Genomic DNA, 57,017 nt, shown 5'->3' with positions numbered 1-57,017 from the left:
CGAGCTGCATGGCCAAAGCATTACCAGACAAGTCTACAGTCACTAGACCATATTCTTTTTTAAAACTGAATGTAAATCCACGATTATCTGCCAGTGTACGAACAGAATATCCTAACTTTTCTAACCAAAGACGGAAGGCAACTAAATTTTTTGCTTTAACCACTTTTTTCACGAGCGAACTCCTTATCAATCATTAAAATATTAAATAGGGGTGTCAAAATATTTTTTAAAGGGGGAAATGAAAAACTTTTATTTAAAATATGAAATTTTGATGGATAAATAAACAGATTATCGGCTTGTAAACGGTATAAACTCATTTAACTTGCTGTTTTATAAAAAGCTAAACTTAATGTAAGTAAATATAACGTATTTAAAAATTAGGTTTTTGGCAGTTGGATTAAAATATATCCTATGTGCATAGAGAAGCTGTGCGCAAAATAAACGATTGCTTGGCTTAGAATGCACAGCTGTTTGGGCATGCAGTTGTGGATTGCAAATAACAGCTTGTTCAAAGCCTAATTCGCTGGATAGGTGAGCTTGCAATGCTATTTCTCATCAAGATTTATCGAAAAGCTTTTATACTATGTTTTATTGGTATAAGTAGATTGAACGCATGCAGAACATTGAGCACGCTGTAAAAGCAAAAATTGAACAGATGCAACAAGCGGGACAGACGCCTGTTGCGGTGATGCTTGGACATGAAGATTGGTTGGTCTTTTCGGAGCAATCCAAAGTGGCATATACACCATTTGGTAGTGCACGACGTTATCAACCGGCATTAGGTGGTTTATTGATGGTACGTATCGATGAAATGCAAGCCGTACGAGTTGTGACTCAAGCTGAACTGGATGAGTTTGCTGCAACCAATCAAATTTTATAAACATAAAATGATAAATCGGCCCGAAACATTCATCACAAATAAAACAGTATATTTGTGATGAAATCTTAAATTCATTAAACTCTCAATCCAATTAAAAATTGTCTTTAAGTTCTCTTAAGCGCTGAAACGTTTCAACACTTTCTGCGCGTAAAAATGGATTGGTTTCTAATTCTAATTCAATACTGCTTGGTAAAGTACATTGTCCGAGCATGCGCATTGATTCAACCTCATCAAAACGCTGTTGTATGGCAAGGTTGTCAGGTTCAACATGCCGCGCAAACTGAGCATTTGATAGGGTGTATTCATGAGTACAATACACTTGAGTTTCAGCAGGGAATGCGGCTATACGGTTCAAGGAATCGTACATTTGTTGAAAAGTACCTTCAAATACACGTCCACAGCCCATAGCAAATAATACATCGCCACAGAACAGTGTATGAATGTCATCGATAAAATATACGATATGACCGAGGGTGTGGCCGGGCGTTGCTGTTATTTCGACTTCAAGACCATGAAATTCAAAACGGTCATTATGATCGAGAGGATAATTCACCCATGGAATACGGCTTAATTCTGCACGGGGACCATAAACGGCAATGTCTTTATCCTGAATAAGTTCCGGTACGCCACCGACGTGATCTTTATGCCAATGCGTTAACCAAATTTGTGTGAGATTGAGTTGATGTTCCTGACAATAGCGCTCGACTAAGGCAGCTTCAGTAGGATCTACCGCAATGACATCATGGCTTTCGGTGTGTTCAAGCAGCCAAATATAATTTTGCAGTGAATTTTTGACATCCAATGTATTTATTTTAAACGCCATATCCATTCATTCAATATTTAAAATTAAGTTAAAGTTAGCATGAAAAAGCTCAAAACGGATGATTATCCATTTTTAGCCCTAGATAAACGACATATCTCACAGCGCTATTTTAGTCTGATGCCTCGTCTACAGATACAGGATTACCAATGGTATAAAAGTGCCCGCCAGCAACATGGTGTAGGCTTTTCCATTCATCTTCTACTTCATGATAATACCAATGTCCGTTACGGAAGACGCGGTCATCAGCATAGGCAGCAATGACTTCGCCAATAAACAGATCGTGCGCTTGTTGATTGTGAGGTTCAGGAATAAGTTTGCACAGTAGCCAAGCAGCACAACCTTCAACCACAGGAATATCTGAGTGATTAAATTGAAATAATTCCACGCCACATTGGCGTAATTTTTCTGGCGCATCACGTTGGCTCATCATGCCAAGTGCATAGACCAGTTTGAGTTGTTTTAGTGTCGGAACTTGTAAGGCGAAATAGCCTGAATTCTCAATAATCTCACGGGTTTTAGTTGATTTATCCAGTACTACTGTCACTTTTGCAGGATTGAACTCTAAGGCGCATGCCCATGCTGCAGTCATGACACCAGTATGGGTTTGGTCTTTAGCAGAGACGAGCACAGTCGGCCCATGATTTAAAAGTCGGTATGATTTTTCTAAAGGAACAGGGTGAATATGCGTTTTCAAAATTGTGCCTATATTTAAGTTCATCTAAAACTTAGATGTTTTATTAAAAAGTGTTGCTACATAGCATATAACGCATGAAATATTTTCAAAAGCCTTTAATATAAATCACTAAATCAGGAGTTCAATCAATGAAAATGTATCAAGTAGACGCATTTACCCAAGTGTTATTTAAAGGCAACCCAGCGGCGGTTTTGGTGTTGGATGAATGGTTAGATGAACACTTGATGCAACAGATTGCTTTGGAAAATAATCTGTCTGAAACTGCATTTGTGAAAAAAATTGACAGCAGTAATTATGAAATTCGTTGGTTTACACCGACCACTGAAGTGGACTTTTGTGGACATGCGACATTGGCCAGTAGTTATGTGCTTTTTGAGTTTTATACGGCTGAAAAAAATATCCAATTTCATGTCAAAAATCTCGGTATTTTTAGCGTAAATAAAGCTGAAGATGGAAAAATTCTGATGAATTTCCCTGTGCGTCGGGCACAGGTCGTGAGTGAATATCCTGAAGAGCTACGTCTAGGGTTGAGTCAACCTTTTAAGCAGGTTTATCTGAATACGCAGGCGTATATCGTGGAATACGAAACGGCTCAACAAGTTTTGGACGAACAACCGAATTTTGAAATTTTAAAACGTCTTGGCAAAATCCGCACCGCCATCACAGCGCCGGGTACGATCACTGATGTTGCAATCACTGCGGCAGCCCAGCAATATGACTGCATTTCACGCTATTTTGCACCGGGCAATGGCATCAATGAAGATCCTGTTACAGGTTCTATTCATACTGGAATCGTGCCTATTTGGGCAGAACGTCTAGAAAAACGTCAAATCTTGGCGTATCAAGCATCGAGTCGTGCTGGTGAGTTACACTGTCAAATGCTTGAAAATGACCGTATAGAAATCTCAGGCTATGCGTGTTTGTATATGCAGTCTGACATTTATATCTGAACATAAATCAAATACATGCTGTCTCATTCTGCAGCATGTATTTAATAAAAAGTAACTATTAATCCAGAAAAGCTCAGCATAAAATCAAAACCAATCTGATCGACAGCACTGCGCTGATCGATGCTAAATATAAAGGACACTTGAATTACATGCGTATTAAACATTTAACGCTTTCACTTTTTTTTGCAGGTTTAAGTACAAGCCTCTTTGCTCAACCTGTATTGGTTAAAACTGAACAAGCCATTGAAGAATATAAATTAGACAACGGTTTTCGTGTGGTTTTGGCGCAAAACGATAAAGAAAGCAAAGTGTTTATGAATACGGTGTATTTCACGGGTTCATTAAATGACCCTGAGGGCAAAGGTGGTTTAGCGCATTTGCTTGAACATTTGGCTTTTAAAGGCACTGAAAATGTCAAAGGTGATGAATTTCAGCGTCGCTTAGACCAATTCACGCTGATGACCAATGCCAGTACGGATTATTATTCAACGAAATACACCAATGTGATTCGTCCTGAACAAAGTTCAATCGATCAAGTTTTGCATTTGGAAGCAGAACGGATGGATAAATTGGTACTTCAGGAAAAATTTGTACCGACAGAAATTGATATCGTTAAGCGTGAACGTGAAATTCGTTTAGATCAGCCATTTTCAGTGTTAATCGACCAAGTTTTAAAAGAAGCCTATGGCAATCAATCTTTAGGCCGCTTACCGATTGGTGATTTGAAAGAACTTCAATCGATCAATATGAACGAATTAAACCAGTTCTATCGCCGTTGGTATGCGCCAAATAATGCAGTGATGGTGATTTCTGGTAAGTTTGATAAAGCGGCTGTATTAAAACAAATTGATCAACAATTTAGCCCAATTGCCGCACGTCAAATTCCTGAACAGGCCAAAGTCCCTAAATTAGATGGAACGAAATTAAAGCAACGCGAATTTACTGTTCATAAGGGTAGTGACTTTGGCAAATTTAATATTTATTTAAATGGTGCAGTCGAACCGATTAAAACTGCTTTGGCGGTATCTCCAACTTTGTATACCTTACAGCCAAGTGGGCATTTGTATCAAAGCATGGTGGAAACAGGGACAGCAACCGCAGTTCAATCGACCACATGGTTAGATAAAGATTTTAATTTGGTGTTTATGGGGGCGATATATGGCCCAAGTCATGATGCAAACAAAGTGGCAACCAGTCTGGCACAAGGTGTAGAGCAGAATAAAGCCTTTAATGATGTTGAGCTAAACCGTGTTAAAAGCTTGACTCGAAATATGGCTGACAATGTCAAAAATAGCGCAACAGCACTTGGCGAGCGTCTTAGTTCTTATACTGTGGCTTATAACGGGGACTGGTCTCAATATTTCAGAGACTTAGATAAAGTACAAAAGCTGAGTGTAAGCGACGTGAATCAAGTGTATAAGGATTTTCTAAAGCCTGAATACCGTGTCACAGGAAATATTCTACCAACACCTGAAGACCAGAAGAAAGCACAGCAACAGGCTGCGTCGAAACCTGCTGAAACTTTAGATCAGCAAGCGCCTGCAGAAGAGCCGTTGAAAGATGCGAGTGTTTATCGTGCTGAAGTGAAGCAATATGTTGCAGAGTCTAAGCAATATTTAAATCAGAAAGAAAAGCAGATTCAGCGGGCTAAATTTAAAAACGGCATTCAGTATGCATTGTTCCCAACCAAAACTCGTGATGACAAGACCTATGCAACAATTGCATTGGATTTTGGTACAGCACAAAGCTTAATGAATAAAGGGGAGTTGCTAGATTTAACAGCTTACCTTATGTTCCGTGCATCTAAAGATCAAAGCTTGCAGCAAATTGCCGATAAAATTATTGATGTCGGTGGCGGCGCAACGGTCAGTGCAAATGATAATGGCCTCATGATTCAAGTGGTTGCTCGTAAAGAAAAATTTGCTGAATTTTTGCAATATGTCATTGATGTTATTAAAGCGCCAGCATTTGAACAATCACAATTTGATTTAATCAAAGCGCAAAGTTTGTCGAGCTTGGATCGACCTTATACAGAGCCAGATACCGTTGCAGCAATGACTTTGTCGCGTATTGTCGAGATCTATCAGCCGGGGGATATTCGTTATCACTTCGAACCTGAACTTGCGAAAAAACAAATTGAGTCAGCTACACGTGATCAAGTGCAGCAGTTACATCAAAAATTCTTTAAAACACAGCATGCACAAATTGCGGTAACAGGTGATTTTGATACCAAGCAAATAGAAAAAATTCTGAAAAAAGAATTTGCAGATTGGAAAACCAGCGAACCTTATCAACGCTTAGAGTCTACGTTTACGGCATATCCTGCACAGAAAGTGCATGCATTGTCTGAACAGCGTGAGTTTGGTAGTTACCAAGCCATTATGACTCTACCTGTAGGTGTAGAGCATACCGATTCTCCTGCGTTACAAGTATTACGCCACATACTCGGTGATTCACAGTTGTCTTCACGTCTAGCTCAAGAGTTACGTGAAAAGAATGCACTGGTTTATGGTTTTAGTGCAGACATTAATTTTGATGAATGGGTGAATTCAGGTGTACTGAGTATTGATGCAAACTACACTGCGGGTAAATCAGCACAAGTTTCTCAATCTGTTCATAAAGTGTTGCAAAACTTATTGAAAAATGGCGTGACGGAACAGGAAGTAGAAGCAGCCAAAGCCAGTATTTTGAAAAAGCGTTTAACTGCACTTGAAGATGACCGTCGCATTCATAGTATGTTGATTCCACAGTTAGAAAAAGGTCGTGATTTAAACTATCGTGAACAGCGTGATCAACGTATTGCTAGTTTGACCAAAGCGGATGTTAATGCTGTCATCAAAAAATATATTCAACCTGAGCGTTTGGTTGAGGTGATGGCTGACCAATATGGTCAAGCTGTAAAATCTACTCAAAAATAAAATTAATAAAAAAAATCCTCCATCTGGAGGATTTTTTTGAGCTGCATTGTATGACTTGATTGTAAGATTATCTTAACGAACTTATAGGCGGTAGAACTGACGGGCATTTTGTTGGAAGACTAAAGTCAGTGCATCATGATCATAACTCACGACCGCATCTGAAAATGCGTCAATAATATTCACCAAGGAGGCACTCACACTATCCATCGGGAAGTTAGAGCCAAACATCACACGGTATTTCCCAAAGCATTGTAGAGCATGAGAAATAAGCGGAAAGGCGCAATCGAAAATCTCTTGTTTGGATGCAAGGCGTTGTTCTTTATGAAACTGATGACCCAGTACAGGCATGAATAATCCAGACATTTTGGTATAAACATTTGGGCAACTTGCCAGTTCAGCTAAATCATCTTTCCAACGAAACAAGATATTGTCACGTGAAGTTTGGGTTAAGCCTGTATGTGAGCCGACAGGTCCAAAGGCACCGACAGGTGTCCCAAAATGATCCAGCACGATAGATGTTTCAGGGAAAGCACGTGCTAAAGCGGTTAAATCACGAATTTGGTCTGAATAAACCCACGCATCAAAACTTAAGTTCATTTGAGCAAGAGCTTCAAAACCTTTCATAAATTTTTTATTGGTATAGAGATGCGGTTCATTGGTCCATGCATGAACTTTCGGGTCTTCATGTACAGCTGCCATTTTTCGTATGCCACGAAAATGTGGGGAGGCTTGTTTATGCATTTTAAGAATTTTCTTAAAACTACTGTCACTTGGGTCTGCAGTGCCGACTATGGCGCCAAGTTTAATTTTTTGAGCGTTAAAGTCTAAGGATTCAATGAACTTGGTTTCACCAACTACCCCTTTGCCTTTATGGTCATGCCAGCTCGCTTCTACATGTACGATTTGATCGACCTGATAATGTCCTGCATCTTGCTTATAATTTTCAGGCAAATACGGTGTCGTCACATGTTTGGTCAATCCAACAGTGTCAATTAACTCTTGCGGCTTAACTAAGCGCATCATTTTGTCGAGCAAGTAGGGATGTTTACCCAATAATTTCACGGCAAGTGAAGCGGCATGTGGGGTATTGTATGGATCCCATTGATGTATATGTGAATCTACGATGGCAAAATCGAGCGTCTGCATTGCTATCCTTGTCCTTAAAACCATGTCCATTTCTTGCGTATTTCATTGTATTTCCGAATACGCGAGGCACTGAAAATAGCATGAATGATGAAAATACAACGTTATGACTAAATATTAAATCAAAGCTTTGTGAAAGAGAAGTTGTATAAAAAAAGCCCCGAGGGGCTTTTGATTAATGCTGATGATCGTGGTCGTGATCATGCTTATTTGCATGGAATTCTTCGTTATGACGGAAGCGAAGATAGTTTTCAAACTGTTCGCAATATTCATCATAATTATCTTCAAGCATCATTTGAAATTGTTGAAGAATATAAGACATCACTTGATCTTTGGCATCACGCATTTCTTTGCCATCTTTGAAGCCATTTGCAGCAACCCAAGTATTAAAACGAGCGGTACCAAATAACATGGCAGCGCTCACTTGACCGCGCATTTCTGCCGGTTTGACTTGAGAACCCTTTTCAACACGACAAAATTCATTGGCTTGTTTAATAAATTCATCCGCACGTTCAAAGAAAGCTGCATTCAACGCTTCTTCTTCGGTTACATCAGTAGCTTCAATCTTTTGAACCATGAATGTGTCCTAGCATAAAAATCTAATGCAGTATTATAGGCAAAGCCTTGCAGAAACTAAACCTTTGACTTAATCTAAAAATAGCCTAAGTAGAATGGAATGCTCCATGCAAGATGCAATCGCAGTGCAAAGTCTGAAAAGTGATATTGGATTACTTCGACAAAATATTTGGCCGCCCTCAACCTTAGCCAATGTAGAAGGGCTGCCCATTTATTATGGTACACAATCTGAAGTAGCCGAATATTATGCGCAGTGGACTGGCTTAATTGAACGTGCTCAGGAATTATTTCAGCCCTTTATGGAAGATGAAGTCCTCGATGCAGTCCATTTGCCGAGTCATTTGAATCTGCCGCTTTTTTATTTTCATGTGGATCGTATTCGAATCAACAAAACACGGGCGAAAGAATCTAAAACCTTTCGGGGTATTGCCAGCTTAGTTGAAAAATGTGGGCAATTTGAAGCAGATCAAATTCAAGCGATGCGGCTATGGCTAGACAGCGATGATACGGCAGCTTTGGTCGCACACCGTGAATTTATTGACCTCAGAACCTATGTATTTCAACATGGACAAAGTGAATACACCCGTACCCGTTTTTATGTGAATGGCATTGTACTCAGTGTCGAAAACGACTTTAAATTGGTGGATGCCCGTGACAAACCACGTAAAGCCCGTAGTGATAGCTATAGTGACCCTTTAGCAGATAACAATACGTGGAAAATCTTTGGGAAATATCGTTAATCAAATGTTTTGACGACATTTGTTAGAGCGTGGACTTAGTTCGCTGCACAAGGAAGCTTTGGATTATTTAATCCACGCCCTAATGTGAAAATAGCCACTATGGCGAAGGCGACAAAGATCATCACCGAATACAATAAGGTATTGGCATTAAAATGATCGACAATATAGCCGCCAAATAGAGAGCCACACGCAATCATGAGTTGGAAAATACCAATAAACAGCGGCATGCCTTTTTCAACAGCTTCAGGGGCATGTACAAACATCCAGATATTGGCCGTTGTAGGAAATGCACCAAAGGCGAAACCCCATAATGCGGTTAAAAGATATGCACCGAATAAGTGAACTGCAAAGTGTGGAAAGCTAAAAAATACCACGATAAAACTGAAGGCGACAAAAACAAGGGTATAGCGGACATTGATGTTGCTGCTATAACCTGCAAATAAATTACCAAAGAAACCGGCTATACCGTAGATCAATAATAATGAACTGATGGTGGTCGCATCAAAGCCTGCATGATTCTTAAAAAATGGGGCGAGATAGCTATAAGAAGAAAAATGAGCAAAACCAATTAATAAAATAATAATCAGGCCTTTACGTGCTTTATCATGTTGAATCAGTGCAGGTAAATCACTAAATCGAATAGCCGATGTCGGTGGAAGTTTTGGGAGAAATTTGATTTCTAAAACTAAAATGATGATGCCAATCGCTGCAATGATTTGAAACGCACTACGCCAACCTAACCAGTCACTCAGCCATGTACCTAATGGAACACCTAAAACCGTCGCTAAGGTAACTCCTGCCATGACGATCGCAGTGGCTTTGGCAATGGCGAGATGACTGGGTGCGACACGTCCACTCAAGGCTATGGCTGTTGCCCAAAATCCACCGATAGCAATACCCAATAGAAAACGGCTAAACAACAACAGCGCAAAGCTTTCTGCGAAGCCAGTTATAAAATTAGAAATGACCATAATCACGGTTAAGGCAATCAGTAAGATACGACGGTCAAGTTGCTTCACAGCAACAGAAAGCAGGGGCGCTGCGATCGCACCCATAATGCCAGGGAGGGTAATCACCCAACCTGCGGTACCTACACTAATATTTAAATCTTGAGTAATGGCATTTAACACGCCAATGGGTAAAAACTCACTGGTGACAAGGGCGAAAGCTGTAATGGCAACCGTGAGGATTGCAAACCAATTCCCTTGATTGGGGGAAGATTCATCAGGCTGCTGCGTCAACTGTTTATCTGGTTTTAAAGCTGTAGCATGCGGATTCATAGCGTTACACCTTAATTATTTAATTTAATAGTGACTGTTATAAAAATAAATTATTTGATTAAATTGTGAGCGCCAATTATTTTATTAGTGAACGTTATAAAATATAAATGTTAGCTTATGATGAATGATTCAAAGCAAGAAAATCAGCACGCTAATCCAGCCGATTCGGTCAAGAAGCGTGGACGACCTAAATGTTTTAATGAACAGCAAGCCTTGGAAAAGGCGATGATGTTGTTTTGGCAATTTGGCTATGAAGGAACGTCCATCAGTGATTTAACTCAAGCTTTGAATATCACCGCACCTAGTCTATATGGCACATTTGGCGACAAAACGGCGCTTTTTGAAAAATGTATTGAATACTATAGTGAACACGAAGTTCAGCCTGCAGAAAAAATTCTACAAGCAGGTCAAACGGCTAAAATTGCGATGGAGCTCTACCTGTACGACAGTATTCAGCATTTGGTGCAAACTAATAAACCTAAAGGTTGTATGGTGGTAGTGGCAACAATGAATTGTTCACAGCAAAACCAAACCGTACAAGAACAGCTCAAACAACGTCGTGCCTATACCAAAACAAAAATTATGGATCGGCTCGCTATAGGCGTGCAAAATTCGGAAATTGAAAGTTTGGCTCATGCAGAGCAATTGACTGATTTTTATATGACCTTATTGCAAGGGATGACCATACAAGCACGTGATGGTATGGCCTTGACGCAATTACAGCGTATGGTGAGTAATGCGATGAAATCATGGGGATTATTAGCACAAGGTCAAATCAGTATGGATTATGAATTAAACCCCCAATAGCAGCGTAGCCTCAAGGCAATTTTCTTAGTTTTTTGAATGACTGTTATACAAAAACAATTTTTCACGCTTATTTGCAGGGATGAATTTTAATGTCGCCCAATTCCATCACACTGATATAACCATCAACCGCAATTAAATTGTCACTTTGACTCGATAGAGTTAGACATTCTCCAGACTTGACGCTGGATAGTAGCTGACCTTGCTGCGGATTCAAGTTCATACTGTAAATACTCAGTGTGCCAGCATCGGTTTTGATTTGGTAAGACTCATCACCATAGTCCTCATTATTATTGCGCAGGACTTTAAAGGTTCGTCGTGTCTGATCAAAGTTTTGAGTTGGAGAAAGCGGCTTTTCTACTTGTAAGGATGCCGTGCGCCTTAATTCGGTGCTTTGCACAGGCTTATGTTGTTCACTACAAGCACTCAGTAATGGGAAAAGGATAAATATAAGTGAAAATGAAAATAGGGGATGAATTACAGGTATGTGACTATTCAACATAAAACCACCCTGAATCTAATTTTTCAGATAGCTTATTTTAAAAGTTTTTATCCAGAAAACAAAAATAATAGCTTCTCAAAATATTTCAATGTAACTGAGTCAAACTAAAGAAATGATGAATTGAAATTAGCCGACTTTGAATCTGAATGTTCAACAAATGAATATCTATATGACAATGTGGGATGCAAATAAAAAGGGAGACTCATTGAATCTCCCTTTTGATTTTACTTAATGAGTTTTCGACTCACAAGGAATTGTTCTGTCGCTTCTAATAGCTTATCAGCATAAACCTCTAGTTTTGCCGTTAACCAGCCGAGAACAAACCAATCGCTTGCTTCCAGCTCTGTTTGCTGAATATATTGTGCAGAAGAGGAAAGGACTTGGTATTCCTGAGCTGCGACTTGTGCATCATTGAGTGCTTTACTGTATTTCTGCAAATTTTTTACATCATAAATAGACGTCAAAATTGGGAAGCTAAATTTAAGCTCTTGTATGCGTTGAGAAAGCACGTCTAAGCTTTCAAAATTGTTAATGTCGGCATCATTTAAAGCCTCTTGGAGGGCTTTATATTGGTTTTGCAGGGTTGTTTGAGCATACCATTTAAAATCATGTTGCTGCGGTGCATCATCGAATTTCAAACTAAACATTAAAAGCTCAAGATAATGATGTACATTTTGAGTCGATTTAACCAAATTGCCTAACTTCTCTTTGGCATACAAAATATCTTTGGTTAAATTTTCTGAAGTCGTTGGGTTTTGTAAAAAGCCACCCAAGGTATTTTGCATGTGTTCAAAATGGTGTAATTGTTCAAATTGCTGCTTAAATGCGCCTAATTGCACAGCCCATTTTTCAACGATATCACTGTTCCAATCTTTAAACAGCGAAATGGTTAATTGTAAATGATGGAGTGCTTTCTGAGCTTGTATAATGTGCTCTGCCTGAGCAACGCCTGCAGAAATTGCGGCAATATTAGGCAGAAGGTGTTGCATTTCCTGTGCAATTAAAAGTCGTAAGTTTTTTGCGGCAGTATCTTTTTTACTGAGTTGAAATTCTTTAGCCTCAACTGCTGGACTCACAGTTTGATTAAACGCCAGCAAATTCCCGATTTCCGCTTTACTGCGGACATCTAACCATAAATGATACTTTTTAACCCATTCGAAACTAAAGGCAAGGAGTGATTGAATAGAGCCACTTTTAAGCTCAAATTCAACTTCATGAACTTCTGTTTCTGTGCTGTTGCTGCGGATACAGCCGACATCTAAGCAAACTTCGATCTTGGCATCTTCAAACTCTATGACGCGATAAGTTCTCATAATGTCAGTTTCAAATTGAAGTTGTAGCGAATCTTGCTGATCACCTAAAGTGGTTTTTAAAACCGATTGAACTTCAGCTTCATTGGCATAGACCGATAAATCTAGGGCAGGGGCTTGTTCATGCTCGCCCAAATCTAAGTTATGTTCAAACCGTTCAATGTGACTTTTACCTGCAGCTTTCAGGGTTTGAATCCAGCGCGTTCCTTCTAAACGTTGACGCAAAGCTGCATGCTGCTGTGCCATTTTTCGATCTGGGGTATCAAAATATTTAGCTTTAAGTTGAATTTGTTCCGATTTTTTTGGATCGAGTGCTTTTAATAATGCAGTTCGACGTGCTTCTGGAATCTGGAACTTTAATTCAACTTCAACCATGGTTTTCTGTCCTGATGTTACAACTTCATAATCTGGCATGAAGCAATCTCTAAATTTTTATAAAAATGAAAAACTAAATCGTACGTAAATTTTCTATGAGCTAAACGCGTTTCGATTGTAGCGAAAAACAGTTGAGAAGTAAGACTTGACTGATTTGAAAGCGCTGATTTTGGCCAAAGAAAAGTTTTAAAAATGGATATTCCATCAATTGTATAATTCACAATAGTTCAATTTTCATTGGAACAAAATAAAATTTTACGCCTTTAAAGTGGGCGAGTTTTGAGCTATGTTGATTAAAATAAGTTCAGGATGAGCACAAAATGAATTCACAAGTACAACCCGAGTTTAATCGAGATTTAAAGCCCGAATTTCAGTTGCCTATTCGTGACTACTCGCAATTTTATCGATTTTATTTGACTGAACATCGAAATATCATGAGCCGACGTTTACATGCCACAGGCAGCAGTATAGGACTCTATTTCTTTGCAAAAGCAATTTTAAAAAGACAACCGAAGTATTTTGCTTATGGCCTGGTTTCAGGCTATGCCTGTGCATGGGTCGGACATTTTTTCTTTGAAAAAAATAAGCCAGCTAGTTTCAAGCAACCTTTGTACAGCTTTATTTCCGATTGGCGCATGCTGTCTGATATTGTGAAGGGGAACTTAAGCTTAAAACACCGTAATTTAGATAAGATTGATAGTTAATTGTTTATTAATCAAACGCTTAATTTTTATGGATATGGGTGTGATTTTTTTGAGTAAATGACTTGCAAAATTAGAGTGATTAGTCTAATAATGTTCATATTGTTTATTTAATTCTTATCTAAAACATGAATAGTCGATAAACCCCAGTTTTCCGAGCCTAGAGTGACCTTCTCTAGGCTTTTTTTATGGCCTTAGAAAAGTCTATTGTTTGAAAGATATAACAATAAAAATTTTCATAAAATAGGCTAGACTTTTTGATGCTCTGAACGCTCCCCAAAACGCTTCTTACCAAGCACCAAAAAGTCTAATAGGTTACACATTTTTATTTTTATAAAAGTGTTGTGTTTTTATGCGCTGCGTTTTGAGTTCTACTGGTGCACTATTAAATAATTTGTATCAGTTTTGTTCTATACCTGAAAATAGGTATTTTTTGCCATTTTCTACAGAAAATTTAATTAAACATTTATATAAGTAGTCCTGTGAAAAGGAATATAACTTTCTCAGCAGCAAAGCATTAAAATTTTATGTCCCAAGCAACATTTCACAGACCTAATCGTTATAATATTCAAAAGTTTTAAGTTGTGATTGAACTATGCGTGGTTTATACCTCATTACCAATGATGATCCTATCGAATTGCTTTTAGCCAAGCTTGAAGGCGCGATGGCAACTTATGAAGTTGCTGTTTTGCAATATCGTCGTAAAAAAGTGGCAAAGGAAGATCAGGCTTATGAAATTGAATACATGAAAAATATGTGTAATCAGTACAAAGTGCCTTTTGTCATTAATGATGATCTCGAAACTGCAGTTCAATATGGTGTGGGTGTCCATTTAGGGCAAGATGACGGTTCAATTGCTGAAGCTGTAGCACGCTTACCTAAAAATGTTTTGATCGGTCGAAGCTGCAATAACTCTTTAGAACTGGCTGAGCAGGCAATTGCAGACGGTGCAAACTATGTGGCTTTTGGTGCCATTTTTGCAACTGAAACTAAGCCTGAAGCAGGCAATATTGGCTTAGAAACGCTAAAACAAGCCAAAGCGAAACTAAATGTACCTATTTGTGCAATTGGTGGTTTAACTGTAGAAAATTCAGCAGAAGTCATTGAAGCAGGTGCTGATCTTTGTGCTGTGATTAGTGATGTATTAGGTCGTTCAATGTCTGCTGTTAGAAGTCGTGTTTATGAATGGTCTGAGCTTTTTGCTGAACAAGCTTAATTTTATTTTTTAGATTGAATAAGTAGAGAATTTTTATGAGCTTATCTGCTAAGCAAGAACAATTATTTAAACAAGCCAGCAAGCATATTCCTGGCGGTGTAAACTCTCCTGTACGCGCATTTAATGGTGTAGGCGGTACACCGGTATTTATCGAAAAAGCGCAAGGTGCATATCTCTATGACGTAGACGGAAAACGCTATGTCGACTATGTCGGCTCTTGGGGCCCAATGATTTTAGGTCATGCGCAGCCCGACATTATCAAAGCAGTTCAAGACGCGGCTGTTGATGGTTTGAGTTTTGGTGCGCCAACCGTTCATGAAACAACTTTGGCGGATATTATTTGCGAAATTATGCCGTCTATTGAATTGGTTCGTATGACCAACTCAGGGACTGAAGCAACGATGACCGCCATCCGCCTTGCTCGTGGCTACACCGGCCGTGACAAGATTGTAAAATTCGAAGGCTGCTACCATGGCCATTCAGATTCGCTTTTAGTGAAAGCGGGTTCTGGCCTACTTACTAAAGGTGAGGGTGAAGCGACTTCTGCAGGTGTTCCAGCTGATTTCGCCAAACACACTTTAACACTGCCGTATAACGATATTGCGATGCTTAAAGAATGCTTTGCAAAATTCGGTTCAGAAATTGCAGGTGTAATTGTCGAGCCAGTTGCAGGCAACATGAACTTGGTGAAACCTATTGAGGGTTTCTTGCAAGCAATTCGTGATGTCTGTGACGAGCATGGTTCTGTTTTCATCATTGATGAAGTGATGACAGGTTTCCGTGTCGGTCTTGGCGGTGCGCAAGCGCATTATGGCGTAAAGCCTGACTTGACTACTTTAGGCAAGATCATTGGTGCAGGCCTGCCAGTTGGTGCATTTGGCGGTAAACGCGAAGTGATGGAATGTATCGCGCCACTGGGTAAGGTGTATCAAGCGGGTACATTGTCTGGTAACCCATTGGCTATGCGTGCCGGTATTGAGATGTTTAAACATTTGCGTCAGCCGGGCTTCTATGAAACTTTGACTGAAAAATTATCAGGTTTACTTGCAGGCTTACAGGCTGCTGCAGATGAAGCAGGCATCCCGTTCTTTACCCAGCAAGTGGGCGGTATGTTTGGTATTTACTTTACAGATCAAACTGAAATTACTGGTTTTGATTCAATTTTGAAATGTGATGTAGATGCTTTCCGTACCTTCTTCCACGGCATGTTACAGCGCGGTGTAAACTTAGCGCCTTCAGCATTTGAAGCCGGTTTCTTCTCAAGCGCGCATAGCGATGAAGATATTGCATTTACCATTGAAATGGCGAAAGAAGTTTTTGCCGAAATGAAGTAATTTTCATTTAAATCGGTAAATTCTGCTTTAGAATAAAGCCCGCAGCCTGCTGTGGGCTTTTTTGTTGTTTTAAATTCGGCTTTTTAAGAAAAGGATTTTTAAATGAAAACCAAGCATTATTTAACTTTGGCAGATGCAGAATTTTTACTAAACACAGCACATGCTTATGCAGTTGAACAAGGTTTTAATGTCAGCATTGCGGTAATGGATGATACAGGCAATTTATTGGCGATGAAACGAATGGATGGTGCAGCGCCAATGACAGCAAATCTATGCTTAGAAAAAGCCAAATGTTCAGCCATCAGTAAGCGCCCATCTAAATTGTTTGAAGATTTGATAAAAGGTGGGCAGATGGGTTTTTTAACCATGCAGACGTTTAATGGCATGCTGGAAGGTGGTGAGCCGATTTTGTATGAAGGGCAATTGGTGGGTGCAATGGGCGTGTCTGGGGTAAAGTCATTTCAAGATGCAGAAATTGCACAAGTGGCGATTGAGAAGTTTTTCGCGCAGCAAAACTAAGCATGATCTTGAGTGAAATAGATAATTCAGCCCAATCGATATGTTGGGCTTTTTTTTATTTTGATTTAAATGTCTAGTAACTTCGCCCATAGCATTAAATCGAAATTTTCTAAGATTGAGCCGAAGCATTCAGCATGAAATTGATAAATGCTTTGAGTTTAGAAGACTGATAGTTAGACTTTGGATAGAGTAAATAAAAAGGCCGAGTTGTTTGGCTATAAGATTTGAGAACTTCCACTAACGCGCCGCTTTGTAATTCTTGCTCCACTGAAAAGCGGTAGACCTGCATCAGTCCCGCACCTGATTTAGCTAAGATTAAGGTCGAGAGATAATCATCTTTACAGGTAATTTTTCCTTGGACATCAACCATAATTTTTTTGCCTGCATCCATGAGTGACCACGGTCCAGACTTACCTGAACTCGGTAATTCAAACAAAATACATTCGTGATGCTGTAAGTCTTGGATGTTCATAGGTGCAGGGTGCCTTTTCAAATATTCAGGTGTAGCCACAATGCATAATGCAGCATCTTCAAGTTTACGTGCAATTAAGCCAGAGTCGGTTAACTCATTACCGCGAATCGCAATGTCATAATCATCAGTCACTAAATTTACATTATGGTTGCTGACATGAATCTCGAGCTTAATATGTGGAAACAGTTCGGTAAACTTAGCCATTTTAGGCAGCAGACGATAATGTGCATAAGCTGTGGGCACGCTAATTTTCAGTAAGCCGATGGGGTGTTCCTGTTCACCGCTGATTTGCATTTCACCTTCGAGTAGGCTGTTAAGGGCTTGTTTGCAAAAATAATAATAATGCTGCCCAGCATCGGTAATTTTAAGTTGGCGTGTAGTGCGGACAAATAGCTTTACCCCAAATTTTGCTTCTAAGCGTGATATCGCTCTGCTGACTGCGGCAGGAGAAATGCCTGCTGCAATTGCTGCAGCAGAGAAACTTTTCTTTTCCACGGTTAAACAAAACAATTCAAGACTGCCGATTTGTAGATCATCATAGTGACGCAGCATAATATTTCTATTTATTAATTACACGATGTAATAAGTAAATTAAATTTGAAGGTCTTTTTCAAGAATTTATTTTCGATAAAGTGGGTTTAACAGCTGATTCAGCACTGGCTGAGAGCAATTATTTATACAACTCCACAACGAATATCGGAGATACATATGGCGATTCTCAACTACGAAACAGGCCCGATTCAGGCAGAAGCAGCGTTTACTTCAGACTTCCCAATTGCAAGTGAAATCAAGATGCATGATTTAGTGAATATGCAGGAAATTGAACGTCGCAGCATGGATGTGCGCCCGGGCATGCGCCACAAATATATGCCACTTGGTTTTGACCGTTTTAGTGGTGCGCTTTGGACTGGTGGACGCTACTTATTTGATACTTGGGAAAATGTAAAAGATTATGAGCGTTTCACCAGTGAAGAATTGGAATTTGAGCCGAATGTAAAGTTTTGGAGCCGTCCATTTTTCTTGAATGTACAGCGAAATATTTGGCGTGTTGCTGGTGCTCATGATTTTAAACCCTTAGCAACATCACATCATGTTGTGCGTTTTGAACGGTTTTCTACACAGCATGATCAGTTAGATCAGCTGCTAAAAGAGGTTTGGCCGACTTTGCGAGAGCATGCGCAGGCGCTAGGTTTGTCCAGTGCTTGGCTGATGTTTAATCAAGATGAAAAGCAAGTCAGTATTGTGACTGTGGCTGCCAAAGTGGATACAGGTAATGCGGCTGAAGATAGCATCAAGGCTTTGGCTAAACTTGAAAGCATGAGCTCTTTGAGTGAATTGTTACCTTCTGAATTAAAGTTAACTCCACTATTTGATCGAACCAATCCAATACTTGCACAGTGGCTGCCTCTGTCTCGTGTTGCAGGCGGTGAACCTTCGGTACATCCGATGTCACCACCTTTGGCTGCACTGAATGTCGAACCTCAGAAATAAACACGATAAGCTGACAGGAGTACTGCTCTTGTCAGCATTAACATTTAAGAAACTTGCCCAGCAAATCTTGTCGTTTGAAGTATCAGGGTTTATTAGGGTACTATCAGTGCTAGTTTTATATGCTATGTAATATACTGATTTAGGAATTACATTAAATAATGTAATTCTTGATGCGATGTATATTAGGGATGAGCTGCAGCGATACATATATTTTACAATGATGAGTATTGATGTATCTCGAATATTGTTTGGGGATGAAAAGAATATTAAAGAAATTATCGTAAAATAAAAAAATGATATTTGAAGAAAAATATCTATATTTGAAAATTTTTTATGCTCATTTAAAAAAAATGGCTGTTATACGAAACTAAAATAAAGGGAAAGGTATGGACTCAAAAGAATTAGCTCATCTGCTCAAAAAAGGAATTATTAACGAAAACCTAGAAATTTATAAAGGATTGTTCACAGACTGCTCACCATCAGAAATAAAAGATCCTTATTTTATTGAAGCAATAAGTTTTTTTAATACTTTGCCAGACGAACATAAGAGAATTTTTTTCTCAATCTTACGACAAGTAATGATTGATTCAATTAGTAATGTATTAGGTGTTATTGATGGCAGCTCAAGTTTAGAAGAGCACGATGGTGATTTTTCTTTGCTGTATGAGGGTAAATCACTTGAATATTTACAAGATTATTTTTTATCCGAATTTGAATAAAACCAAAACTTAGGTTTATCTAATAAACTTAATAGAATTAAAAAAATCTATAAGTTTAAAGTTGACCAAAAAGTAAATTATCAGTAGCCGAAAGTCACTTTCAGATATGATTCTGCGTTAGCATATCAATTGTTCCAACTTGAGTTATGTACCGAGTCTGTATGCTTTATCCCATGCCTAAAAAAATCCAATTTGCACCATCTCAAGCAAAATGGCAGCTGTCATCAACACAGTCAGTATTGGTACTGGTTGGCTTACAAAATTTACGCATGCAGCAGGGTATACAAGATACGCAGTTGATGGAAAATTTGATCCAACTGACCAATAAAGCCAAAGCTTTAGAGATTCCAATTGTCGATTTATATGGTGATGATTTACTTCAAGGCATGCAGCAACTTGGTGAATATGCAACAACACACCCGCAGCTGATCTTTGCAGGGCAAATCACGCCTATGCTGAAACAGATCTTGCCGCATCTATATAGCGTAACAGAGCAAATCTGTATCGTTGATGACGCAATTGTGCTGAGTAATCAGGAACAGCATATTCAGTGGGTGGACTCCATGTCAGGCCAAGGTATACATCATATGAGTAGTTATAATTTGATGCGGCTTTGGAATCTGTCAGCACCAACGGAATTCGTTTTGTCAACCAAAGGTATTTTATTGGCTATTGCAGAGCAGCTAGATATGGATGCATTGGAAATAGATCCCTTAACCGATTTACGCAGTTATGGACTCGATTCCGTTGCCATGGTTAGCTTAATTGGGTTGTGGCGTGCCAATGGTGCAAACATCCGTTATGAAGACTTTTTAGATGATGCGAGTCTAAAAGCATTGCTAGAAAAATTGCTCAGTACAGACTAAACAAAGCCAATTGGAATTATTTTTGTTCTAAATCGGAAAATACGTCGGGAAATATGCCTTTGTGCATTGTAATTGTTGGCTAAGCTTTTTATTATTGCCGCCTTGTTTTTCGAGATCAGAACTGGATTGAACTTTGAGTAATTTTCTAACCGAACACCTGATACATCGTGACACTGACTTTATGGTCATCCATAAACCAGCAGGTTTACTCACAGTTCCGGGAAAAACAGCAGATTTACAAGACTGTGTTATCAATCGATTATTAAAAATTGAACCGAATACCTTGCTCATCCATCGTTTGGATCGTGATACTTCAGGTATTTTGGTTTTTGCATTAACCCGTCAAGGGCAAAATCGAATTTCACGCCAGTTCCAAGAACGTCAAACTTCAAAAACATATCAGGCATTGGTTGCGGGTACGCTCGAAGGTGAAGGTACTGTTGATGTACCCGTCGTGTATGACCCAGAACATCCGCCACTGCATATTGCCGATCCTGCACATAATAAGCCCGCACTTACGCATTGGAAAGCCACTGAACATTTTGAGATTCAGGGTCAAGCCGTAACACGTGTAGTGTTAACTCCTATTACCGGTCGATCCCATCAGCTTCGTGTTCATATGCAATATTTAGGTCATCCTATTGTTGGTGATACTTTGTATGCAACACCTGAGCAACAGAAGCTGATGCCGCGCTTATGTTTACATGCTGAGCGTTTAAGTTTTAACCATCCTGAAACAGAGCAAACAGTGGAATTTCACTGTCCTGTCCCATTTTAGGAAAATCATTTAAATCCCTAAGAATTCTGCTCACTATTTAGTGGGCTTTATGTCAAAATATATTGCTTTATGGTCTAGATTTTTGCTCAAATAACGTTCACAGTTTGAGCATAATATTTTCAGACCGAACTTGAGAAAAAGGTGGAAAAATTGCAGCAGTTTGCTATTGGTCAACGTTGGTTATCAGATACAGAAACGGAACTGGGTTTAGGTGTTCTTATTGATGTTGATGAGCGATCGGTCAGCATTTTATTCCCAAAAAGTGATGAAACTCGTGTCTATGCCCGTCACAATGCACCTTTATCTCGTATTGTTTTCAATGTAAATGACGAAGTCCAAGACCAAGAAGGTCAAATTTGGATTGTCGAATCTCTTGAAGACCGTGGTGGCGTGGTTCGTTATAACGCGGTACGTAAACTTGCCGATGGCACAGAAGAGCGTAAAGCACTGAATGAAACACGTATTGGTGCAAGTATTCAGTTAGCAAAACCATTAGATCGTTTGCTTGCAAGCCAAGTGGACTATAAAGAATGGTATGACCTGCGTATCGAAGCACTGCTTCTTCAAGCCAATATGAAGTCTAGCCCTCTACGTGGCTTGGTAGGTTCACGTGTGGGTCTCATTCCACACCAACTGTATATTGCGCATGAAGTGGGTAAACGTTTTGCTCCGCGTGTATTACTTGCTGACGAAGTCGGTTTGGGCAAAACCATCGAAGCAGGTCTGATCATTCATCAGCAACTCAAAACGGGTCGTTCAGAACGTATCTTGGTCTTAGTACCTGATTCATTGCAATATCAATGGATGATTGAAATGCGTCGTCGTTTCAATCTTGAGTTCTCATTATTTGATCTAACACGTACAGCATCGATTAAAGAACACGATCCAGACCTCAACCCATTCTTAACAGAACAATGCATCATTGCGAGTGTCGATTTGATGATCGACCATGATGACTTGCGTGAACAAGCCCTTGAAGCTGGGTTTGATTTGCTCGTAGTCGATGAAGCTCATCATTTAATGTGGTCAGAAGAAGAAGGCGGCAATGACCGATATGACCTTGTTGAAGAACTTGCTGAAAAAACGCCGGGTGTCTTGTTACTAACCGCAACGCCTGAACAATTAGGTGTGGAAAGTCACTTTGCACGTTTGCGTCTGCTCGATCCACAACGTTTTAGTTCGCTTGATCGTTTCTTGGATGAAGAAGAGCAGTATCACCAAACAGCTAAAATTGCTGAAGTGTTGATGTCTGATCTGCCACTCGAAGAAGGGCATTTGGCAGCGATTGAAAGCCTATTAGGTCATCGAATTACTGACGAGCCAGAACAACGCTTCCGTGCCATTCACGAATTATTAGACCGTCATGGTACAGGCCGTATTTTATTCCGTAATACACGTGAAGCGATTCAAGGCTTCCCAGGTCGTGACTGTCAGCCTGCGCCATTACCTGCACCAGAAAACTGGTCTAAAGATGGCAAGTTACGTGAACAAATGTGGCCAGAAGAAGCGCAGCTTGATGGCTCGTGGATGGAAACAGATCCACGTGTGATGTGGTTGATGGAACGTCTGCGTACAGACCTGAAACACAAAAAAGTGTTATTGATTGCACGTAGTGGTCCAGTGGTTGAATCTTTAGAAAATGTACTTCGTTTGCATGCGGGTATTCGCACTGCGATGTTCCATGAAGGCATGAGCTTATTAGAGCGTGACCAAGCAGCAGCTTACTTTGCTGAAGAGTCATACGGTGCGCAAATTTTACTATGTTCAGAAATTGGTTCTGAAGGTCGTAACTTCCAGTTTGCATCGGACTTAGTTTTGTTTGACTTGCCTGCCAACCCGGACGTACTTGAACAACGTATTGGTCGTTTGGACCGTATTGGTCAAGAAAATCGTATTCAAATTCATGTGCCTTATCTGGTTGGTACTGCTCAAGAGCGTATGTTCCGTTGGTATAACGAAGCATTAAATATTTTCTGTAATATCTCCCCGACAGCGCAAACTCTCCAAGAAAACTTTATCGTCAATCTGAAAGATTGTTTGTTGGCAGATAAAGGCCAAGAGTTTGAAGATCTGCTCGAAGCCGTAAGTGTGCAACGTGAAGCGCTTGAAGCTGAACTTCAAGAAGGTCGTGACCGTTTACTTGAGTACAACTCTTGCCGTCCAATCGTGGCACAAGAAATTGTGACTGCACTTGAAGACTACGACGACAATACTACGTTACCAATGTTCATGAAGCGCTTTATGGCGTCTACAAACATTGATTTTGATGAGCAAAGTAATGGTACCGTGATTATCAAGCCAACGGATCAAATGCAAGTTCAAGGTCTGACTTTGGACGAAGAAGGTATGACGGCGACGTTCTATCGTGACCAAGCACAGATCCGTGAAGATGCTCAATATTTAACACTTGAGCATCCATTCACTGAAAGTGTGATGGAAATGATTAATACGCAAGGCTTTGGTAGTACCAACGTTGCTGTATTGAAATCGGCCGCTTTACCGCAAGGTTCTGTGTTAATGGAAGTGTGGTTTAAAGTCGATGTCGTTGCACCGAAAGCATTGAATTTGCCGTCAAGTTTGCCACAACAGTTGGTTCGTGTATTACTGAGCGAAAAAGGTCAGGATTTATCGCAAAAAATTGCACCTGAAATTTTACGTCCTTATTTACATCATCTTGATGGCAACAGTTGCCGCCAAGTGGTTAAGGCGCGTCGTGATGTCATTGAACAGCGTTATACGCAAGCGCTTGAAATTGCTCGTGGTGCATTACCGGGCTTTAAACAACAAGCTAAAGAAATCTACGGTAGCAAATGGCAATATGAAATTGACCGTTTAACTTATTTGAAGCAGTTCAACCCAAGTATTCGTGAAGACGAAATTGCACGTTTACAAAAACTGCAAAAAGAAGGTTTAACACTGCTTGATGGTCTGGCGGTTACACCAGAAGCGATTCAAATTATGGTAGTGGTTAAGCCATAAGTTAAGAATCTTAAAAAAGCACCTTAGGGTGCTTTTTTTTATGGCTAAAATTATAACTGTAAAATTAATCACGACAGATTTACGCTAAATCTAAGTTTTGTATTGTTTATTTTTAATCTAAATTGTCGACATCGGCATAAAAAAGTAACTATTCTTCAGCAATTCTACGGCTTGATCAAAATCTTCATGTTCATCCAACATATAAAATATGCCATCAAGCTTTGTATAGTCAGGATGATTTTTTGCTAACTGAATTAGGATCGTACATCGGTCTGCTTGGCTGCGTGTTGCATAATGAGCTGTAAGTAAATCAAAGTTAATGTCATTGCATAGCGGCTGTTTTAAAGCGATTGCACCACAATAAGCATGTATTTCAGGCAATAAGCGTAAGACTAAATCTGCCTCTTTGCTTTCCGCCACGATGAGCTCTGGGGCTGCAGTCTTACACAAGGCCAGTATTTCTGTTAATAGGGTTGAGTCATCAAGTGTATGGTCTAACACGATGACTTTTGCGGTTGGGTTAAATCAAAGTCATTTATTAAAATCATAAAACCTCCTGAAAATAGAATGGTTATGCTTTATTTATCTGCGCTATTTATATGAAGTTGTGCTACGTATTGAGTCTAAATATTTACTAAAAATGGTTTTGAATAATGTGTTTAGTCTAAGAACGTTCTAAGGTTAATCATGTCGTAGAAACACACCTTGTTCTGATTCGAAGTTCAGTTAAATACTGAAATTGTTAATATAGGGCGCTACGCTTCATGCTCATTGCTATACCCAATATACAAGATTTGATTAATAAAAGAATCGGCATCGCGACATAAGTTGTCGTTATTGATGTCGATTGAATTATGAAAGTGAAATGATTAAATGTATTCGGGCATATAGCGATAGCATCATAATCAAATGATTGTTCACGAACTGTCTTAATGTCGTGTTTTGATGCTTTAGTTAAGTAAAGTTTTGGCTTGGTTAAATTTATACGTCGATGCTAGCGAGTTGAGGGCAGTTCCGTTAAAATGCTTCAAATTTCAGCAGTTCGTTAGAAGAAAATAAAAATATGAAATCCTTAATTACCTTAGGTAGTAAAACGTCACACGGTGGTGTGGTTTCAGAATGTGAACCTTCATTTGTGATTAATGGTATTGCAGTACATTTAAATGGCATGAAACATTATTGCCCGAAATGCAATTCGACTGTGGTTGCGATCGCGGCAGATCAAAGTACAACAGTAAAGGGGCGTGGTGTTGTGGTTGCTGGGGATAAAACCACTTGTGGCGCAACATTTTTACCGAATCAATCAATGGTCGGTTCACAAAAATAATCTGCAAATTGACTTTGGGGTCATATAGATAAACTCATTGAGTCCTGTTTTATTTGCTTTGATCACTTTATGATGGGTCATCATCAGCTGATTAGATGAGTTTTAGGTGAAAAGCGCGATCCATTTTACCCATGCCAATGGTATTCCTGCCGCGAGTTATCGAAAGTTTTTATCCTACTTTGCACCGCAATTTGATGTGAAGGCGATTCCGCTTATTGGTATGGATGAGCGCTATCCGATCACCAAAGATTGGCGATATTTGGTCGATCAAGTCATAGCAGATATCGAGCACCAATTTCCAAAACAACAAGTGATTGGGCTTGGACATTCTTTTGGTTCTTTAGTCACTCTTATGGCGGCTTATAAACGTCCAGATTTGTTTTCACAACTGATTATTATGGATCCACCTTTCGTAATTGGTCCTAAGTCTGCCATTTTTGAAGGTATGCAAAAATCAAAGCTCAAAGCTGTCGATAAAATTACCCCAGCGGCAATTACATTGAAGCGTAATGACCATTGGCCAAATTTGGATGAAGCCTATACGGCACTACGGAATAATCGTTTATTTAAAAGTTTTGATCCGCAATGTTTTGAGGATTATTTTGCACAAGGCATTCAAGCTGATGAAAAACGCGGTGGCGTGACCCTCAGCATTCCAAAAGCCGTGGAAGCGCAAATCTTCCGTACAGTGCCTGCATGGTGGTGGCGTACTCCACGTAAAGCCCCTCAAATGCCTGTACACCTTATCACCGCAGATAACAGCCATTTTTATAAACAAGGTTTGCCTGACGGAATGAAGAAAACCTATGGTATAGATTATAGTGTAGTTGAAGGTGGGCACATGTTTCCACTTGAGCAGCCGAAACAGACAGCGCTACACGTCATGCAGTACTTACAGCATTAGAAAAATAAATTTTGCTCATAAAAAAGGAGACCTGAACGTCTCCTTTTTTTTGACCGTTAATTTTTATCGAATCTGGGCTTCGTCTAAATGGCGAGCACCTTCCAGGATCATGCGAATCATAATCATGGTTTGTTCGGCAACTTCTTTGCGTTGTTCTGTCGGTAGATCAATGACTTTCGCACCCATGTTAAACACCAATTGGGTAATACCACGTGCCACGATGTCAGGATGAGCCAACTTACTCTGATTTAAACGTTCTAGTACGATTAAATCTTCTCTTAATTCTTGTTGGAAATAGTTAAGTTGACGCTCAACTGCATTTTTATAGGAATGCGAACCAGTATAGCCTTCACGAAGTAAAAGGCTTAAGTTGCCTTCATCGGCATCTAGTTGCTGAATAAATACTTCAACTGAACTACGAATAATACTGCTTTGGCGTGATGCCTGAAGGCGTGCTTCATGCAAAATTTGACGTAACACACCACCAGCTCGATCAATCAACTCAATGGCTAATTCATCAATATCTTTGAAGTGACGATAAAAACTATTTGGAGCAATGCCAGCTTCACGTGCAACTTCACGCAAACTCAGTGATGAAATACTTTTTTGTGGACCAATTAAATTAAGCGCTGCCTGAAACAGTTCTTCCTTGGTAATCGTTGCTTTACGACCTACAGTGCGAACTGCAAGTGGAGTTTCAGCTTCAGAATGTAATTCTTCCTGGTACATGTTAACCATATTCGTCTGTGCAGACTGAGTCATATTTTTTAATAGATTAAAAACATTAACATATTATAGCGTCTGCTAATAGCTTTTGTGAAAATGTCGATTAAATGCACAAGCGTATATACAAATATATATACATGTGTATAATAATTAAAAACCTCCCATGAGTTGTATTTGATTATGCATGTACTCGAAAAAGCAAAAAAGCCTTTAAACGCACTCAAAGACAGTGTTATAGACGTCAATGCGGTGAATTTCTGGTTGCAGAAATTTAATCCGTTATGGTCTGGTAATCAGGCACTCGGCAAAATTGTACAAAAAGAAAATGCAGCAAATGAGATGGTCAGCCTAACTATACAGGTGAACCGTTTGTTTAAAATGGGTGAAGCTGGTCAGCATCATCCTGTTTTTGCTCGTGTAAATGGGATCCGTTACGAACGTACTTATAGTTTGACTCAGTTAGATGATCAACACGTATTACTTAGCGTAAAAAAAGTGAATATGGGTATTGTGAGTACTTGGCTCGTAGAACAAGCGCAAGTGGGTGACATCTTAGAATTTGGTCAGCCTTTTGGTGATATGACTTTGGTGTCAAATTCTGCGCCGTTGCTACTATTGGCTGCGGGTAGTGGTATTACGCCAATGTTAAGTTTGTTGAAAGCGATGAGCAAAACTAAGCAAATTGCGGAGCAACCAATTCAGTTAATGTACTGGGTTAAGTATCACGATGATGCCGCATTCAAATTACGCTTCGAAGCTTTGGCAAATGAATATCCAAACTTTAAATTTCAAATTTTCTTTACCCAAGAAGAAGTTGCTGATCCACGATTAAATGCCGCTCACGCTGCTCAAATTGACGACATTGAGCACAGTACTGTGTTTGCATGTGGTCCATCGGGTTTCGTCACTCAGGCCGAAGCGTTATTTGATCATGCACAATGCTTTATGAGTGAAGCATTTAGCATGAGTCCAATTGCAACGGATGACATTGGCTTTGTGAATGTCACGCTTACGCAATCCAATAAAACCGTCAGTATTCCAAAAGGCCAATCAATTTTAGCCAGTCTTGAACAACAAAATATCAAACCAAATCACGGTTGCCGTATGGGCATTTGTAATAAATGTGCCTGCAACAAAGTTGAAGGTTCGACTAAAAATATGGTCAATGGTAGCCAAAATAAAGAACCGGGTAATTTACTCAAAATTTGTGTGAACTCAGCACAGTCAGATCTCGTTATTGATTTATAAGGTAGAAAAAATATGAACATGCCTGTAAAAATTGAATATTTTAAAAATCCTAAAAACCGTGAGTTAACCCAATCGCAATTAGATGAACTTGCGCGTGAGCTTGACGCGATTAAGCAAGAAGTTTTAGATGACTTAGGTGAAAAGGATGCGAAATACATTCGCCGTGTGTATTCGACCATTCGATATTCATCTATGGCGGGTCGTGCATTATTGTTTGCAGGTTGGTTTCCGCCAGCATGGATTTTAGGCACAGGTCTTTTAGGTTTTGCCAAAATCATGGAAAACATGGAATTAGGTCATAATGTCATGCATGGTCAATATGACTGGATGAATGATCCTAAATTCAATGGTCAGACTTATGAATGGGATATCGTGGGTACTGCAGATAACTGGCGCCAAACTCACAATTTTAAACATCATACCTATACCAACATTAAAGGTATGGATGATGATATTGGTTATGGTCTCGTTCGTTTATTCCCAGAACAGCGTTGGAAGCCGGGCTATCTATTACAACCGATTTATAGCATTCCATTTTGCTTATTGTTCCAATGGGGTGTTGCCATTCAAAACCTTGAATTGGGTAAATACTTTAAAGGTCGCAAAACAAAACAGCAGACCAAAGAAGAATGGAAGCCAATGCAAGCCAAAATCGGCAAGCAATTATTTAAAGACTATGTGTTTTTCCCGCTTATTGCAGGGCCTGCAGCATTACCTGTGCTTACAGGGAACCTCGTTGCGAATGGTCTTCGTAATATTTGGACGTTTAGCATTATTTTCTGTGGTCACTTCACCAAAGATGTTGAAGTTTTCCCGAAAAAAGTACTTGAAAATGAAAGCCGTGGACATTGGTACATGCGTCAAATCCGTGGTTCTTCAAACCTTACTGGTTCAGAAGCATTTCACATTTTGACAGGGCATTTAAGCCATCAGATCGAACACCATTTATACCCTGACGTTCCTGCACGTCGTTATCGTAAAATGGCGCCAAAAGTGCAGGCGGTCTGTGAAAAATATGGTTTGAACTATAACAACGCAAGTTTAGTGAAACAGTACGGCAGTGTACTAAAACGTATTGTGAAATATGCGTTTCCATTTAAAAAGTAATAAACGCTACACTAAATTTACGGGAAAAAAAGCCATGCAATTGCATGGCTTTTTTATATTAACTTTGGGGAAAATATTTATTTCAATTTTTGATATGTAATTTGAGGATCTTAATCAAATTCATATAATTTCCTTTTTTAGCCATACGAATGACCAATTCAATTTCTTCTTTCGTCCACATCTGGCGAGTGGCTGAGAAGGCAAATTGAGCAAGGAGTACAAATGGATTTTCGCCAAATTTAATATGGAGGCCTTTGACATATTTCGGTGGATTGAATTGATTCATATTCTTTTCCCGCTTTTAATATTTGACCGCATTATTTCTAATTAATGAGAAAAATAGCACACTATAAAGTCAAAATAAAAGCAGAATTTTCAAAATTTAATCATATATTAGAGCGACTTAAATTTAAGTTTGTGATTGTTAACTTTGATTAATAAACCAAACTAAATCACTCGACTTTAGTCGAGTTCAGGTAGGCGTTTATCCTTTCCATTCATGAAATGGTGGGTGGCCAATTCGAACATAGCGAGGTCTTCATCGCTATTTCCATAGGCATAAACATGCTCATAGTCTTGAAGGTTAAATTGCTCCAAAACGCGATTTTTCTTTTGCTCACCACTACAGTCTAAGGTTTCATATAAACCAGTCAGTTTTTGGTTATTGGTTGCAGTTTCAGTACAGATCAGTTTGACCCCGAGCTTTTCAGCCACAGGTTTAAGATATAAATCGACGGATGCAGAAACCAATACGACTTCATGACCGCGTTTTTGGTGTTGCTGTAATTGTTCATACAGTGAAGGATTGAGTTCTGCCATCAAATGTTCAGCATATTGCGCTGCTTGATTTAAAATGTGCTCATGATTGGCTTGGCTAAACATTGCGGCATATAGGCGAGGACGCATTGCATGTGCAGGATATAGCTTGAGATAATAGCCTTGAATCCAAGGGAGAATTTTAATCCCTTGGCGCACGATATGCCTTTTAGGCAGGGAATAGAAGATGAACCCTGTAAAACTGTCTTTATTACACAGGGTTCCGTCAAAATCAAATAAGGCTAAAGTTTTAGGTTTTTGATGCGGCGCATGCATGTTTGATAACGTCCATCGACTCGTGTGGCAAACCAATTGGTATTGTAATCACGGCTTAATTTTGGCCCCGAAATTACGACTTCAGGCATCATGGCATAAAACGGTTCTTTACCAGTCTTTTCTTGGTACAACTTTTTGACAGCTTTATACGTCAAAGTATCTTCAAAGTCCTGATCTTTTTCTTTTTTAAGATCTGAACGAATTTGACGTGGCGTCGCGATCACATTGTTTTCTGCAAAAACGGCAATCAGCGCGGTTTCAGACTGGCTTTTTGCAGAACGTGGAGAACCATCTTTATTATAAAGTAAGAGGTCACCATCTAAGCCGAGCTCAGCAGGGGTCAAGTCATTCAACATGCTTTGGAATGCCGCATTACGACTCGAATAACGACCCGAGTTATAATCTGCAAAACGATAAATCGGTTTGTCATACTCAGCCGGATACATCATTAAACGGTGGATGCCATAATACAAACCGCCATATTGGCTATACATGTCTGTGCGTAGTGCGGCAATATTTCCACCTTGGCGTTTGTGGTCTTTGGCATAGCCTATATGGACTTGCATCGAACCCAAAGTGGTAATGGGGTTGAGCTTTTCACCAATATCTTGTCCAACCAATTTCGCCGCGCCTGTTAACGCACTCACGTGATAGTGTTTAGACATATAGTCAAAAATTTCACGATATAGCTCGTCTAGCTCACGTTCAGTTTGAACGCGGCGCATTTGGCTCAAATAGTTATCTTCAGGACTCGGCTGATTTTTTAACACATCTTGGAAATAGCCAGCGACTGTACCACCGATGCCTTCACCCAATTTATCTTTAAACTTTTCTTCAAGACGATCTTGAACTTCTTTAACGGCTTTTTCACCGAGCCCCGGCACATGCGGATCAGCAACAAAATTGGACTCTTGATCGACCACAGCAACAATCGTACAGACATTTTCTTTCGTGGTCGGAATACCGAGCTGATCACTAATGTCGTAGATATCATTGGCCCATGACAGACGATCATTCACGCGAGGTGGAATGGCTTTTTTAATCTGTTCCGCTTCCATAGTGGGTTCATCTTTGCTCCACCATGAACCATTACCACAAGCAGCCAAGCCAATGGATAAAGCCAGTACAGAAAGGGATTTAAAGCATAATGTGGTCGAAAAAGTTTTGTTCATATTTTCCAATAAACTCAGCCATATGGGGGCGACAAAGCAGGAGCAGTATACTATGCAAAATACATAAGTAATGAATAAATATGTATATGCCTCATAGGGGACTGTCAATCTATTTATGGAGATCTACGCGTGTAAAAACAAGCAGTTCTGTCAGGATGATTGGAAAAAGAATGCTTTTTGAGCTAAATAGATGAATATTCCAATATCATTTTCAACAGATTATAAAAAATGAAGGTATATACTAGCTGAAATCCATAATTTTTAAAGGGGATTGTTATGCCAGCTAAATTTTTCAGTCGTTTCTTAGGTTTGATTGCGTTAGTTATGGTATTGGGGGCAATCGTTATAAACTTTGTTGTGGCTAAACCAATGGTGGAATATTGGATCTTACTCTTACTACCTTGTTTTGCAGTTCCAATTTTAACCTCAGTGATGATCACAAAGGATGAAAATCTTTAAGATTATCGTTCAGTAAATTTATATTTCAATCCAATAGATGATGAATACTCAGTCTGTGCAAAAAAGCTCACATCGGGTGGGCTTTTTTGTGAATTAGCCAAAAGTCTTTTATACTATGTAAATGAGAAGGTCAAAACGTCAGCAAAAATTAACAGCTTCAAAAGTTATTTGGTCAACTGAACAAGATGCCGAGTTGATCGAACATGCAGACTTAGCAATGCCTGAGTTAATCCAGCGCTTGGGATTTTGTGAAGAAGATATTTTGCAAAGAAAAGAAATATTAGGTTTAAACCGGCGGGCACGTCAAATTCAACGTTTATATTTTAAATAATTGAAGTCAAAATCATTGAAAACGGCGGAACACTTAAAATGCCTGTGAATTTAAAAACCACACAAACTGTAGGTTTTTAAATGTTTACTTAATTATTTTGCAACGGCTTCAGAAGCAGAGGCTACTTCAGTCGCGTCCTGAGCAACTTCAGTTGTTTGAACTTCAGATGCAGCAGCTTCAACTTTTTGTTCTTCAGCAGCAAATGTAGTTGCAGCCGCCGTAGAGATAAGTGCAGCAAAAAGTGCTTTATTTAAAGTTTTCATGATTCAATCTTCAGTCTATTTTTGGAAAAAACAACTTAATGTATTAATCATGATAAAAGTGTAATTAAAATGGGTTGTTATGTGGCTAGATTGTGAACTTTTACTAAAAATTTATCACAATAAATCAATAGCTTGAAATCCATCACAAAATAATATGTGTCATTCAAATATCGTTTAATATTTTAAAGACTTTAAAAAAAAGAAAAACCCGAATAAATCGGGAAGTGTATTTTACGTTGTTATTACAGCGAAACTTACACACTTTTCGCTTAATAACAATTTATCGCACAATTATGACGCCATGATGAAAGGGAGGTTATTCAACAGGGCATTCAATTTTGAGTTTTTCTTTGTAATAGTCCTGTGCGATCTTCAAATCATTCAACATTTTATCTTGAGTATAGTCTTGGGCTGCGAGTTTGAGCATGGCAGGCATGTAGTTAGTTTTATATTCATGAGGGTAGTCATGACATAAGACTTGTGTTTTTTCCTTGATCGATGTGCTTGGGGCATCTAAAACATCAAGGTATTGACTGATTTGCGCATCTGACTGCTCAAATTGTTGAGTCGCTTGTTCCGTTGTTAAATCAGCGTTTTGACTTTCAGCTGCAGCTACCTCGTCATTCGGTTGTTGGCAGGCAGTCAATATGGTAGCGAAAAATATAAAAGAGAGAATTTTCAATTTTTTCATAAAGTTCAACTCACTGATGTGAATTTATAGATTTAAGTTTTCAATGATTTTAGCAGTATCCCTCTATAGTAACACCTGTACGGGCAAATCTGCTGAAAGTCTGATGTTGAATCGATAGTGTGTTAGCTAGAAGGTATATGCATAACTTTCAACGACTCTTAAGCAAAAGCGTAGAAATTTTTGTTTGGAATTACTAAACTATCGCATTGCAAATTTGCCGTCCAATTCCGAAGCTTTAAATTCCTCAATTTAAGCGTTGAACGATGTTGATGTTCATTGTCATCATTCAATTGCATAATCATTGCCATGAAACGTTTTTACGCTCAACAGATTTTGCGAACATACATTTGAATTTAGCATTGTTAAAAGTGGATTCGAAGATTTCGAATGTGGTTCGGGTATCATTTGCTAAATATAGCTAGAGGTTAAAACATTGAGTCAACATCCTGTCATTCAAGAATTATTCGATCGTCCCATCGAGAGAAAACTGTGGGTGGCACCTATGGCAGGTGGGTTAGATTACGTTACTATTTACAATAACATCCAATTTAACGAGCATCAAAAGTGCATTATCTAACCAAAATTATTAACGGAATAACAATTTGCTTCCTAGCATCAGTGAACTGCTATGCTAAAGATGAACCATCAAATGCTCATAATGTAATTGAATTTAAATGGTACGAAGCCAAAAATAATTACAACAGAATAATCAGAGAGTCTAGAGAAGCCAAAAGGAATGATAGTAATTGTGAGGAAAAACTGGATATCTGTGATAAAGATATGAAAAGCTATCTTTATTACCGGAAACCATTAGCTGCCGCAAAAGCTCGCTTAGATGCAGCTGAAAGCAAGCTATATGAGAAAATGTCATTAGAATTTGATGCAGATAATGTTGGTGTTCAGAAAGATTAATACTTTTATAAGAAGCGGCGTAATCAGAAAAGTCTTGTCGCGTTAAATAATAGATATTCTTTTCAGAAATATCTAAACTAGTGATATGCTGTAGTGCTCCTGTTTTTGTCCTAGCAAAACTGTCCGCCTCATCCAAATACTGAAATATGAATTCTCTGAGTGTTTTTGCTTAAGTTGCACCTCAGGGTTCAACATTTTTTCAGGGTGCAATTCAATTTCTGCCTCTGCGCGTTTAATCCACTCATCAGCCAAAGACTTTTAGCTAAATGTTTTGGATTGCTTGAATTCTGGGTAGCCTTGAAGTTGTACGCGGACTTGAGCTCTATACCGAGTTGTACCGTCTTTTGTTTGTCGCTTAGTGACTGTACCTATAAATTTGCAACATTGAAATTTCGTGGTGCAAATAGGTTGCAACTAAAGAGCATTAAAAGTCAATACGAAGCGACTAAACGAAGTTAAACGAGGTTAAAAGATTTTGAGTAAAAACAATGTCATTCAAGAATTATTCGATCGTCCCATCGAGAGAAAACTGTGGGTGGCACCTATGGCAGGGGTTACAGATCGCCCATTTCGTACACTTTGCAAATACTTTGGCGCAGGTCATGCTGTCAGTGAAATGATGACGGCAGATAAGACCTTACGCATGAGTAAAAAGAGTCTTTATCGTGCCAATTTTGATGGTGAGATAGCACCTATCTCAGCTCAAATTGCAGGGTCAGATCCAGCTGAACTGGCTGAAGCCGCTCGCTATCAAGTGGCAAATGGTGCGCAAATTGTCGACATTAATATGGGATGTCCGGCGAAGAAAGTTTGTAATAAGTTGGCAGGTTCTGCGCTGCTCAAAGATGAAGATTTGGTGGCCCGCATTTTAGATGCTGTGGTTGATGCAGTTGATGTACCCGTGACTTTAAAAACCCGCTTGGGCTATCTCAATGGTCATGAAAACATTATGCGCGTTGCGAAACGTGCCGAAGAAGCTGGCATTGCTGCATTGGCACTTCATGGTCGTACACGTGAAGATATGTATCTGAATACGGCGCGTTATAGCTTAATTAAAGATGTGAAATCGTTGATCAATATTCCAGTGATTGCCAATGGTGATATTGATACACCTGAAAAAGCCAAATATGTACTGGATTATACTGGTGCTGATGCAGTCATGATTGGTCGTGCAGCTCAAGGTCGCCCATGGATATTCCGTGAAATAGGACATTACCTGACGACAGGTGAGCATATGGCGGCGCCAAGTATTATGGAAGTCCGTGACGTATTGCTTGGACACTTGTCTGAATTATATGGTTTTTATGGCGAATATTCAGGTTGTCGAATTTCACGCAAACATATTGCTTGGTACACCAAGGGTCTACGCTCTAGTAATGAGTTCCGCCAAAATATGTATAAAGTTGAATCTACAGCAGATCAATATAAAGTCGTCGAGAACTATTTTAATCACTTACTTGATCATGGTCAGATCATGAGTGATGTTCAAGTTGATCAGGTCAACTTGCTTGAAACCAAATAATTTAAAGCCAAACGAAATGGATCTGCACAATTTGATGCAAAGTAGGCTGCTTTAAGTTAGTTAGATTGATTTGAAATAGATTTAACTAACTTGATTCAAATGATCTGAAACAATTCTTGAATTGTGCATCGATGATGGCCTAAATTACATATAAAAAGCCCTCAATGTTGAGGGCTTTTTTGTAAGCATTCATGTTTGAATGTCGCGTTGAGCGAGGCCTTAGTTAAAGCGCATTTCTAAAACCAATTGATTGATCAAGTCAGGTGCTTCCAATTCACGTATTTGAGAGACATTGGTTCCCGCCCAAAAAGCACCATATTCATGTACACCATGCTTGCTAGCAGCGGCATGTAATTGTTTGCCTAAATCATAGCTATATGGGTAAGCCGGGACGGTCGGGCGAGTCGGTGTGTCAATATCTGTGTGCCAGTTATTGATAATGCCACGAGCAGGGCGGCCTGAAATACTTGATGTAATCTGCGTGATGGGTGCATCAAATAATGCTTTGCGATAAGCTTCATTGGCATTTGATGTTTTGCATTGCACAAAAGCAGTGCCCAATTGAACAGCATCTGCACCCAACTCCATAATTTGATAGGCCTGATGTCCATTCATAATGCCGCCAGCAGCAACAACGGGGCATTGAATATGGCGTTTCAAGAGCTGAACCAAATCACGAGTCTTAACGCTGCTATCAAAGTTTTCATTGAAAATGCCGCGGTGACCACCAGCTTCAATACCTTGAGCAATCACGATATCAATGCCTGCAGCTTCGATCAGTTTAGCTTCTGCTAAGTTGGTTGCAGAAACTAGAGTCAAAATACCCGCTTGTTTCAAGGCTTGGATTTGATGTGGATGTGGAATACCAAAATGGAAGCTTACCGCTTTAGGGCGCGTTTCCAGTAAGAGGTTTAGAAAATGGTCATTATCTTTAAAGCTTGGATAAATACAGTTCAGTGCTTCTGGAGCTTCTGCATTATATTGAGCAAAGCGTGATTTAAATTGCATGATCCATTTGGCAGCAACTTGTTCATCGAGTTCTACTGTGTCATGACAAAAAAAATTGACCTGAAAGGATTGGTCAGTAAGTTCTTGAGTTTGTAATATTTGCTGACGTGCATTCTCAACACTGCTTGCACCTAAACCCAGTGAACCAAGTCCACCTTGATTTGACACTTCTGCAGCAAGTTCAGGTGTAGAAACACCTGCCATTGGGGCAAGAAATATAGGGTGTTTGATGCCAAGTTTTTCTAATAAAGTCATGTGCATACTCCAATCACTCTAAATACTTTGCCCAAGCGAGTGAAATTAAGCAAATAATATTCGTTATTTCTTATCAAAATGGTCTTGAGCCTACAAAATGCTGTACTTAAAAATTAAGCGACACCTCGTGTCGTAGTAATGATGTATGACCCGACTTTTAAGGTGGATCCTTTTAAAATAATGCTGTATTCACTTTAAATTTTATAATTCTCCCATGTCTGAACGTATCCGTGAAAAACTGCAAATTTTAGCCGATGCTGCCAAATATGATGTCTCATGTTCTTCGAGTGGTAGTAAGCGCCAAAATAAAGACAAAGGTCTGGGTAATACTGGAAACGGTATTTGCCATAGCTATACTGAAGATGGTCGCTGCGTTTCGTTATTAAAAATTCTATTTTCCAATGTCTGTATTTTTGACTGCGCATATTGTGTGTCCCGTCGAAGTAACGACGTAAAGCGCGCAGCATTTACGGTACAGGAAGTGGTCGATTTGACTATGAATTTTTATCGTCGGAACTATATTGAGGGGCTATTTTTAAGTTCGGGGATTTTTAAATCGGCGGATTACACCATGGAACGTATGTTGCAGGTGGTAAAAAAACTGCGTTTAGAAGAAAATTTTAATGGTTATATTCATCTGAAGACCATTCCGGGTGCATCTCAGGAAATCATTACCGAAGCAGGTTTATATGTCGACCGTATGAGCATTAATTTGGAAATGCCGACAGAAGATGGTTTAAAAAAATTTGCACCTGAAAAAAGTCATGTTGAAGTCCAAAAAGACTTAGGTATCGTCCGAGATCGTTTGATTCAATTCAAAGATGAACGAAAAATAATACGTACAGTCCCTAAATTTGTACCCGCAGGACAAACGACGCAAATGGTGGTGGGCGCACATCAAGAGTCTGACCGTGATGTCATACTGATGGCAGACCGTCATTACAAAGAGTTTAAGCTCAAGCGTGTGTATTATTCGGGTTATATTCCAATTAACGAAGAGGAGCGTGCGCTGCCAGCTGTGGGGTCTGCGCCACCTTTATTACGAGAAAATCGGCTGTATCAAAGTGATTGGTTAATGCGTTTTTATGGATTTGAAGCGACAGAGTTGGTCGATGAAGAACATCCAAATTTAGAATTGGATATTGACCCTAAATTAGCGTGGGCACTGCGTCATCCCGAGCAATTTCCCGTGGATATCAATCGTGCTGAATATCAAATGATCTTACGTGTGCCGGGCATCGGTGTGCGTTCTGCTAAAAAAATTGTTCAAGCACGACGTTTTGGTAAAATTCATATCGACCAATTAAAACGTATGGGTATTTCCTACAACAGAGCACAACATTTTATACGCTGTGAAGATTCACCTAAATTTATTCGTGAACAACAGCCTCATCAAATAAGACAGCAGATTTTGCAAAGTGGCCAGTCGAAATATACGCAGCAAATTTCTCCACAATTGAACTTCGGTTTTTAGGATACAGTCGTGAGTATTTATGTCTTTGATGGCACGATGACAGGATTGTTAAGCTGTGTTTTTCGGGCCTTTCAATTTAAGCAATTTGACGTTCAGATTTGTACAGATGGGCAAGTGCAGGCAGGTCTTTTCGCCGAAGTCATTGATGTGGCTAGTCACGATGAACAAGCACAGCGGGTATGGCAAGGATTAAAGCTTAAAGCATCTGAAAGTGCTTTGAAGCAGTTTTATTATGCGTTTTTATCCGAGCAGCAGCAGGCTTTTCAACATTGTTTTAATTTTGCGATTTATGTGTTCCAGCAACAGCGTGATGTGTCTAAAAACTATGGTCATGCTGATGTATTAGGGATGAGCCAGTGGGCGAAGCAAGTGGGGCGTGAAAAGCACCGAATGGAAGCTTTTGTGCGTTTTAAAAAATGTCAGGATGGCTTGTTTATCAGTTTAGTCTCACCTGACTTTAATGTATTGCCTTTGATCGAACGGCATTTCAAATCACGCTATCAAGATCAACGTTGGCTGATTTACGATGAAAAACGCAATTATGGCATTTATTATGATTTAAAACAGGTGCATCAAGTGGATATGGATGTCACAACCATAGATAGGCAAATACAATCAGGCCATAGTCAATCCTTTAATATTGAACTGGATGATGATGAGGTTTTGTATGATCAGCTTTGGAAAGATTATTTTAGAAGTGTCAATATTGAAGCCCGACGTAATATGAAATTACATGTGCAGTATGTGCCACGTCGTTATTGGCGTTATATGAATGAGAAAGCGATTTAGGTGCGAATCATCTAGCAATTTTCGGGCATAATGATTGCGCTTTTGATTGTTTAAGTGAGACTTTGATGAAATTATTTCTTGTTACAACCGTTCTGACGGCAATGACGCTCACGGCGTGTTCTGCAAATGAACAAGAAAAGAAAACATTCAATCCGCAAAGTTATCAAGTTGCCGATACAGCGGGATTACAACAACGCTTTGAACAATTAAATCAGACTCTAGCAGCTGATTTCAGCCAACTAAAAAAAGTAGAAAGTATGGCTTTTTCAGATCAATCCGCTTTAGATGTTCATAACTTAAAAACTTTAAATCAGCATTTTGTTGCCAACACCGCTTTAAAAAGCTCAAAAATTGCCTATTGCGAAGTAATGAATCATTATTTTTCTGAAATGTATCATCTCGGACATGTGAACTTAGCTTTGGTGAAAGACGTTAAACTGCCAAATGCCGCAAACGAAGATTTGAGTCAGGTATTTGCGAATACAGACCAATTTTATGATTTTATTATCAACCGCTATACCACATACAAACAGGCACAAGAAACCATGCAATATGGTTGTAATCTAAAAGGCGCACTGAAAGATTAAAAAAAGCCCCTCATTTGAGGGGCTTTTTATTTCACAGAAATTAGCAGCCTGTAAGTTTTTCAGGTTGTGGACGTTCGCCAGGGAAGAAGATTGGACGTAGTTTGACGCCGATACCGTTCCCAATGAAGGCAAATACTAACCATAACCAGCCATGCAAACTACCTGAAGCAATACCGCTGAAATACGCTCCAATGTTACAGCCGTATGCTAAACGTGCGCCATAACCTAACATCAAACCACCGATCACAGCCGCTAGCAGTGAACGTTTTGGAATATTAAAGTTTGGTGCAAATTTGCCTGCTAGGCTCGCTGCAAGTAATGCACCGAGCATGATGCCGAAATTCATCATCGACGTGATATCAAACCATAATGATTCGGTGAGTGCTTTGGCATTTGCAGGTTGCTGCCAATATGCCCAAGATGCAACATCGATCCCCATAACACTTGCTGATTTTGCGGCCCAAACGGCTAAGGCAGAGGTCACGCCCCAAGGACGGCCTGCAAGTGCGAGTGTGGCAAAGTTCAGTAAAGTTAGGATAATTCCGCCCCAAACCAATGGCCATGGTCCACGTAGAAAACGTTTCCAGCCGTGTTGCATTGCTTGCGGCTCAACCTCAAGCTGACCATGGCGTTTCTTTTCAAAGTAAACTGTTGCTGCGGCAATCAATATAAAGAGCACAAAGTTTAATGCCAGTGCAGGGACTACACCAAAGCTTTTGACTAAAGAAATCGGCTCAAAGTGGGGAAGGTCAAACCACCATTGAATATGCGAAGTTGCAATCAATGAACCTGTACAGAAGAAGATCAGCGTTACAATCATACGTGCGCTACCTGCGCCCACAGTGTACAGGGTCCCTGATGCACAGCCGCCGCCAAGTTGCATACCAATACCAAAAATAAAGGCACCGATCATCACGGACATTGAAACAGGATTAACGTTACCTTTGACTGGGTTGCCAAATAATTCACCTGCACCTAAAGCAGGGAAGAAGAGCAGTACAGCCAAAGCCAACATGATCATTTGTGCACGCAAGCCACGACCACGACGCTCTTTAATAAAGACACGCCAACTTGAGGTAAAACCAAAAGATGCGTGATAAAGGGTCATACCCAATGCGCCACCAATTAAAAATAGCAATGCTTGGTTAACGCCCACAACCAGATAAGCACCAATGGTGCCTAAAATTAATAAAACAAAAGCCACCCAAATCGATACATTGGATCGATTGGCTGGCGCAGCAATAAAAGACATGGAAAAAAAAGCTTAAAAAATGTATCTCTATTTTACGGTTTTTATATATTGTAAAAATTAATATTGTTTAGAATTCACACAATCATTGCTGCGTATAATTGATTTAACATATATAAAAAACTGATAAAGCGAGCGTTAAACTGGATTTACATTAAATAAAGAACCAATCCAACTAGAAAAAAGCATGGCTGCAATGCCCCAAAGCGCAACACGTAGACTGCCTTTCAACATAGAAGTACCTGCTGCATAACTGGCTAAAGCACCGAGGAGTGCTAGGGAAATCACGCCAACGGCCATAACAGTTTTTTCAATATGCATGTCAGCACTGATCAAGATCGCAACCATCGGAAATATTGCACCAATTGAAAAGGCTAAAGCCGATGATAGCGCTGCTTGAACGGGTTTTGCTGCGGTATTGTCATGGATTCCAATTTCATCTCGGGCGTGGGCTTCAAGTGCATCATGTGCAGTTAATTGGACTGCGACTTCATGGGCCAGTGTAGGCTCTAAACCACGTTGAATATAAATTTGGGTAAGTTCTTTAAGTTCTAGCTCAGGGTTCTTTTGCAGTTCTTTATGCTCCATGTGAAGATCTGCTTTTTCGACGTCTTCTTGAGATTTCACAGAGATATATTCGCCCGCCGCCATAGAGGTTGCACCAGAGATGAGTCCTGCAATGCAGGTAATGAGTAAGGTATGGCTAGAAGCACCACTTGCAGCCATGCCCATAATTAAACTAGTGACGGAGATAATGCCATCATTTGCACCGAGTACAGATGCACGTAGCCAACCCGTACGTTCCATAAAATGTTTTTCGGCATGATGTGAGTAAGACATTATTTTCTCTAAGTTTGTTATTTATATGACCTCATAAGATTGACCTGACATCGGTTAAATTTCAAGTTAAAAATAGATTGAAACAGTAAGTTGAATAAAATACAGATATAAAAAAAGCACCCGAAGGTGCTTTTTTTATAAAATGCTTATTGCTGCGCTTTTTCTTTCACGTCAGCTGCACCTTGTTCAACAGCACCTGCTGTTGCAGCAGTTGCGTCTTTAGCTGCTTCTTTGGCATTGTGTGCAGCAGCTTCAGCATTTTCTGCAGCATTTTCGGCTGCTGTCGCAGTTGCAGTTGCAGCATTATCAACAGCAGTAGCTGTCGCAGTTGCCGCATCTGAAGTTGCATCAGCGATGTCATGGCCTGCTTGGTCAGCAGCGTTTTCTAAGTGTTCACCAGTTGTTGCACCTGTTTCTGGCGCTTTGTCTTTATTACAGCCAACAAGTGCAACAGTTGCAGCCAAACCTAAAGCAACAAGTATTTTATTCATTTTGATCTTTCCTTTTTTTGTTATGCCCGTAGCATGGGCTGAATTTATATTAGCTGAAAAAATATTCAAAAATCGATCAAAAATTGTTGATTTAGTGTAATTTTATCTAGCTTATTTTGTAGTTTGAAAGGCTTTATATCTGCTTATGGCGTTAAGGGTTTTGAGTAAATAATTCTTCAATTGAGTTAACAAGTAAATAGATAAATTCACTGTCTTCATGGCGCCATAAATATATTTCTTCCCCCAATTGTGTGTCGTCTACCGTACGCAGCAATAAATAATCGCCATCGCCGTTATGTGCAATAGCAATGCTGTTTTCAGGGAAGTCTTCAATTTCACTTATGGATTGATGTTCTGCGGCTAGATGATTCGTTGTACGTTTTATTCTTTTCACATCGCTGGTGTCTTGGAAAGGAAAAAGCCACCAAGCTTCGATGTCATCACCATCTTTAAATTCATCCGCACTAGAAAAGCTAATGCCGAATTCGCCACCATTTTCAATTTGCATTTTGGCTTTATATTTTTCTGGAAACTTAAATCCTAATTGTTCTTCAGTTGCAGTAATAAATTTTAAGTCTAATGGAAAGGGCATGATGTTGTTCTTAAATTATTTTGGTGTTTTATGAATAAGCTAGGCGTAAATTTTAGTCAATATTTTTTACACTCGTTATTTTTATCCTAGATGTTTTAGTTATGGACATACGGGCCATAAAAAAGCCTGCAATCAATGCAGGCTTTTTTGGGAAATTAATCTATTAAGATTAAAGACCAGCAGATGCTTTAAGCGCTTCCACTTTGTCAGTTTTTTCCCATGTAAATGCGGTATCAGAACCTTCACGACCGAAGTGACCATACGCAGCAGTTTGTTGGTACATCGGTTGGATCAAGTTCAACATACGAGTAATACCGTATGGACGTAAGTCAAAGTGTTCACGTACAAGTGCAATAATCAAATCTTCAGATACTTTTGCAGTATTGAATGTGTTGATCGAGATAGAAGTTGGTTCTGCAACACCAATCGCATATGACACTTGAATTTCACATTTGTCAGCTAGACCAGCAGCCACAATGTTTTTAGCAACATAACGGCCTGCATAAGCAGCAGAACGGTCCACTTTTGATGGATCTTTACCAGAGAACGCACCACCACCGTGACGAGCCATACCACCGTAAGTATCTACAATGATTTTACGGCCTGTTAAACCACAGTCGCCTACAGGGCCGCCAATGACGAACATACCTGTTGGGTTGATGTGGAATTTAGTGTCTGCATGGAACATTTCAGCAGGAATCACTTTTTTCACGATTTCTTCAATTACCGCTTCTTTTAATTGAGCTTGGGTAATTTTTGGATCGTGCTGAGTTGAAAGTACAACTGCGTCTAAGCGAACTGGCATGCCATTTTCATAAGCAAATGTTACTTGGCTTTTTGCATCAGGACGTAACCAAGCAAGTTTGCCTTGTTTACGTAGTTCAGCTTGTTTTTCCATTAAGCGATGTGCATATGAAATAGGTGCCGGCATAAGCACATCAGTTTCACGACTTGCATAACCAAACATTAAACCTTGGTCGCCCGCACCTTGATCTTCAGGTTTTTGACGGTCAACGCCCTGAGCAATTTCAGGTGATTGTTTCCCGATCATGTTGATCACGGCACAAGTTGAGCCATCAAAGCCAAGATCTGAATGGTGGTATCCGATACCATTTACGGTATTACGAACAATCGCTTCAAAGTCAACATTTGCAGTTGTTGTGATTTCACCGGCAAGTACAACCGCACCCGTTTTTACAAGCGTTTCACAAGCAACCCGTGCATATGGGTCTTCTTTTAAGATTGCATCCAAAATAGCATCACTGATTTGGTCAGCCATTTTATCCGGATGGCCTTCGCTTACAGATTCCGAGGTAAATACAGCGTACTCGCGCATAAGTCCTATCACAGTTAAATTTAAAGACGCAATATGTTACATCGAGAAAGCGTTTAGGACTAGCTCAACATGACCAAATTGGATGAAATTAATTCATTTCAATGACTTTTTAATTGATATAGGCATCTAAAAAATTGATATAAGCTATGGATTTATCAATTTAATTTTTTATGATGAGATAAAACTGAGATATTTTGTTTTGGCACAAGCAACAATGTGATTAGGCGTTAAAATGCCTAAAGTGGCATTTTAAGTGAATCAATTATAAGAAAAAATCAAATCAATATCCTGAGATTTATCAATAATGAATGTCATGAACTGCCAGAATATGACTGTAAACGACAATTATTCGTTTAATTTGAAAAATAAAACACAATAAGTATGCGCTTTTGAGACTTGGTACGCAAATTGCCTATTTGTCATTACGTTGAATGGGGAAACGTAATGAAACAGTCTGGTTATACACTCATTGAAATCATGATCGTGGTGGCAATTATCGGCATTTTGGCTGCAATTGCTACTGTATCTTACAATGGCTATGTCGCTCGGGCGCAAGTAGCTGAAGTATTAACAATGATTTCACGCTATAAAATTAAATTGATGGAAAATTATTCAGAGGAACAAAGCTGTGTAGATTTGAATACAGCGCTGAATGAAAGTATCAGTACCAAATATATTGCGAGTAGTGACATTACTGATGTGGCAGGAACGTGTTCAGTGGTTTTTACGTTTAAATCAACAGATGTCAATTTTGCTCTTCGCTCAAAGCAGATCTATTTTAATATTCCTGATGGTTTAAATGGTGCTTGGAATTGTCAATCGGATGATATTTCGCAGCGAAATTTACCTGCTACATGTCGTGGGATCTAAAGTATTGAATGTGAAACCGTGAGTATATTGGATCAGTACTGATTTCACAGGGATGAGTATGCTCTTAGAGTTTCACAAACATTCATAGGTTTCTTTATTGAATATATTTCATATTTCTAATGGTCATTTATCTGGATCGTCTTTGGCTGCTATTTATATTCACAATTTCCATTCGATGTATTGGACTTTTATCAATTACGAAGCGTTTGCTTTCGCCACTTAACTCTAAATATGCATTGCGCTGTCATTGATTCGCCATATAAAAGCGTCACTGTATACAAAATAAACGACATGCATAGGCTTGAAATTGTGCAATAAGCGCCCAAAATACAGGTGGTGCAGGAATAATTAGCGAAAATTTGCCCCTGAGGCTTTACCCATTCCGCTTTTTTTAAGACAATATACGCATCTTTGAATTCTTATTCATCTTACTCTTTTAAACCATTTGTTTGGACTCTGACCTATGACAACCCCGCTTAACGAACGTCGTATTGCAAACGCAATTCGTGTATTGGCAATGGATGCTGTGCAAAAAGCAAATTCAGGACATCCAGGTGCTCCAATGGGGATGGCAGATATTGCTGATGTGGTATGGCGTGAATTCCTCAACCACAACCCTGCAAACCCACAATGGGCAAACCGTGACCGTTTCGTATTGTCAAACGGCCATGGCTCTATGTTGCAATATGCGCTATTGCACTTAACAGGTTATGACCTGTCTATTGAAGATTTAAAATCTTTCCGTCAATTGCATTCTAAAACTCCAGGTCACCCAGAATTGGGCTATGCACCGGGTATCGAAACAACTACGGGTCCATTGGGTCAAGGTATTGCAAACGCTGTAGGTTTTGCACTTGCTGAAAAAACTTTAGCGGCTCAATTCAACAAAGAAGACATCACAGTTGTAGATCACAACACTTACTGTTTCTTAGGTGATGGCTGTTTAATGGAAGGTGTTTCTCACGAAGCATGTTCATTGGCTGGTACTTTGGGTCTAGGTAAATTAGTTGTTTACTACGATGACAACGGCATCTCGATTGACGGTGAAGTAGAAGGCTGGTTCTCTGATGATACAGAACAGCGTTTCCTTGCATACGGCTGGCAAGTACTGAAAGTTGACGGCCATGATGCAGATGCAATCCGTGCGGCAACTGTTGAAGCAAAAGCTGAAACTGCGAAACCAACCTTAATTATCTGTAAAACCATTATTGGTTTAGGTTCACCAAACAAACAAGGTAAAGAAGATTGCCACGGTGCGCCGCTTGGTAATGATGAAATCGCTTTAACTCGTGAAGCTTTGGGCTGGGCAGAAGGTCCATTTGAAATTCCTGCTGATGTTTATGCAGCTTGGGATGCAAAAGCCAAAGGTACTGCTTCTGAATCTGCTTGGAACGACACATTTGCTGCTTATGCTGCTAAATATCCAGCAGAAGCAGCTGAACTAAAACGTCGTCTTTCTGGTGACCTTCCTGCTGACTTCGCAGCAAAAGCGGATGCTTATATTGCTGAAGTAAATGCTAAAGCTGAAACAATCGCTACTCGTAAAGCGAGCCAAAATGCCATTCAAGCATTTGCACCGCAACTTCCAGAAATTCTAGGTGGTTCTGCTGACCTTGCAGGCTCTAACCTGACTTTATGGAAAGGCGCAGAAGGCGTTGAATCTAACCCAGCGGGTAACTACGTTCATTACGGCGTACGTGAATTCGGTATGACTGCGATTGCTAACGGTGTTGCACTTCATGGCGGTTTCGTTCCTTATGTAGCAACATTCCTGATGTTTATGGAATATGCGCGTAATGCAGTACGTATGTCTGCATTGATGAAACAGCGTGTGATTCATGTGTATACCCATGACTCAATTGGTCTAGGTGAAGATGGTCCTACACACCAACCTGTAGAGCAAATTGCATCTTTACGTGGTACACCAAATCTGAACACTTGGCGTCCATGTGACACTGTAGAAGCGTCTATTTCTTGGAAATCTGCGCTGCTTCGTTCAGAAGGCCCTACAGCATTAATCTTCTCTCGTCAAAACTTGCCATTCCAAACTCGTACAGCAGATCAAATTGCTGACGTTGCGAAAGGCGGTTATGTACTTGCAAAAGAAAAAGGCGAATTGAAAGCAATCATTATTGCGACTGGTTCAGAAGTTTCATTGGCAATGGATGCTTACGCACAGCTTGACGGCGTACGTGTTGTTTCTATGCCATGTGCTGAAGAATTCGTAAAACAAGACGCTGCTTACCGTGAAGCGGTTCTTCCTGCTGCGATCCGTGCGCGTGTTGCTGTTGAAGCTGCGCATGTGGACTACTGGTGGAAATTTGTAGGTCTTGATGGCCGTGTAATCGGTATGACGACTTACGGTGAATCTGCTCCAGCAAAAGACTTGTACAAACACTTCGGTATCACAGCTGATGCTGTTGTTGCTGCAGTGAAAGAAATTACCGCTTAATCTATAAAGATTAACAGTAAAAAAGACGCCCCAGAGAAGGGGCGTTTTTTATTGCAGAGATTAAATATATTTTTTAATTGTGAAATAACGATTTGTAACGAATGAATTAAAGCATTGGTTTAAAATTAATTCATTCATGCAGTATTCAGCCACGGGTGCAATGTTGCCCCAAGTGAGGAAACGATGAGCCTTTACGATCAGATAAATGATGAAATTGTACTGATGGATGCTGGTGAACAGAAATGGATTGGCACGGACTTAGAGCTTGAAGCCATGGTTGCAGTAGAATTGATGTTGCAAGATTTGCAAGAAGACAAAGTGATTAAGATTCGCCGTAAGAACCATGAAAAGCATACAGGTTTAAAGCAGGTAGATCGGATCTTGGTTGAAAAGCTATAAGCTGAATGGTTAAAAAGTCCGAATCTTCGGGCTTTTTATTTGTCTATTGTATTTATAAAACAGATAAGAAAACGTTCTTTCAAGACTCATCATGTTTAAAAAGAGCGCATAAAATACAGTGTTTTCAACACAAAAAGCTTTATTTCAGTTATAAAAATCCAGTGATCATTTAAAAAAGACATTGAACGTGCAAATACAAATTAAAAATTTAACTGAAATTTCAAAAAGCCAATGGCAGCCGCTCTGGGAGCTGTATTTAGAATTTTATAAAAGTCAGGTGGCGGATGCAGTGACCGAGCGAACATGGCAAAGGTTACATGCTGCTGAGTGCGAACATATGTATGGCTTTGCAGCCGTAATTGAACATCAAGTGGTTGGGATCGTGCATGTCATTGAACATGAGAGCTGCTGGACATTGCAGCCTTATGCCTATTTGCAAGATTTATATACGCTTGAAGAATATCGCGGGCAGGGTATTGGCAAGGCGCTGATCGCGAAAGTGAAAGAATATTGTGATCAGCGGCAGTGTGACCGTGTGTATTGGCTTACGCATCAGGATAATGAAACTGCGCAAAAACTGTATGATCAAATCGCGAAAAAAACAGGATTTATCCAATATCGCTGTCATTAACTCAATGTAAAAGGCTATTCTAAATAAACAGCAGCTCTTGCGTGAAGAGCTGCTGGATCTGAGCATTTAAGCTGAAACTTTAAAGTTTTTAGCTGAGTCGGCTTCTTGCTGAATGATCCATTCTCCACCTACGCGGAATGATGATGCTGAGGCGTAGGTGTCTTCCATAAATTGGAAAAAGCTGATTAAACCGTTTTGAACTTTGGCTTTGATTGAAAAAGGTGAGGTGAAAGTATTTTTGGCATACACTGAGGTGTAGGTGAATTGACCAAATACAGCTACGGTTTCATCTTCAGCGATCATATCCGTGATTTGAAAGTCGTCGATATTCCAGTACGTGCCTACATTGGCAAAGGTATAAATATAGATGTCTCTGCCTGTTCCAGACCCAGCCCACGGCTCAATTTGTTTCAGTTCTGGGTTGCTGAAGTTTAGGGAAACATACGCCGCGTCTTCTGCAACCAACAGCTGAGTTGCATTTTCGACGAGTTCTTTTGAAGTATTCATAAGAAATGCCAAAACGACATCTTTGGGTGTTTTAGTGTTTAAGGCTTTTTCAATAGCCAGCGATTGTTCTGTCATTTTTGGGTACTCAGATTTTTATGATGTCTAAAAATCTTAAGTGGATTTGTTTTGAAAACCTACGACTCAGATGGGTTGATGTTTCCTAAATTTAGGATAAATAGCTCATGGATCAATTAAATTTTTAATTATTTGAAATATATGGGAAATTTAATAATTGAGAGTGGTTGTAGATGCTGCTACAGATTTTACAAAACTATCGTTCTAAACATGCAACAAAACGTTTTATCTTTAAAGCTGTAATACGGCTAAAAACCTATAGACTTAATAGTATTCGATAGTGAGATAAAAACATGAACTTTAAAGCATTAACAATCGGTTTGGCGGTAGCATCAGTTACAACAATTTCTATGGCAAAACCTGTTGCCTATCAAATTGATCCTACTCATACAGCAACAGTATTTACTTGGAATCATTTTGGTTTCTCAACGCCTTCTGCAAACTTTAGTGACATTCAAGGGACAATTAATGTCGATAATGCAAAACCTGCAAATTCGTCTGTGAATGTGACGATTCCATTATCGAGCTTAAATACCAATGTCAAAGCATTAGATGATCATTTAAAAACAGCTGATTTCTTTGATGCTGAAAAATATCCAAATATCACGTTTAAAAGTACAAAAGTTCAAGCGATCAGCAAAACTAAATACAAAATCACGGGTGATTTAACAGTTAAAAATGTGACTAAACCAGTGGTATTGGATGCTGTATTGAACAAGCAAGCCGTTCACCCAATGACTAAGGCGGAAACGATTGGTTTTAATGCAACGACTTCTTTTGATCGTTCAGCATTTGGTGTTGGTGCATATGTACCAAATGTAGGCGACAAAATTACGGTAAATATTACGACTGAAGCGGCTGTGTCTACAGCAAAGGCAGCAGCGAAATAAGATTTAGCTTCCTCAGCTAAGTTAGGAAAGCATCCATTTGGGTGCTTTTTTATGTCTCGTAGATGAGTATTTGATGAGTGGTCAATCGCGATTGAGCAGCAATAGGCAGCCAAAACTGATGAAAATTCCACCGGTAATGGCGTCAATTTTTTTACTAAATTTTTGATAGTAATGGGTCATTTTAGGTGCTGAGAATAAGACCGCAACCAATGCAAACCAAATCAAACTTTCAATAAAGACTAAAGCCAATAAAGAGCTTTGATCAAAAATGCTGACCTTTGCACTGATCCCAATGGAAAATACATTAGTGAAATAAACCAATGCTTTAGGATTGGCCATATTGGTCAAGAAACCTTGGAATAACAGCGTCAAAGGCGATTTTTTCTGTACAGCTTGCTCGGTTTATTTCGTTATTGTGCCGAGGTCTTTACTCCATGCAGATTTTAATAACTGAGAGCCTAAATATAAAAGATATAAGCCACCCAAAATCATGAGGCATTGTTGTAACCAAGCCATTTTTTGAAATAGAAAATGTAAGCCACTTATTGCACAAATTGACCAAACTAAAATACTAAGTGAAATACCTAATGCGGCAAATAATGCATGTGATCTGGATTGTCGAATAGCACTTTGAGTGACAAAAAAGAAGTCTGGGCCTGGGCTGATGAGAGCAAAAAAGTGGATGAGCGCAATGCTGAGTAAGAGAGTCATTCTAATGGCTTATACGTTTTGAAGTGCAACCGTTATAAGCCATTTAGCTTTAAATTAATAGCTGTTTTAAAGCTCAAGCTGTTGTAAGAATTGTTGCAAAATAAGGGGAGCAACACGTTCTAAATGAGGTGCATGTTGTTGGCTTTCCATGCGTAAATTTGGGATGTTAATTTGTGCTTTATGCAGTTCACATGTATGCCCAATTAGCCATTTTTCCATGGCCTGTGTTTCTGCTTCAATATGAAACTGTAGAGCTAGAATATTGGGCCCATAGTTAAAGGCTTGATTTGGATAAATTGCTGAGCTGGCGAGTAACTGTGCATTTACAGGTAAATCAAAGGTATCACCATGCCAATGCAGTACAGGCACTTGATCTAATGGCGCTAATATATTGTCAGCAATAGCATCAAGTTCTAAGTTACTCCAACCGATTTCTTTGCTATGACCTGCATAAACTTTCGCTCCCAATGCATGCGCAATTAGCTGAGCACCTAAGCAAATGCCTAAAGTCGGTAAATTAGTCTCTAAACGTACTTTAAGTAAGTCTATTTCTTTTTGTAGGAAAGGGTAGTCATTAGTTTCATAAACTCCGATCGGGCCGCCCAAAATGATGGTAAGCCCTGTATGTTGCATAGCTTTACTGAGGTCATCGATACCAGCTTCGAAGTATCTCACCCGATAACCCAGTTGATAAAATACATCTTCCAATGAACCCAAATCTTCAAATGCAAGGTGTTGAATGACGTAAATGGTTTCGTTTAATGCAGTACTCATAGGGATTTTTCAGGATTAAAATTTCAAAATAGAATGTAGCTTGAATTGTCGGAGATTAAAAAGGAAAACTGTAAATTTTTCACAATTGCGAAAAGAGATAAATATAGAAGTTGGCTGAAGCGTATTGTTTTTTTCTTTGAATGATTAGGTCTGAAAATTGAACTTAGCATTTAAAACTTTTGTACTGTGAAGTAAGGGATTCTCGGAAGGCTTTATTGGCAAAATTTATGAGAAAAAGTGCATGAAATTTTGATAAAGCTTTGGTTTGCTATAAAAAAAAGATGAAAAACCAATGGAAAAGCGTTTAGAGATGCGTATGATGAAATCTTCGACAAACAACAGTTCATTTTTCTTTTAATATCATCAAATAATTAGATAACTGATTTTAAAAGTAAAAAATATAAGCCAGGGAACTTGTATGCAGTCAAAACATAATCGAGATGCCAGTCTCTTGCATGCGATACATAAAATTTTATTGAAGGAATGGGACCCGTTAGGGATTCGCCGTATTCCTGCTTTACGTGATGAATATGATGATTATTTGCCCAATATTTTTAAATTAATCCAAGAGGATTCAAGTGAATCAGAAATTTTTGAATATTTATGGTGGGTTGAGCAAAAGGTCTTAGAGAAAAAAGGGCGGAAGGAACATACCCTAAAAATTGCGAAAATGTTGAAGGCAATTGAGCGCTAGTTTGCGGTCGTGTACGCATAAAAAAACCGATTCGTTGTCCGTATCGGTTTTTTATTTTAAATCTCTTAGAAGTCTCTTAGAAACGGTTTAGAATTTCTTTTCTAAGGTAAACATAAAGCTTGGAATTGCTTCATTAATACGAGATTGGTATAGCGCGCCAGAACTTTGTTCTCTTAACACTTCTTTATAATCTGAGCTGAGAATATTACGTGCATTGATTGATGCAGACCAATTTTGATCAAAGCGTTTAGTAAAACTCACATCCATGTTGACACGTTCATTGCTGGTGCGATTGTAAGGTTCCTTACTCAGCGCACGTGTATATTCAGGGGTATAATTGAGGTTCACACTTGTTGCAATACGCCACGGTTGATAGTTATAAGATAAACCAGCACTTGCGGTATAAGGTGCAACATCGCTTGCCAAACGGTCAGAGCCGTCAGCTTCTTCAATTTTTGCACGTACAGTTGAAAGTTGAGCATTCAACATAAATGAATGACCATTCTCCGTTTGCTTTAGTGCATAACGTCCAGCAATTTCCACACCATAGGTGGTTGCACTGTCTTGGTTATAAGGACGTTCGACAAAACGGCAATCGGTATTTCCTGTTTCGCAACGACCGCCTGTAGCATTTTCTGACAGGATCGATTTTTCGATATAGTCATTAATTTCTCGATAATATGCAGTGATATTTACGCCGCCAGCAGGGGTGTTATAACCTAGGGTTGTTTCGTAAGCATTAATAGTTTCAGGTCGTAAGTCAGGATTACCCCCACGGTCAGGGTTGTTTAGTGTCCCTGCATCGCTATCTGTAGAAACTGAAACAGTCGGCATCAATTGATTGCTACGTGGGTTTTTAAAAGCCTGACTCAAATTGGTTTGGAGTGACCATTGGTCATTAAAGTCAAAACGGTGTGCTAATACAGGACTTAAATGCTGATCTTGATAATCCACTAAACCTGAACGATCAATCCACTCTTGGCGTACACCTAAAGTTAAGGTTTGGCGCGGCGTATATTTCCAACTTCCTTCAACATAAGCAGCATACAATTGTTCATCTAAGGTCTCTGCAATATTGCTTTCAAGTTCATTGCTTCGTAGGTCGGTACCAAATTTTATTTGGCGTTTTGAATCGAACTTTCGGACACCGTCGTAGCCTAAACCATATTCATTAATTTTTTCATCAATATATGATTGGGAATCTCTATACTCTGTTAATTCTGTTTCATTTTTCTGCTCAATTGATAAGCGAATTTTGTCGGAATTACCTTGGTCTTTACGCTCATATCGTGTGTTGAGTCTAATACTGTCATTTTTATCTTTTTGGACTTGGGAGCCACTTGTGCCTTCGCTTTCATTGTTGCGATAAAACATTTCAGCGACCAGTTTTTGTTGATCATCAAGTTGATATTCAACACGTGGGGTCAGCATTTGCGACGTACGATTGGTGATGCGTTTTTGAGTTTTCGTTCCTGTTGCATCTTGTGTACGGATGAGCGTATCTGAATCATTCCACATTTGGCTCCCAGATAAACTATAGATCCAAGGGTCTGAACGACCATCCATTTGAAAGTTTAAATTAGTGCGTTCTTCTTCACGTGTATTTGACTTTGTTAGACCATAACCAGCACGTACAGAACCACTCAAACGCGTGCCATTCAATGGTTCTTTTAAAATAATATTAATGACAGCAGATGAAGCAACCGAGCCTTGAGCTACACTTGGTTGTTTGGTGATTTCAAGGCGTTCGATCATTTCCGGTGTAATGCTATCAACAACTGACATGCCCCCACGAGGACCACCTTGTACAGGTTCACCATTGATTAAAAACACGGGTGCGCCACCACCACGAAAGCGCATGCCGCCAGCACCTGCACCACCACGTGGACCAACGCCAGCACCGGGTAGTTGAAACCCTGCAGCACGGCGCAGCGCATCATTGATTGACTGATCGCCAAATTTCAACATTTCATCACGGCTTATAATGGTTTTTGCGACAGCACTGATATCTGGGTCTTTGGGCTTAGTGCTTGCTGTTGGAACTTCAAATGTTAAAGTTTCCATTTGCTGAACTGCTGCAGATTCTTGAGGATTTTGAACAGTATCTGCGGCCCAAATTGATGTTGAGATCGTAATTAATGCGTAACTTAAGCTGGTCAGTTTGAGTGTGGTGTGCACGCCGTGCATTATTTGGTTGTCCAAATGTAATTTTGGCAAAGAATAACGGAAAATTATGGAGAAAAATTGAGGAAAATTGGCAAGATGAGCATTTCATCAGATTATTTTTTAACAGGTGGGTGAGAGGTCGTGTGGCAATAGGGGCGGCCTTATTCGTTAGGGAGAAATTAAGGCCTATTAACGTCGCTACAATATAATAAATAACAGATGTTACGCAGTAATATCAGAAGCGTACTTTGCTTCAAATAATAAAGATACGCGGTCATGTCATCCGCAATTGTTTGAGACAGGACGACTTCTAATCAAAATGTTTTTTAATACTTTGAATAATTTGACGGTAGTGAACGAGTTTTGTCTGTGAGGTGCATTGCGCCGCAAGATGGTTTCCTTGCGAAGCTTCGCATCTCATTTTGCCGAATGAGAAACAATGTTTCGTAAGCGTACCTCCAGCCGAAGAATCCCTTTATTTAATCCCTAAATGTAAGACTCCGCCGAATAGATTTTAATTTATTTTAAAAATGCGAAATGACTTTCATGTGCATAACATGAGTAAATAAATCTAAAAATAAGCCTTTGAAGAAAAATTTAAACATAAAAAAACCCTCATCGAAAGATGAGGGTTTTTCGTATTCTGGAGCGGGAAAGGAGACTCGAACTCCCGACCCCAACCTTGGCAAGGTTATGCTCTACCAACTGAGCTATTCCCGCAATGAGGTGAATTATAGAGAATTTTACACAACTGTCAACTCTCTATGCTTCTGTTTGCTTAATTAATCAGCACGGCGCCAAATAGTACCTTGACGAGTATCTTCAAGGACAACACCTTGATCTAACAAAGATTGACGAATTTCATCTGCTTTGGCAAATTCTTTGGCCTTTTTCGCATCTTTACGTTGTTGAATTAAATCTTCAATTTGCTCTTCAGAGAGACCTAGAGCTTCCTGACCAATATCTGATTTTAAGAATTCATCAACATTATGCTGAACCAAACCTAAAATATTGGTCAAGTGACGCAATGTCGAATAATACACAGCCGCTTGTTCAGCATTTTCATCTTTTACGGCACGGTTCAATTCTTTGTTGACTTCAAACAATACCGCAATTGCTTCTGCGGTGTTGAAATCATCACGCATAGCGGCATTAAAGCGCTCAACTAAAGCATCATCCAAAGTTTCTACGGTTTTTTCACCATAGACTTGCTGATAAGCTTTAAATGAATGATAGAAACGGGAAAGGGTATTTTTCGCTTCTTTTAAAGCAGTGTCAGAGAAGTTTACTGGGCTACGGTAATGTGATGACACAATAAAGAAGCGAATCACTTCAGGGTGGAATTTATCCATCACATCACGAATAGTGAAGAAGTTACCTAAAGACTTCGACATTTTTTCGCCATCGACATTAATAAAGCCGACATGCATCCAGTAATTAACATACTGTTCGCCAGTAGATGCCTCAGATTGCGCAATTTCATTTTCATGATGCGGGAAAGTTAAGTCTGAACCGCCACCATGAATATCAAAATGGTTGCCTAAGCAGCAGGTCGACATCGCTGAACATTCAATATGCCAGCCCGGACGGCCATTACCCCAAGGTGAAGCCCAAGAAGGTTCATTTTCTTTGGCATGTTTCCAAAGCACGAAGTCAAAAGGATGTTTCTTTTCTACTTCTACATCAACGCGTTCAGAAGCACCAGCCTGCATATCGTCAAGTTTACGACCCGAAAGACGACCATATTTGGCAAACTTTTCAACTTCAAAATAAACATCGCCATTTGCAGATGGATATGCTGTACCTTTGTTGACTAAGTTACCAATCATATTCTGCATTTGATCGATATAGTCTGTTGCACGTGGTGCTTCATCAGGTGCTGCACAACCTAAATTGGCAGCATCTTCGTTCATGGCCTTGATAAAGCGATCGGTTAAAGCAGTAATGCTTTCGCCATTTTCATTGGCACGGGCAATGATTTTGTCGTCAATATCGGTAATGTTGCGAACGTATTTAACGTTCCAGCCCTGACTGCGCAGGAAACGGATAATGTAGTCGAATGCAACCATAACTCGAGCATGACCAATATGACAGTAGTCATACACGGTCATTCCACAGACATACATATCGATATGTCCTTCTTTGCGAGGTACGAATTCTACTTTTTTACGTTGCTCTGAGTTATATAGAACAAAAGGTTGCATAGGTCTTCAAATTGTTTCTACCAAAAGATGGCTCATCTTAACCTAAGCATTTTTATTCATAAAGTTAAAACCCAAAAAAGCAGATATTTTTTAATGATTGATGTTTTTGCGTTGCTAAAAATAGCGTAGAAGGTTAATTGGGTTCGGTCTGAATCTCATTCGATTGCTGAATTCAATTTATCTGTCCGGAAGATAAAAA

Annotated in this window: 57 protein-coding genes, 1 tRNA gene and 3 pseudogenes (1 of these 61 running past the window's edge); 32 read left to right on the top strand and 29 right to left on the bottom strand. The window is 39.5% G+C overall.

Annotation, left to right across the window (positions count from 1 at the left end; genetic code table 11):
• Window positions 1-172: the 5' portion of a hypothetical protein gene (locus M5F03_RS03180; protein WP_078188846.1), read on the bottom strand. It extends 32 nt beyond the left edge of the window; 172 of the gene's 204 nt are visible here — the first part of the coding sequence; the start codon lies at window positions 170-172; its stop codon lies beyond the left edge, outside the window.
• Between the two features lie 441 nt (window positions 173-613).
• Between M5F03_RS03180 and M5F03_RS03175 the strand changes: the two genes are divergently transcribed.
• Complete coding sequence (locus M5F03_RS03175; protein ID WP_111883866.1) at window positions 614-880, top strand: hypothetical protein; 267 nt, start codon at window positions 614-616, stop codon at window positions 878-880.
• Between the two features lie 91 nt (window positions 881-971).
• Here the strand turns inward: M5F03_RS03175 and gloB are convergent, their stop codons facing one another.
• A complete protein-coding gene (gene gloB, locus M5F03_RS03170) occupies window positions 972-1,703 on the bottom strand; it encodes a hydroxyacylglutathione hydrolase (RefSeq protein ID WP_249706541.1) in 732 nt (243 codons plus the stop codon).
• A gap of 109 nt (window positions 1,704-1,812) precedes the next feature.
• Entirely contained in the window at window positions 1,813-2,421 is a 609-nt protein-coding gene (locus M5F03_RS03165; protein WP_249706532.1) for a flavin reductase family protein, read from the bottom strand.
• A gap of 104 nt (window positions 2,422-2,525) precedes the next feature.
• On the opposite strand from M5F03_RS03165, the gene M5F03_RS03160 reads away from it, so the two are divergent.
• Window positions 2,526-3,347 carry a PhzF family phenazine biosynthesis protein gene (locus M5F03_RS03160; RefSeq protein ID WP_249706529.1) on the top strand — a complete coding sequence of 274 codons (822 nt, stop codon included), beginning with the start codon at window positions 2,526-2,528 and terminating at the stop codon, window positions 3,345-3,347.
• A 149-nt stretch (window positions 3,348-3,496) separates the two neighbouring features.
• The gene (locus M5F03_RS03155) at window positions 3,497-6,265 is read left to right on the top strand and encodes a M16 family metallopeptidase (RefSeq protein ID WP_249706527.1); all 2,769 of its coding nucleotides are present in this window, start codon (window positions 3,497-3,499) and stop codon (window positions 6,263-6,265) included.
• Window positions 6,266-6,346: 81 nt separating this feature from the next.
• Here M5F03_RS03155 and M5F03_RS03150 read toward each other — a convergent pair whose 3' ends face one another.
• Window positions 6,347-7,411: an amidohydrolase family protein gene (locus tag M5F03_RS03150; protein WP_249706525.1), complete on the bottom strand. Its 1,065-nt coding sequence runs from the start codon at window positions 7,409-7,411 to the stop codon at window positions 6,347-6,349.
• 172 nt (window positions 7,412-7,583) lie between these two features.
• The gene (locus tag M5F03_RS03145) at window positions 7,584-7,985 is read right to left on the bottom strand and encodes a DUF3144 domain-containing protein (protein ID WP_078188837.1); all 402 of its coding nucleotides are present in this window, start codon (window positions 7,983-7,985) and stop codon (window positions 7,584-7,586) included.
• Between the two features lie 106 nt (window positions 7,986-8,091).
• Between M5F03_RS03145 and M5F03_RS03140 the strand changes: the two genes are divergently transcribed.
• The gene (locus M5F03_RS03140) at window positions 8,092-8,724 is read left to right on the top strand and encodes a hypothetical protein (RefSeq protein ID WP_249706523.1); all 633 of its coding nucleotides are present in this window, start codon (window positions 8,092-8,094) and stop codon (window positions 8,722-8,724) included.
• 35 nt (window positions 8,725-8,759) lie between these two features.
• Here M5F03_RS03140 and M5F03_RS03135 read toward each other — a convergent pair whose 3' ends face one another.
• A complete protein-coding gene (locus M5F03_RS03135) occupies window positions 8,760-10,004 on the bottom strand; it encodes an MFS transporter (protein ID WP_249706521.1) in 1,245 nt (414 codons plus the stop codon).
• 117 nt (window positions 10,005-10,121) lie between these two features.
• Here M5F03_RS03135 and M5F03_RS03130 point away from each other — a divergent pair, with 117 nt between their 5' ends.
• Entirely contained in the window at window positions 10,122-10,811 is a 690-nt protein-coding gene (locus M5F03_RS03130; protein ID WP_249706519.1) for a TetR/AcrR family transcriptional regulator, read from the top strand.
• Between the two features lie 67 nt (window positions 10,812-10,878).
• Here the strand turns inward: M5F03_RS03130 and M5F03_RS03125 are convergent, their stop codons facing one another.
• Together M5F03_RS03125 and M5F03_RS03120 are read right to left on the bottom strand one after the other, a co-directional pair.
• A complete protein-coding gene (locus tag M5F03_RS03125) occupies window positions 10,879-11,310 on the bottom strand; it encodes a hypothetical protein (RefSeq protein WP_078193600.1) in 432 nt (143 codons plus the stop codon).
• Window positions 11,311-11,534: 224 nt separating this feature from the next.
• Window positions 11,535-12,995, bottom strand: coding sequence for a CYTH domain-containing protein (locus M5F03_RS03120; protein ID WP_249706810.1), 1,461 nt, complete (start codon window positions 12,993-12,995; stop codon window positions 11,535-11,537).
• 320 nt (window positions 12,996-13,315) lie between these two features.
• On the opposite strand from M5F03_RS03120, the gene M5F03_RS03115 reads away from it, so the two are divergent.
• The 4 genes from M5F03_RS03115 (at window position 13,316) to M5F03_RS03100 (ending at window position 16,765) form a co-directional block, all read left to right on the top strand.
• Entirely contained in the window at window positions 13,316-13,699 is a 384-nt protein-coding gene (locus tag M5F03_RS03115) for an Mpo1-like protein (protein ID WP_180034739.1), read from the top strand.
• A gap of 592 nt (window positions 13,700-14,291) precedes the next feature.
• Window positions 14,292-14,912, top strand: coding sequence for a thiamine phosphate synthase (gene thiE / locus M5F03_RS03110; protein WP_249706516.1), 621 nt, complete (start codon window positions 14,292-14,294; stop codon window positions 14,910-14,912).
• 35 nt (window positions 14,913-14,947) lie between these two features.
• Entirely contained in the window at window positions 14,948-16,246 is a 1,299-nt protein-coding gene (gene hemL / locus M5F03_RS03105; protein ID WP_180133027.1) for a glutamate-1-semialdehyde 2,1-aminomutase, read from the top strand.
• A gap of 102 nt (window positions 16,247-16,348) precedes the next feature.
• On the top strand, window positions 16,349-16,765 hold the full coding sequence (locus M5F03_RS03100) for a GlcG/HbpS family heme-binding protein (RefSeq protein ID WP_180023855.1): 417 nt from the start codon (window positions 16,349-16,351) through the stop codon (window positions 16,763-16,765).
• Between the two features lie 109 nt (window positions 16,766-16,874).
• Here the strand turns inward: M5F03_RS03100 and M5F03_RS03095 are convergent, their stop codons facing one another.
• Window positions 16,875-17,789 carry a LysR family transcriptional regulator gene (locus M5F03_RS03095; protein WP_180119859.1) on the bottom strand — a complete coding sequence of 305 codons (915 nt, stop codon included), beginning with the start codon at window positions 17,787-17,789 and terminating at the stop codon, window positions 16,875-16,877.
• A 156-nt stretch (window positions 17,790-17,945) separates the two neighbouring features.
• Here M5F03_RS03095 and M5F03_RS03090 point away from each other — a divergent pair, with 156 nt between their 5' ends.
• From M5F03_RS03090 to rapA, 5 genes are all read left to right on the top strand, one after another.
• On the top strand, window positions 17,946-18,728 hold the full coding sequence (locus M5F03_RS03090) for a hypothetical protein (RefSeq protein ID WP_249706514.1): 783 nt from the start codon (window positions 17,946-17,948) through the stop codon (window positions 18,726-18,728).
• Window positions 18,729-19,114: 386 nt separating this feature from the next.
• Window positions 19,115-19,447, top strand: coding sequence for a hypothetical protein (locus M5F03_RS03085; RefSeq protein WP_078193595.1), 333 nt, complete (start codon window positions 19,115-19,117; stop codon window positions 19,445-19,447).
• Between the two features lie 161 nt (window positions 19,448-19,608).
• Complete coding sequence (locus M5F03_RS03080; RefSeq protein ID WP_249706513.1) at window positions 19,609-20,313, top strand: phosphopantetheine-binding protein; 705 nt, start codon at window positions 19,609-19,611, stop codon at window positions 20,311-20,313.
• Between the two features lie 133 nt (window positions 20,314-20,446).
• Window positions 20,447-21,091 carry an RluA family pseudouridine synthase gene (locus tag M5F03_RS03075; protein ID WP_180034745.1) on the top strand — a complete coding sequence of 215 codons (645 nt, stop codon included), beginning with the start codon at window positions 20,447-20,449 and terminating at the stop codon, window positions 21,089-21,091.
• A gap of 141 nt (window positions 21,092-21,232) precedes the next feature.
• Window positions 21,233-24,070: an RNA polymerase-associated protein RapA gene (gene rapA, locus M5F03_RS03070; RefSeq protein ID WP_180023849.1), complete on the top strand. Its 2,838-nt coding sequence runs from the start codon at window positions 21,233-21,235 to the stop codon at window positions 24,068-24,070.
• 117 nt (window positions 24,071-24,187) lie between these two features.
• Here rapA and M5F03_RS03065 read toward each other — a convergent pair whose 3' ends face one another.
• On the bottom strand, window positions 24,188-24,571 hold the full coding sequence (locus M5F03_RS03065) for a hypothetical protein (protein ID WP_249706511.1): 384 nt from the start codon (window positions 24,569-24,571) through the stop codon (window positions 24,188-24,190).
• Between the two features lie 562 nt (window positions 24,572-25,133).
• Here M5F03_RS03065 and M5F03_RS03060 point away from each other — a divergent pair.
• Complete coding sequence (locus M5F03_RS03060; protein ID WP_249706509.1) at window positions 25,134-25,397, top strand: PAAR domain-containing protein; 264 nt, start codon at window positions 25,134-25,136, stop codon at window positions 25,395-25,397.
• A gap of 106 nt (window positions 25,398-25,503) precedes the next feature.
• Window positions 25,504-26,301, top strand: coding sequence for an alpha/beta fold hydrolase (locus tag M5F03_RS03055; protein WP_249706506.1), 798 nt, complete (start codon window positions 25,504-25,506; stop codon window positions 26,299-26,301).
• A 63-nt stretch (window positions 26,302-26,364) separates the two neighbouring features.
• Here M5F03_RS03055 and fabR read toward each other — a convergent pair whose 3' ends face one another.
• A complete protein-coding gene (gene fabR, locus M5F03_RS03050; RefSeq protein ID WP_372491111.1) occupies window positions 26,365-27,039 on the bottom strand; it encodes an HTH-type transcriptional repressor FabR in 675 nt (224 codons plus the stop codon).
• 168 nt (window positions 27,040-27,207) lie between these two features.
• Between fabR and M5F03_RS03045 the strand changes: the two genes are divergently transcribed.
• Both M5F03_RS03045 and M5F03_RS03040 read left to right on the top strand, forming a co-directional pair.
• On the top strand, window positions 27,208-28,275 hold the full coding sequence (locus M5F03_RS03045; RefSeq protein ID WP_249706504.1) for a ferredoxin reductase: 1,068 nt from the start codon (window positions 27,208-27,210) through the stop codon (window positions 28,273-28,275).
• A gap of 12 nt (window positions 28,276-28,287) precedes the next feature.
• Window positions 28,288-29,382, top strand: a complete 1,095-nt coding sequence (locus M5F03_RS03040; protein ID WP_078193588.1) for a fatty acid desaturase family protein — start codon at window positions 28,288-28,290, stop codon at window positions 29,380-29,382.
• Window positions 29,383-29,464: 82 nt separating this feature from the next.
• On the opposite strand, the gene M5F03_RS03035 is transcribed toward M5F03_RS03040, so the two are convergent.
• The 3 genes from M5F03_RS03035 to M5F03_RS03025 all read right to left on the bottom strand — a co-directional run bounded on the left by M5F03_RS03035 (window position 29,465) and on the right by M5F03_RS03025 (window position 31,646).
• On the bottom strand, window positions 29,465-29,668 hold the full coding sequence (locus M5F03_RS03035) for a hypothetical protein (protein ID WP_180003812.1): 204 nt from the start codon (window positions 29,666-29,668) through the stop codon (window positions 29,465-29,467).
• Window positions 29,669-29,844: 176 nt separating this feature from the next.
• Entirely contained in the window at window positions 29,845-30,474 is a 630-nt protein-coding gene (locus tag M5F03_RS03030; RefSeq protein ID WP_180106575.1) for an HAD-IB family hydrolase, read from the bottom strand.
• The gene (locus M5F03_RS03025) at window positions 30,441-31,646 is read right to left on the bottom strand and encodes a DUF1615 domain-containing protein (RefSeq protein ID WP_249706503.1); all 1,206 of its coding nucleotides are present in this window, start codon (window positions 31,644-31,646) and stop codon (window positions 30,441-30,443) included. Before M5F03_RS03025 ends, M5F03_RS03030 begins: the two co-directional genes overlap by 34 nt.
• Before the next feature lie 276 nt (window positions 31,647-31,922).
• Between M5F03_RS03025 and M5F03_RS03020 the strand changes: the two genes are divergently transcribed.
• Together M5F03_RS03020 and M5F03_RS03015 are read left to right on the top strand one after the other, a co-directional pair.
• Window positions 31,923-32,105 (top strand): hypothetical protein, encoded by a 183-nt coding sequence (locus tag M5F03_RS03020; protein ID WP_078193584.1) that lies wholly within the window; start codon window positions 31,923-31,925, stop codon window positions 32,103-32,105.
• A gap of 121 nt (window positions 32,106-32,226) precedes the next feature.
• Window positions 32,227-32,436: an acyl-CoA thioesterase gene (locus M5F03_RS03015; RefSeq protein ID WP_180023999.1), complete on the top strand. Its 210-nt coding sequence runs from the start codon at window positions 32,227-32,229 to the stop codon at window positions 32,434-32,436.
• Between the two features lie 92 nt (window positions 32,437-32,528).
• On the opposite strand, the gene M5F03_RS03010 is transcribed toward M5F03_RS03015, so the two are convergent.
• Entirely contained in the window at window positions 32,529-32,699 is a 171-nt protein-coding gene (locus M5F03_RS03010) for a hypothetical protein (RefSeq protein WP_180088197.1), read from the bottom strand.
• 316 nt (window positions 32,700-33,015) lie between these two features.
• Window positions 33,016-33,390: a hypothetical protein gene (locus tag M5F03_RS03005; protein ID WP_249679953.1), complete on the bottom strand. Its 375-nt coding sequence runs from the start codon at window positions 33,388-33,390 to the stop codon at window positions 33,016-33,018.
• A 564-nt stretch (window positions 33,391-33,954) separates the two neighbouring features.
• Here M5F03_RS03005 and M5F03_RS03000 point away from each other — a divergent pair.
• A complete protein-coding gene (locus M5F03_RS03000; RefSeq protein WP_249706830.1) occupies window positions 33,955-34,302 on the top strand; it encodes a hypothetical protein in 348 nt (115 codons plus the stop codon).
• Window positions 34,303-34,318: 16 nt separating this feature from the next.
• Here the strand turns inward: M5F03_RS03000 and M5F03_RS02995 are convergent.
• A pseudogene (locus tag M5F03_RS02995) lies at window positions 34,319-34,674 on the bottom strand (tyrosine-type recombinase/integrase); the annotation flags it as partial.
• Window positions 34,675-34,777: 103 nt separating this feature from the next.
• Here M5F03_RS02995 and dusB point away from each other — a divergent pair.
• Window positions 34,778-35,824, top strand: a complete 1,047-nt coding sequence (gene dusB / locus M5F03_RS02990; RefSeq protein WP_180022264.1) for a tRNA dihydrouridine synthase DusB — start codon at window positions 34,778-34,780, stop codon at window positions 35,822-35,824.
• Between the two features lie 219 nt (window positions 35,825-36,043).
• Here the strand turns inward: dusB and M5F03_RS02985 are convergent, their stop codons facing one another.
• A complete protein-coding gene (locus M5F03_RS02985) occupies window positions 36,044-37,087 on the bottom strand; it encodes an NAD(P)H-dependent flavin oxidoreductase (RefSeq protein ID WP_249706501.1) in 1,044 nt (347 codons plus the stop codon).
• 214 nt (window positions 37,088-37,301) lie between these two features.
• On the opposite strand from M5F03_RS02985, the gene M5F03_RS02980 reads away from it, so the two are divergent.
• The 3 genes from M5F03_RS02980 (at window position 37,302) to M5F03_RS02970 (ending at window position 39,937) form a co-directional block, all read left to right on the top strand.
• Window positions 37,302-38,561: a putative DNA modification/repair radical SAM protein gene (locus M5F03_RS02980; protein WP_078193581.1), complete on the top strand. Its 1,260-nt coding sequence runs from the start codon at window positions 37,302-37,304 to the stop codon at window positions 38,559-38,561.
• A 9-nt stretch (window positions 38,562-38,570) separates the two neighbouring features.
• Complete coding sequence (locus M5F03_RS02975) at window positions 38,571-39,350, top strand: TIGR03915 family putative DNA repair protein (protein ID WP_249706499.1); 780 nt, start codon at window positions 38,571-38,573, stop codon at window positions 39,348-39,350.
• 65 nt (window positions 39,351-39,415) lie between these two features.
• Complete coding sequence (locus tag M5F03_RS02970; RefSeq protein ID WP_249706497.1) at window positions 39,416-39,937, top strand: hypothetical protein; 522 nt, start codon at window positions 39,416-39,418, stop codon at window positions 39,935-39,937.
• 40 nt (window positions 39,938-39,977) lie between these two features.
• On the opposite strand, the gene M5F03_RS02965 is transcribed toward M5F03_RS02970, so the two are convergent.
• From M5F03_RS02965 to metK, 5 genes are all read right to left on the bottom strand, one after another.
• On the bottom strand, window positions 39,978-41,189 hold the full coding sequence (locus tag M5F03_RS02965; RefSeq protein WP_249706494.1) for a YeeE/YedE family protein: 1,212 nt from the start codon (window positions 41,187-41,189) through the stop codon (window positions 39,978-39,980).
• Window positions 41,190-41,324: 135 nt separating this feature from the next.
• A complete protein-coding gene (locus M5F03_RS02960) occupies window positions 41,325-42,026 on the bottom strand; it encodes a VIT1/CCC1 transporter family protein (protein WP_180010154.1) in 702 nt (233 codons plus the stop codon).
• Between the two features lie 146 nt (window positions 42,027-42,172).
• Entirely contained in the window at window positions 42,173-42,517 is a 345-nt protein-coding gene (locus tag M5F03_RS02955) for a hypothetical protein (RefSeq protein ID WP_249706491.1), read from the bottom strand.
• A gap of 151 nt (window positions 42,518-42,668) precedes the next feature.
• Window positions 42,669-43,109, bottom strand: coding sequence for an SMI1/KNR4 family protein (locus M5F03_RS02950; protein ID WP_249706489.1), 441 nt, complete (start codon window positions 43,107-43,109; stop codon window positions 42,669-42,671).
• A 169-nt stretch (window positions 43,110-43,278) separates the two neighbouring features.
• Window positions 43,279-44,445: a methionine adenosyltransferase gene (gene metK / locus M5F03_RS02945; RefSeq protein WP_078188779.1), complete on the bottom strand. Its 1,167-nt coding sequence runs from the start codon at window positions 44,443-44,445 to the stop codon at window positions 43,279-43,281.
• Window positions 44,446-44,889: 444 nt separating this feature from the next.
• Between metK and M5F03_RS16725 the strand changes: the two are divergent.
• The 5 genes and pseudogenes from M5F03_RS16725 to M5F03_RS02920 form a co-directional block, all read left to right on the top strand.
• Window positions 44,890-44,971: pseudogene (locus tag M5F03_RS16725) on the top strand (prepilin-type N-terminal cleavage/methylation domain-containing protein); the annotation flags it as partial.
• A 47-nt stretch (window positions 44,972-45,018) separates the two neighbouring features.
• Complete coding sequence (locus M5F03_RS16610; RefSeq protein WP_443611947.1) at window positions 45,019-45,315, top strand: pilin; 297 nt, start codon at window positions 45,019-45,021, stop codon at window positions 45,313-45,315.
• A gap of 463 nt (window positions 45,316-45,778) precedes the next feature.
• A complete protein-coding gene (tkt, locus tag M5F03_RS02930; protein ID WP_249706486.1) occupies window positions 45,779-47,767 on the top strand; it encodes a transketolase in 1,989 nt (662 codons plus the stop codon).
• A 183-nt stretch (window positions 47,768-47,950) separates the two neighbouring features.
• Window positions 47,951-48,166 (top strand): hypothetical protein, encoded by a 216-nt coding sequence (locus M5F03_RS02925; protein WP_078188774.1) that lies wholly within the window; start codon window positions 47,951-47,953, stop codon window positions 48,164-48,166.
• A gap of 187 nt (window positions 48,167-48,353) precedes the next feature.
• Window positions 48,354-48,797: a GNAT family N-acetyltransferase gene (locus M5F03_RS02920; protein WP_249706483.1), complete on the top strand. Its 444-nt coding sequence runs from the start codon at window positions 48,354-48,356 to the stop codon at window positions 48,795-48,797.
• A gap of 66 nt (window positions 48,798-48,863) precedes the next feature.
• On the opposite strand, the gene M5F03_RS02915 is transcribed toward M5F03_RS02920, so the two are convergent.
• A complete protein-coding gene (locus M5F03_RS02915; protein WP_180115199.1) occupies window positions 48,864-49,379 on the bottom strand; it encodes a nuclear transport factor 2 family protein in 516 nt (171 codons plus the stop codon).
• 293 nt (window positions 49,380-49,672) lie between these two features.
• Here M5F03_RS02915 and M5F03_RS02910 point away from each other — a divergent pair, with 293 nt between their 5' ends.
• Window positions 49,673-50,269 carry a YceI family protein gene (locus M5F03_RS02910; RefSeq protein WP_078188771.1) on the top strand — a complete coding sequence of 199 codons (597 nt, stop codon included), beginning with the start codon at window positions 49,673-49,675 and terminating at the stop codon, window positions 50,267-50,269.
• Window positions 50,270-50,350: 81 nt separating this feature from the next.
• On the opposite strand, the pseudogene M5F03_RS02905 reads toward M5F03_RS02910, so the two are convergent.
• Together M5F03_RS02905 and M5F03_RS02900 are read right to left on the bottom strand one after the other, a co-directional pair.
• Window positions 50,351-50,980, bottom strand: a pseudogene (locus M5F03_RS02905) (LysE family transporter).
• A 66-nt stretch (window positions 50,981-51,046) separates the two neighbouring features.
• A complete protein-coding gene (locus M5F03_RS02900; protein WP_249706481.1) occupies window positions 51,047-51,754 on the bottom strand; it encodes a glutamine amidotransferase in 708 nt (235 codons plus the stop codon).
• A 418-nt stretch (window positions 51,755-52,172) separates the two neighbouring features.
• Here M5F03_RS02900 and M5F03_RS02895 point away from each other — a divergent pair, with 418 nt between their 5' ends.
• Window positions 52,173-52,448: a hypothetical protein gene (locus M5F03_RS02895; RefSeq protein ID WP_168377639.1), complete on the top strand. Its 276-nt coding sequence runs from the start codon at window positions 52,173-52,175 to the stop codon at window positions 52,446-52,448.
• A gap of 87 nt (window positions 52,449-52,535) precedes the next feature.
• Here the strand turns inward: M5F03_RS02895 and M5F03_RS02890 are convergent, their stop codons facing one another.
• The 3 genes from M5F03_RS02890 to cysS all read right to left on the bottom strand — a co-directional run bounded on the left by M5F03_RS02890 (window position 52,536) and on the right by cysS (window position 56,818).
• Entirely contained in the window at window positions 52,536-54,635 is a 2,100-nt protein-coding gene (locus M5F03_RS02890; RefSeq protein WP_180171496.1) for a TonB-dependent receptor plug domain-containing protein, read from the bottom strand.
• Window positions 54,636-55,258: 623 nt separating this feature from the next.
• Window positions 55,259-55,334, bottom strand: a tRNA-Gly gene (locus M5F03_RS02885).
• A 62-nt stretch (window positions 55,335-55,396) separates the two neighbouring features.
• The gene (cysS, locus tag M5F03_RS02880) at window positions 55,397-56,818 is read right to left on the bottom strand and encodes a cysteine--tRNA ligase (RefSeq protein ID WP_180054468.1); all 1,422 of its coding nucleotides are present in this window, start codon (window positions 56,816-56,818) and stop codon (window positions 55,397-55,399) included.
• Between the last annotated feature and the right edge of the window lie 199 nt (window positions 56,819-57,017).

The sequence above is a fragment of the Acinetobacter amyesii genome (assembly GCF_023499985.1).
Lineage (GTDB): Bacteria > Pseudomonadota > Gammaproteobacteria > Pseudomonadales > Moraxellaceae > Acinetobacter > Acinetobacter amyesii.
This window is presented reverse-complemented; position numbering and strand designations above follow the sequence as displayed.

What these genes read in the sequence shown, in the direction of transcription:
- M5F03_RS03080 (WP_249706513.1), top strand. Translation starts at nt 19,609, where the DNA reads ATGCTTTATCCCATGCCTAAAAAAATCCAATTTGCACCATCTCAAGCA.
- gloB (WP_249706541.1), bottom strand. Translation starts at nt 1,703, where the DNA reads ATGGCGTTTAAAATAAATACATTGGATGTCAAAAATTCACTGCAAAAT.
- M5F03_RS02980 (WP_078193581.1), top strand. Translation starts at nt 37,302, where the DNA reads ATGTCTGAACGTATCCGTGAAAAACTGCAAATTTTAGCCGATGCTGCC.
- M5F03_RS03010 (WP_180088197.1), bottom strand. Translation starts at nt 32,699, where the DNA reads ATGAAAACTTTAAATAAAGCACTTTTTGCTGCACTTATCTCTACGGCG.
- M5F03_RS02925 (WP_078188774.1), top strand. Translation starts at nt 47,951, where the DNA reads ATGAGCCTTTACGATCAGATAAATGATGAAATTGTACTGATGGATGCT.
- M5F03_RS03140 (WP_249706523.1), top strand. Translation starts at nt 8,092, where the DNA reads ATGCAAGATGCAATCGCAGTGCAAAGTCTGAAAAGTGATATTGGATTA.
- M5F03_RS03160 (WP_249706529.1), top strand. Translation starts at nt 2,526, where the DNA reads ATGAAAATGTATCAAGTAGACGCATTTACCCAAGTGTTATTTAAAGGC.
- tkt (WP_249706486.1), top strand. Translation starts at nt 45,779, where the DNA reads ATGACAACCCCGCTTAACGAACGTCGTATTGCAAACGCAATTCGTGTA.
- metK (WP_078188779.1), bottom strand. Translation starts at nt 44,445, where the DNA reads ATGCGCGAGTACGCTGTATTTACCTCGGAATCTGTAAGCGAAGGCCAT.
- M5F03_RS02900 (WP_249706481.1), bottom strand. Translation starts at nt 51,754, where the DNA reads ATGAGTACTGCATTAAACGAAACCATTTACGTCATTCAACACCTTGCA.
- M5F03_RS03020 (WP_078193584.1), top strand. Translation starts at nt 31,923, where the DNA reads ATGCCAGCTAAATTTTTCAGTCGTTTCTTAGGTTTGATTGCGTTAGTT.
- M5F03_RS02890 (WP_180171496.1), bottom strand. Translation starts at nt 54,635, where the DNA reads ATGCACGGCGTGCACACCACACTCAAACTGACCAGCTTAAGTTACGCA.
- M5F03_RS03090 (WP_249706514.1), top strand. Translation starts at nt 17,946, where the DNA reads ATGGCGATTCTCAACTACGAAACAGGCCCGATTCAGGCAGAAGCAGCG.
- M5F03_RS16610 (WP_443611947.1), top strand. Translation starts at nt 45,019, where the DNA reads ATGATTTCACGCTATAAAATTAAATTGATGGAAAATTATTCAGAGGAA.
- M5F03_RS02970 (WP_249706497.1), top strand. Translation starts at nt 39,416, where the DNA reads ATGAAATTATTTCTTGTTACAACCGTTCTGACGGCAATGACGCTCACG.
- M5F03_RS03035 (WP_180003812.1), bottom strand. Translation starts at nt 29,668, where the DNA reads ATGAATCAATTCAATCCACCGAAATATGTCAAAGGCCTCCATATTAAA.
- M5F03_RS03125 (WP_078193600.1), bottom strand. Translation starts at nt 11,310, where the DNA reads ATGTTGAATAGTCACATACCTGTAATTCATCCCCTATTTTCATTTTCA.
- M5F03_RS03015 (WP_180023999.1), top strand. Translation starts at nt 32,227, where the DNA reads ATGAGAAGGTCAAAACGTCAGCAAAAATTAACAGCTTCAAAAGTTATT.
- M5F03_RS03085 (WP_078193595.1), top strand. Translation starts at nt 19,115, where the DNA reads ATGGACTCAAAAGAATTAGCTCATCTGCTCAAAAAAGGAATTATTAAC.
- M5F03_RS02915 (WP_180115199.1), bottom strand. Translation starts at nt 49,379, where the DNA reads ATGACAGAACAATCGCTGGCTATTGAAAAAGCCTTAAACACTAAAACA.
- M5F03_RS03165 (WP_249706532.1), bottom strand. Translation starts at nt 2,421, where the DNA reads ATGAACTTAAATATAGGCACAATTTTGAAAACGCATATTCACCCTGTT.
- M5F03_RS03175 (WP_111883866.1), top strand. Translation starts at nt 614, where the DNA reads ATGCAGAACATTGAGCACGCTGTAAAAGCAAAAATTGAACAGATGCAA.
- M5F03_RS03030 (WP_180106575.1), bottom strand. Translation starts at nt 30,474, where the DNA reads ATGCATGCGCCGCATCAAAAACCTAAAACTTTAGCCTTATTTGATTTT.
- M5F03_RS03005 (WP_249679953.1), bottom strand. Translation starts at nt 33,390, where the DNA reads ATGAAAAAATTGAAAATTCTCTCTTTTATATTTTTCGCTACCATATTG.
- fabR (WP_372491111.1), bottom strand. Translation starts at nt 27,039, where the DNA reads ATGGTTAACATGTACCAGGAAGAATTACATTCTGAAGCTGAAACTCCA.
- M5F03_RS03145 (WP_078188837.1), bottom strand. Translation starts at nt 7,985, where the DNA reads ATGGTTCAAAAGATTGAAGCTACTGATGTAACCGAAGAAGAAGCGTTG.
- M5F03_RS03120 (WP_249706810.1), bottom strand. Translation starts at nt 12,995, where the DNA reads ATGGTTGAAGTTGAATTAAAGTTCCAGATTCCAGAAGCACGTCGAACT.
- M5F03_RS02965 (WP_249706494.1), bottom strand. Translation starts at nt 41,189, where the DNA reads ATGTCTTTTATTGCTGCGCCAGCCAATCGATCCAATGTATCGATTTGG.
- hemL (WP_180133027.1), top strand. Translation starts at nt 14,948, where the DNA reads ATGAGCTTATCTGCTAAGCAAGAACAATTATTTAAACAAGCCAGCAAG.
- M5F03_RS03115 (WP_180034739.1), top strand. Translation starts at nt 13,316, where the DNA reads ATGAATTCACAAGTACAACCCGAGTTTAATCGAGATTTAAAGCCCGAA.
- M5F03_RS03045 (WP_249706504.1), top strand. Translation starts at nt 27,208, where the DNA reads ATGCATGTACTCGAAAAAGCAAAAAAGCCTTTAAACGCACTCAAAGAC.
- M5F03_RS03150 (WP_249706525.1), bottom strand. Translation starts at nt 7,411, where the DNA reads ATGCAGACGCTCGATTTTGCCATCGTAGATTCACATATACATCAATGG.
- M5F03_RS02950 (WP_249706489.1), bottom strand. Translation starts at nt 43,109, where the DNA reads ATGCCCTTTCCATTAGACTTAAAATTTATTACTGCAACTGAAGAACAA.
- M5F03_RS03095 (WP_180119859.1), bottom strand. Translation starts at nt 17,789, where the DNA reads ATGCTGCGTCACTATGATGATCTACAAATCGGCAGTCTTGAATTGTTT.
- M5F03_RS02955 (WP_249706491.1), bottom strand. Translation starts at nt 42,517, where the DNA reads ATGAATAAAATACTTGTTGCTTTAGGTTTGGCTGCAACTGTTGCACTT.
- M5F03_RS03130 (WP_249706519.1), top strand. Translation starts at nt 10,122, where the DNA reads ATGATGAATGATTCAAAGCAAGAAAATCAGCACGCTAATCCAGCCGAT.
- cysS (WP_180054468.1), bottom strand. Translation starts at nt 56,818, where the DNA reads ATGCAACCTTTTGTTCTATATAACTCAGAGCAACGTAAAAAAGTAGAA.
- M5F03_RS02910 (WP_078188771.1), top strand. Translation starts at nt 49,673, where the DNA reads ATGAACTTTAAAGCATTAACAATCGGTTTGGCGGTAGCATCAGTTACA.
- M5F03_RS03040 (WP_078193588.1), top strand. Translation starts at nt 28,288, where the DNA reads ATGAACATGCCTGTAAAAATTGAATATTTTAAAAATCCTAAAAACCGT.
- thiE (WP_249706516.1), top strand. Translation starts at nt 14,292, where the DNA reads ATGCGTGGTTTATACCTCATTACCAATGATGATCCTATCGAATTGCTT.
- M5F03_RS03025 (WP_249706503.1), bottom strand. Translation starts at nt 31,646, where the DNA reads ATGAACAAAACTTTTTCGACCACATTATGCTTTAAATCCCTTTCTGTA.
- M5F03_RS03100 (WP_180023855.1), top strand. Translation starts at nt 16,349, where the DNA reads ATGAAAACCAAGCATTATTTAACTTTGGCAGATGCAGAATTTTTACTA.
- M5F03_RS03135 (WP_249706521.1), bottom strand. Translation starts at nt 10,004, where the DNA reads ATGAATCCGCATGCTACAGCTTTAAAACCAGATAAACAGTTGACGCAG.
- M5F03_RS02985 (WP_249706501.1), bottom strand. Translation starts at nt 37,087, where the DNA reads ATGACTTTATTAGAAAAACTTGGCATCAAACACCCTATATTTCTTGCC.
- M5F03_RS02960 (WP_180010154.1), bottom strand. Translation starts at nt 42,026, where the DNA reads ATGTCTTACTCACATCATGCCGAAAAACATTTTATGGAACGTACGGGT.
- M5F03_RS02895 (WP_168377639.1), top strand. Translation starts at nt 52,173, where the DNA reads ATGCAGTCAAAACATAATCGAGATGCCAGTCTCTTGCATGCGATACAT.
- M5F03_RS03060 (WP_249706509.1), top strand. Translation starts at nt 25,134, where the DNA reads ATGAAATCCTTAATTACCTTAGGTAGTAAAACGTCACACGGTGGTGTG.
- M5F03_RS03155 (WP_249706527.1), top strand. Translation starts at nt 3,497, where the DNA reads ATGCGTATTAAACATTTAACGCTTTCACTTTTTTTTGCAGGTTTAAGT.